The 43,475-nt window shown below is 61.8% G+C and carries 37 protein-coding genes and 1 tRNA gene (1 of these 38 only partly in view); 26 read left to right on the forward strand and 12 right to left on the reverse strand.

The features are described from left to right. From NKH93_RS24605 to NKH93_RS24620, 4 genes are all read left to right on the forward strand, one after another. Positions 1-148, forward strand: the end of a protein-coding gene (locus tag NKH93_RS24605) for an ABC transporter substrate-binding protein (RefSeq protein ID WP_023675965.1). Its footprint begins 1,751 nt before the window's first position; the window shows 148 of its 1,899 coding nt (coding positions 1,752-1,899); its start codon lies off the left edge, out of view; it ends in the stop codon at positions 146-148. 2 nt (positions 149-150) lie between these two features. Continuing rightward, positions 151-1,149, forward strand: coding sequence for an ABC transporter permease (locus tag NKH93_RS24610; protein ID WP_023675966.1), 999 nt, complete (start codon positions 151-153; stop codon positions 1,147-1,149). Beyond that, positions 1,146-2,327 (forward strand): ABC transporter permease, encoded by a 1,182-nt coding sequence (locus NKH93_RS24615; protein ID WP_352614641.1) that lies wholly within the window; start codon positions 1,146-1,148, stop codon positions 2,325-2,327. The genes NKH93_RS24610 and NKH93_RS24615 overlap by 4 nt, the downstream gene beginning before the upstream one ends. 208 nt (positions 2,328-2,535) lie before the next feature. Continuing rightward, entirely contained in the window at positions 2,536-3,015 is a 480-nt protein-coding gene (locus NKH93_RS24620; protein ID WP_352541938.1) for a class I SAM-dependent methyltransferase, read from the forward strand. A gap of 37 nt (positions 3,016-3,052) precedes the next feature. Here the strand turns inward: NKH93_RS24620 and NKH93_RS24625 are convergent, their stop codons facing one another. Beyond that, a complete protein-coding gene (locus tag NKH93_RS24625; RefSeq protein ID WP_352921589.1) occupies positions 3,053-4,468 on the reverse strand; it encodes an adenylate/guanylate cyclase domain-containing protein in 1,416 nt (471 codons plus the stop codon). Between the two features lie 203 nt (positions 4,469-4,671). Between NKH93_RS24625 and NKH93_RS24630 the strand changes: the two genes are divergently transcribed. The 5 genes from NKH93_RS24630 to NKH93_RS24655 all read left to right on the forward strand — a co-directional run bounded on the left by NKH93_RS24630 (position 4,672) and on the right by NKH93_RS24655 (position 12,130). Beyond that, on the forward strand, positions 4,672-5,478 hold the full coding sequence (locus NKH93_RS24630; RefSeq protein ID WP_352972446.1) for a hypothetical protein: 807 nt from the start codon (positions 4,672-4,674) through the stop codon (positions 5,476-5,478). 91 nt (positions 5,479-5,569) lie between these two features. Next, a complete protein-coding gene (locus NKH93_RS24635; protein ID WP_352921585.1) occupies positions 5,570-6,094 on the forward strand; it encodes a GNAT family N-acetyltransferase in 525 nt (174 codons plus the stop codon). 190 nt (positions 6,095-6,284) lie between these two features. Further along, positions 6,285-7,670 carry a hypothetical protein gene (locus NKH93_RS24640; RefSeq protein WP_352921584.1) on the forward strand — a complete coding sequence of 462 codons (1,386 nt, stop codon included), beginning with the start codon at positions 6,285-6,287 and terminating at the stop codon, positions 7,668-7,670. Positions 7,671-8,130: 460 nt separating this feature from the next. Beyond that, positions 8,131-11,430: an adenylate/guanylate cyclase domain-containing protein gene (locus tag NKH93_RS24650; RefSeq protein ID WP_352541943.1), complete on the forward strand. Its 3,300-nt coding sequence runs from the start codon at positions 8,131-8,133 to the stop codon at positions 11,428-11,430. A gap of 19 nt (positions 11,431-11,449) precedes the next feature. Further along, on the forward strand, positions 11,450-12,130 hold the full coding sequence (locus NKH93_RS24655; RefSeq protein WP_352470916.1) for a peroxiredoxin-like family protein: 681 nt from the start codon (positions 11,450-11,452) through the stop codon (positions 12,128-12,130). Between the two features lie 85 nt (positions 12,131-12,215). On the opposite strand, the gene NKH93_RS24660 is transcribed toward NKH93_RS24655, so the two are convergent. Then, positions 12,216-15,188, reverse strand: coding sequence for a trifunctional glycosyltransferase/class I SAM-dependent methyltransferase/polysaccharide deacetylase (locus tag NKH93_RS24660; protein ID WP_352770068.1), 2,973 nt, complete (start codon positions 15,186-15,188; stop codon positions 12,216-12,218). Between the two features lie 326 nt (positions 15,189-15,514). On the opposite strand from NKH93_RS24660, the gene NKH93_RS24665 reads away from it, so the two are divergent. From NKH93_RS24665 to NKH93_RS24690, 6 genes are all read left to right on the forward strand, one after another. Beyond that, positions 15,515-15,745, forward strand: coding sequence for a hypothetical protein (locus tag NKH93_RS24665; RefSeq protein ID WP_352972450.1), 231 nt, complete (start codon positions 15,515-15,517; stop codon positions 15,743-15,745). A 38-nt stretch (positions 15,746-15,783) separates the two neighbouring features. Next, on the forward strand, positions 15,784-16,449 hold the full coding sequence (locus NKH93_RS24670; RefSeq protein ID WP_352470876.1) for a DUF3450 domain-containing protein: 666 nt from the start codon (positions 15,784-15,786) through the stop codon (positions 16,447-16,449). 7 nt (positions 16,450-16,456) lie between these two features. Then, the gene (locus NKH93_RS24675) at positions 16,457-19,114 is read left to right on the forward strand and encodes an OmpA family protein (protein ID WP_352921579.1); all 2,658 of its coding nucleotides are present in this window, start codon (positions 16,457-16,459) and stop codon (positions 19,112-19,114) included. Between the two features lie 15 nt (positions 19,115-19,129). Beyond that, on the forward strand, positions 19,130-19,621 hold the full coding sequence (locus tag NKH93_RS24680; protein WP_254818889.1) for a Rab family GTPase: 492 nt from the start codon (positions 19,130-19,132) through the stop codon (positions 19,619-19,621). A 3-nt stretch (positions 19,622-19,624) separates the two neighbouring features. Then, positions 19,625-20,695, forward strand: a complete 1,071-nt coding sequence (locus NKH93_RS24685) for an adenylate/guanylate cyclase domain-containing protein (protein WP_352470874.1) — start codon at positions 19,625-19,627, stop codon at positions 20,693-20,695. Positions 20,696-21,135: 440 nt separating this feature from the next. Further along, positions 21,136-23,361, forward strand: a complete 2,226-nt coding sequence (locus NKH93_RS24690) for a mechanosensitive ion channel family protein (RefSeq protein WP_352921577.1) — start codon at positions 21,136-21,138, stop codon at positions 23,359-23,361. Between the two features lie 132 nt (positions 23,362-23,493). Here the strand turns inward: NKH93_RS24690 and NKH93_RS24695 are convergent. Further along, positions 23,494-23,568, reverse strand: a tRNA-Gly gene (locus NKH93_RS24695). Positions 23,569-23,798: 230 nt separating this feature from the next. Between NKH93_RS24695 and NKH93_RS24700 the strand changes: the two genes are divergently transcribed. The 4 genes from NKH93_RS24700 to NKH93_RS24715 all read left to right on the forward strand — a co-directional run bounded on the left by NKH93_RS24700 (position 23,799) and on the right by NKH93_RS24715 (position 26,533). Continuing rightward, positions 23,799-24,296, forward strand: a complete 498-nt coding sequence (locus NKH93_RS24700; protein WP_352921575.1) for a prolyl-tRNA synthetase associated domain-containing protein — start codon at positions 23,799-23,801, stop codon at positions 24,294-24,296. An 85-nt stretch (positions 24,297-24,381) separates the two neighbouring features. Beyond that, positions 24,382-25,374, forward strand: coding sequence for a thioredoxin (gene trxA / locus NKH93_RS24705; protein ID WP_352458335.1), 993 nt, complete (start codon positions 24,382-24,384; stop codon positions 25,372-25,374). Positions 25,375-25,537: 163 nt separating this feature from the next. Continuing rightward, positions 25,538-26,209, forward strand: a complete 672-nt coding sequence (locus NKH93_RS24710; RefSeq protein ID WP_352470870.1) for an LON peptidase substrate-binding domain-containing protein — start codon at positions 25,538-25,540, stop codon at positions 26,207-26,209. 84 nt (positions 26,210-26,293) lie between these two features. Next, a complete protein-coding gene (locus NKH93_RS24715) occupies positions 26,294-26,533 on the forward strand; it encodes a Trm112 family protein (protein WP_023675986.1) in 240 nt (79 codons plus the stop codon). 42 nt (positions 26,534-26,575) lie between these two features. On the opposite strand, the gene NKH93_RS24720 is transcribed toward NKH93_RS24715, so the two are convergent. Genes NKH93_RS24720 through NKH93_RS24730 form a run of 3 tightly spaced genes read right to left on the reverse strand, consistent with a single transcriptional unit; the run spans position 26,576 to position 32,374 of the window. Beyond that, a complete protein-coding gene (locus tag NKH93_RS24720; RefSeq protein WP_352921573.1) occupies positions 26,576-29,884 on the reverse strand; it encodes an error-prone DNA polymerase in 3,309 nt (1,102 codons plus the stop codon). Next, entirely contained in the window at positions 29,881-31,359 is a 1,479-nt protein-coding gene (locus NKH93_RS24725) for a DUF6504 family protein (RefSeq protein WP_352921571.1), read from the reverse strand. Before NKH93_RS24725 ends, NKH93_RS24720 begins: the two co-directional genes overlap by 4 nt. Then, positions 31,292-32,374: an ImuA family protein gene (locus NKH93_RS24730; protein ID WP_352684438.1), complete on the reverse strand. Its 1,083-nt coding sequence runs from the start codon at positions 32,372-32,374 to the stop codon at positions 31,292-31,294. Before NKH93_RS24730 ends, NKH93_RS24725 begins: the two co-directional genes overlap by 68 nt. Positions 32,375-32,557: 183 nt before the next feature. Between NKH93_RS24730 and NKH93_RS24735 the strand changes: the two genes are divergently transcribed. After that, on the forward strand, positions 32,558-32,980 hold the full coding sequence (locus NKH93_RS24735; protein ID WP_023680515.1) for a metallopeptidase family protein: 423 nt from the start codon (positions 32,558-32,560) through the stop codon (positions 32,978-32,980). A 287-nt stretch (positions 32,981-33,267) separates the two neighbouring features. Here the strand turns inward: NKH93_RS24735 and NKH93_RS24740 are convergent, their stop codons facing one another. Continuing rightward, a complete protein-coding gene (locus tag NKH93_RS24740) occupies positions 33,268-33,474 on the reverse strand; it encodes a DUF1737 domain-containing protein (RefSeq protein WP_352470863.1) in 207 nt (68 codons plus the stop codon). A gap of 28 nt (positions 33,475-33,502) precedes the next feature. Beyond that, a complete protein-coding gene (locus tag NKH93_RS24745) occupies positions 33,503-34,384 on the reverse strand; it encodes an HpcH/HpaI aldolase/citrate lyase family protein (protein WP_352921569.1) in 882 nt (293 codons plus the stop codon). Between the two features lie 278 nt (positions 34,385-34,662). Here NKH93_RS24745 and NKH93_RS24750 point away from each other — a divergent pair, with 278 nt between their 5' ends. The 4 genes from NKH93_RS24750 to NKH93_RS24765 are packed head-to-tail and all read left to right on the forward strand — an operon-like array spanning position 34,663 to position 39,681. Beyond that, on the forward strand, positions 34,663-36,213 hold the full coding sequence (locus tag NKH93_RS24750) for a DUF4153 domain-containing protein (protein WP_352921567.1): 1,551 nt from the start codon (positions 34,663-34,665) through the stop codon (positions 36,211-36,213). Between the two features lie 4 nt (positions 36,214-36,217). Further along, positions 36,218-36,910 carry a response regulator transcription factor gene (locus NKH93_RS24755; protein ID WP_352972458.1) on the forward strand — a complete coding sequence of 231 codons (693 nt, stop codon included), beginning with the start codon at positions 36,218-36,220 and terminating at the stop codon, positions 36,908-36,910. After that, complete coding sequence (locus NKH93_RS24760) at positions 36,898-38,484, forward strand: ATP-binding protein (protein WP_352921564.1); 1,587 nt, start codon at positions 36,898-36,900, stop codon at positions 38,482-38,484. Before NKH93_RS24755 ends, NKH93_RS24760 begins: the two co-directional genes overlap by 13 nt. Before the next feature lie 30 nt (positions 38,485-38,514). After that, positions 38,515-39,681, forward strand: a complete 1,167-nt coding sequence (locus NKH93_RS24765) for an NAD(P)/FAD-dependent oxidoreductase (protein ID WP_352450228.1) — start codon at positions 38,515-38,517, stop codon at positions 39,679-39,681. A 36-nt stretch (positions 39,682-39,717) separates the two neighbouring features. Here the strand turns inward: NKH93_RS24765 and NKH93_RS24770 are convergent, their stop codons facing one another. From NKH93_RS24770 to NKH93_RS24785, 4 genes are all read right to left on the reverse strand, one after another. Beyond that, entirely contained in the window at positions 39,718-40,161 is a 444-nt protein-coding gene (locus NKH93_RS24770) for an SRPBCC family protein (protein WP_352923706.1), read from the reverse strand. A gap of 69 nt (positions 40,162-40,230) precedes the next feature. Then, positions 40,231-40,677, reverse strand: coding sequence for an SRPBCC family protein (locus NKH93_RS24775; RefSeq protein WP_352773400.1), 447 nt, complete (start codon positions 40,675-40,677; stop codon positions 40,231-40,233). After that, the gene (locus NKH93_RS24780; protein WP_352770332.1) at positions 40,677-40,988 is read right to left on the reverse strand and encodes an ArsR/SmtB family transcription factor; all 312 of its coding nucleotides are present in this window, start codon (positions 40,986-40,988) and stop codon (positions 40,677-40,679) included. Before NKH93_RS24780 ends, NKH93_RS24775 begins: the two co-directional genes overlap by 1 nt. Before the next feature lie 92 nt (positions 40,989-41,080). After that, the gene (locus tag NKH93_RS24785) at positions 41,081-41,506 is read right to left on the reverse strand and encodes a GNAT family N-acetyltransferase (RefSeq protein ID WP_352923709.1); all 426 of its coding nucleotides are present in this window, start codon (positions 41,504-41,506) and stop codon (positions 41,081-41,083) included. Positions 41,507-41,673: 167 nt separating this feature from the next. Here NKH93_RS24785 and leuD point away from each other — a divergent pair, with 167 nt between their 5' ends. Both leuD and NKH93_RS24795 read left to right on the forward strand, forming a co-directional pair. Beyond that, the gene (gene leuD, locus NKH93_RS24790; RefSeq protein WP_352773406.1) at positions 41,674-42,279 is read left to right on the forward strand and encodes a 3-isopropylmalate dehydratase small subunit; all 606 of its coding nucleotides are present in this window, start codon (positions 41,674-41,676) and stop codon (positions 42,277-42,279) included. Between the two features lie 61 nt (positions 42,280-42,340). Continuing rightward, positions 42,341-43,270, forward strand: coding sequence for an Ivy family c-type lysozyme inhibitor (locus NKH93_RS24795; protein ID WP_352923711.1), 930 nt, complete (start codon positions 42,341-42,343; stop codon positions 43,268-43,270). Positions 43,271-43,475 lie beyond the last annotated feature (205 nt).

Here is a 43,475-nt window from a genome sequence, read left to right on the forward strand (position 1 = left end):
TTCGATCGGCACGGTAAACGGAACGCATCAGCCGATTCTGGCATCCTCGCGGCTGCGCAATCTGCCTGACAAGGCGCTCTACGGCTACGACCCGACCGCCTATTTCGGTGTCTATATGCCGGATACATTCTGGCTTGGAGAGTCCTGAGCGTGCTTCGATATTTTGTCTGGCGTATCGCCGTGATGGTTCCAACGCTGCTGGTCATATCGGCACTGGTGTTCACGATCATCGAACTTCCCCCAGGCGACTATTTCGACAGCTATGTTGCCGAGCTTCGGGCTCAGGGCGAAGCGGTGGATTCCGATCGCATCGAGATGATGCGCAAGGAATATGGTTTCGACAAGCCACCGGTCATTCGCTACTTCTACTGGGTCGGCGGGATGCTGCACGGCGATTTCGGCTATTCCTTCGAATATGAGCTGCCGGTTCGCGACGTCGTCGGGGACCGAATGTGGCTGACGGTGCTGGTTTCCTTCGTCACGATCATCTTTACCTGGCTCATCGCCTTTCCGATCGGCATGTACTCCGCCACGCATCAATACAGCTGGGGCGACTACGGCCTGACTTTCTTCGGCCTTCTCGGCCTTGCGATTCCGAACTTCATGCTGGCGCTGATCCTGATGTATTTCGCCAACATCTGGTTCGGAACGTCTATCGGCCATCTCATGGACCAGCAATATCTCGGCGAGCCGATGAGCTGGGCCAAGGCGAAATCGATCCTCGCCCATCTCTGGATTCCGGTCTTGATCATCGGCACCGGGGGCACGGCAAGCATGATCCGGCGGCTGCGCGCCAATCTGCTCGATGAGCTACATAAGCAATATGTCGTGACCGCGCACGCCAAAGGCCTTCATCCCTTCAGGGCGCTGGTCAAATATCCGCTGCGCATGGCGCTCAATTTCTTCATTTCGGATATCGGCTCTATCCTGCCGGCCATCATCTCCGGTGCCGAAATCACGGCGATCGTGCTGTCTTTGGAAACGACCGGGCCGATGCTGATCAAGGCGCTGCAAAGCCAGGACATGTATCTCGCAGGGTCGTTCCTGATGTTCCTCGCCTTCCTGACGGTCATCGGCGTCCTGATTTCCGACCTGGCGCTGGCGCTACTTGATCCGCGAATTCGTTTGCAAGGCGGCAGCACCAAATGAACACGCAATCGCCGCTGCCCGCTCCGGGTGCCCCACTGCAACACTACGTTTCCATCGAGCCCTTTGACCTGCAGTCGGTCGAGGCGATGACGCCGGAGCAGGAGAAGGTCTTTCAGGCGTCGCAGTTGCGGCTGATGTGGTGGAAATTCCGTCGGCACCGGCTTGCCCTTGTATCCGGCATATTCCTGGCAGCGCTTTATTTCGGGATACTGATCTGCGAGTTCCTGGCGCCCTACGATCTGCACACGCGCAACATGGACTACATCTATTCGCCGCCGCAGCGGGTGCACCTGTTCCACAACGGCGAGTTCGTCGGGCCGTTCGTCTATGGCCGCCAGATGACGCTGGATATGGACACGCTCAAGCGGAACTACATCGAGAAACAGGATGATGTTCAGCGGATCCGTTTCTTCTGCAAGGGCGATAAGTACCGGTTCTGGGGCCTGATCGAAGGTGACAGGCATTTTGTCTGCCCCGCCGAAAACGGCCAGCTCTTTCTGGCCGGCACTGACAGGCTGGGGCGCGATGTGCTCTCGCGCATCATCTATGGCGCCCGCATTTCACTGACAATCGGCCTCGTCGGCATCAGTTTCAGCTTCCTGCTCGGCATTGTCATCGGCGGACTGGCCGGCTATCACGGCGGTATCTTCGACCTGATCGTCCAACGGATAATCGAAGTTCTGCAATCGATCCCCAGCATTCCGCTATGGCTGGCTCTGGCGGCGATCATGCCGATAACCTGGAGTCCGATCCTGATCTATTTCGGCATCACCGTCATCCTCGGGCTGCTCGACTGGACCGGACTGGCGCGGGCCGTGCGTTCAAAGCTTCTAGCTTTGCGCGAGGAGGATTACGTTCTGGCCGCGCAATTGATGGGCGCCAGAAGCAGCCGCATCATCGGGCGGCATCTCATTCCTGGCTTCATGTCGCATCTGATCGCGACGGCGACGATCTCCATACCCGGCATGATCCTGGGCGAGACGGCGCTGAGCTTCCTCGGGCTCGGCCTGAGGGCACCGATAACCAGCTGGGGCATCCTGCTCACCGAGGCGCGCAGCGTCAGCGTGATCGCGTTCTATCCATGGCTGCTTTTGCCGATGCTCCCCGTCGTTCTCGTCATCTTGGCGTTCAACTTCCTCGGCGACGGGTTGCGGGACGCCGCGGACCCCTACAAATGACATCGCTGTTCCGCCGCGCGCTGCGCCGCCGATTCCACCCGGTATGATCCTTGTCGGCAGCCTGTTCGCTTGTTGCAGTGTTCATCGTTCGCCTCTACACGCGGCAAGACTCGATCGGGGTTTAGCTCGTCGGCTTGGGTTTCAGCCGCGAAACGCTCTGGTCGGGGGCAGTTGATTTCGTGAACTGGTTCTGGACATACAATCGCACATGAGTCGCCTTGACAGTTTCATCCGGAGGATGACCGCACAGCGCGACATACTCGATCATGTCTGCGCCGAGGTTGCGAAGATGGAGGGGCCCGTGCTCGAGCTCGGCCTCGGCAATGGCCGGACGTTCCACCATCTGCGCGAGCGCCTGCCCGGACGCCGGATCGTAGCGTTCGATCGCGCACTTGCCGCACACGCCAGCTCAATTCCCGAAGCTGAAAACCTCGTGCTCGGCGAAATACGCGAGACGGCGAGCAGGTTCATTGGCATCGACGCCGCTCTTGTTCATGCCGACATCGGCACCGGCTATGAAGATCGCGATGCAGTGACCTCTACCTGGCTTCCCGATCTGACCGCGCGCCTGCTTCGCGTCGGCGGCATCGCGGTCAGCGGCACGCCGCTCGATCACCCGCAGTTGCAACGCCTCTCGCCGCCACCTTCGATTGCCGCCGATCGTTATTTTATCTGTAGGCGCGTGTGAGGGGCCGGGACGAGCCAACTCTTCAGGGGCCAAGCCTTCAGGGGATCGTGTATACTGCTATCTCCCGGTCAATGCCGCGCAGCGAGACCTCGTGGGGCACGGGCGTCAGCGCGTTCCTATGTAAGAGATCGGCGGTGAGATTGTCGTCGACCACCGCTCGAGTGGCGAAGATCGCCTGTGCGTTGGCAAGGTTCTGCACCCGCGAAGCAATGTTGACCGTCTGGCCGAAATAGTCCTGTCGCTCATTCATCGACACGGCGATGCAGGGGCCGGCATGGACTCCGATCTTGAGCAGCAGATCCTCGCGGCCGCTCTTGTCGTTGAGCGTACGCATGGCATCGCGCATCCTGAGGGCTGCAGCAATCGCACGATCAGGCGTCGCGAAGGTCGCCATCACCGCATCACCGATCGTCTTCACCACCGCGCCTGCCTCCGCCGTGACGATCTCGTGCAGAACCTGGAAATGCTCGCGCACGAGATCGAAGGCTGAAAGGTCGCCCACCCGCTCGTAAAGCTCGGTCGATCCGCGCAGGTCGGTGAACAGGAACGTCAGGCTGGTGATCTTCAGGCGCTGGTTGATGTCGAGTGTATCCGTGCGATAGAGATCGCGGAACGTCTGGTTGGTGAGCAGGCGCTTGGCGGTCAGGAAGGGCCGGCGTTTTCCCAGGAAATCATGCAATGTCTGGCCGGCGATGAAGACTGTCGGCAGCACGCGGGTGTCGGTCCGGTTTTCCAGCGAAATGCGCAACGGGCCGGGTTGCATCTCCAGCGTCTGGTTCTGGACATGGTCGCGGTCGAAGGCCAAAGAGAGGCTCCGGCGCTCCTTTGTTGGTTCGCCCTTCCCGTCGATGAACTGCGCTGAATGGGTGACCGGCTCGAAGACGATGATGAATTCAGACGGAAGCTGTATGGTCAGAACCGCCTTTTCACCGGGCGCAAGCTCGATATCCTCCAGCGAGAACGCTTCCAGCTTTTTCACGAAATCCTCTTCCGGCAGATCGACGCCGGACGCCCAGTAGATCTGGCGGAAATATTCCGCCACCGGCAGTTCGTGTGGATTGTGTGCGGCAATCCTGCGCACGCGGGGACTGACGGTGAATGTCACCTCGACCATCTCGTCGAGAGTCGGTGAATAGCCCTCGGAGCACAGCGTGCAGGTGTATTCGTCCTTTTGCAGGGTTTTCAGCGTGGCGTTGGTGTCGAGCACGCCGCCGCAGCCGGGGCACAGAACATTCCAGGAAATGTCGAAGATGCCCACCCGCGCCGCATGGAGAAAGGCGCCTATTACGCGCTCCTCGTCGAGGCCATGCTTGCTGGCGAAGGCTGGCGCATTGATGCGGCAAAGTTCGCGGTCCTCGCCCTCCGCGATGGTTCGCTTGATCGCGTCGATCGCCCGCGGATCGACATCGGCCGATTGTCGCAGAAGTGAGAATAGATCCTGAGCTTCGTTCATCGTGCAGGCTCCGGAAAATGCACCTCGAGGCGTTTTGACCGGACCGATCTTTGTCCGAGTATTCCATCTTACTTCGAAACGGACCGTACGGCCATTCGAATGGACAAGCCTGGTGACCATTCAATTTCCATTCGGCGGATTTCAACCGGCCGCAAGCAGCACTATGATGGTCCATGGAGCATTCATCTTTGGGATTTTCTCCCATGCCGACATCAGACAATCCGCCATTTCCCGCGGTCCTGCGCCTTTTTTCTGCGGGGGTCATCGTCGTCCTGATCGTAGGCGCCGGCCTGTTTTTCATGCCTGCGCTGGTGAAATCGGGCTGGCCTTGGGCCGTCACGCCGTTCAATGCGCGCTTCCTCGGTGGCTTCTACACCGCCGAAATGGTCGTGATGGCGGCACTGCTGGTCTGGAATCGCTGGTCGCCCGGCAGGCTCGTGCTCGTCATGGCCTTCATCTTCACCGTCATCGTGTCGGTGGCTTCGTTCATCAATCTCGGCTATTTCAACTTCGAGCGCAAAGCGCCCTGGCTGTGGTTTTTGGTCTATCTTGCTTCGGCCGCGGTATCCGGGCTGTTCCTGTGGCGGGCCAGGGCCCGTCCTTCTGCAAAAGGCGTGACCTTAAATCCCGCATGGCGCGGCTACATGCCGGCGGAATCCGCGATCCTTGGGCTCTATGGCGTCGGCCTGTTGCTGTCCCCCCTGACATTCAGTGGCATCTGGCCATGGCCGATCGATGCCTTCCACGCTCAGGTCTACAGCGCCATCTTCCTCGCCGGTGCGGGCGGTATATATCTCGTCTGGAGAAGCGCGCCGCGCGAGGAACTGCTGGTGCTCGGGTTGGCGCAGTTTCTGGTTGGCCTGCTTGCCATCCTCGGCGTCGTCATCACCGACGCTGCGGTGCACCGGATCGACTGGACGGCGACCGGGACATTGTGCTGGCTCGCCCTTTTCGGCTGGATAGGCATCAGCGGCGTGTTCAAACTCTACGCTGCCTCCCGGTATTTTTAGCCCGCAATCGGTATCATAGGTCAGAGACGGCTGGATTTTCAGGTGGCGTCCGGTGCATCGTACCGGGCCGATTGCCTTCGCCGGGAACGCCATGACCAGCACGACCTCGCCACCCGTCGAGAAAATCCAGCCGCTGCTGCGGTCCGTCCGGTCAAGCGATGCGGAGGCGCTTTGCGCTATCTTCAACATGCCGGGCTTCCGCTGGGGCACGCTCAGGATGCCTTTCGAGATGGTGGAGCAGGTGGCGCGGCGCATTGCCAAGTCCGGCCCGGAAACCACCTGGATCGTTGCCGAGCTGGACGGCAAGGTCGTCGGCCATGGCAGCCTGGTCGTGCAAGGTTCACCGCGCCGTTCGCACATCGGCGAGATCAATATCGGCCTTGACGATGCCTTTGTCGGCAAAGGTATCGGCTCTGCCATACTTGGCGCGCTGCTTGACGTGGCCGACAACTGGCGCGCCCTGAAGCGAGTCGAATTGACCGTCTATGCCGACAACGAAGCGGCCCTCCGTCTCTATAAGAGCCACGGCTTTGAGATCGAAGGCCGGCATGTGAAGGCCGGCTTTACCGACGGGCAGTACCACGACCTCCTGAGCATGGCCCGGCTGCGGTTCTAAGATCCGCTGTTTGCCTTAGCTGTTTGGCCAATCGAGTCAGCGAACAGGGGATTGCTCAAGGAGAACTGCGTAGGATGCGGTCATTTCGTCTCACACCACCTTGATCGAATTGACGATCTATGTGGGCCGGCCGCATCCAGCAAGTCTGGTCTCGCTTGGCGTTTACACCGCAAGCGGCTAGACGGGACCAATGACCGCCGTCTTTGATCCAACCCCTACCCCTCCGCGGGAAATTCTGGCTGTGCTGTCGCTGCTCTGCCCGGAGGTCGTGCGCGACATCGAGCAGAACTGGAATGCACCGGTTTCCGATTACGCCCGCCATCTGTGGCGGCCGGTGGCAAGGCCTGCATCGGGCCCGGCGATCGCCGCCCGCTCGATCCTGCGCGAAGTCCTGCATCAGCGCCTCGGTAGGATCATGCAGCCTGAGGAGATCGGCAAAGCCCTCGACGAGTTCGAGCACAGACCGGTGATTCAGTCCGGCCTGCACTGCCTGCTTCTGATGGACCGGATCACCTTCGATGCCCTTCTGCTTGCCTGGCTCGGCGCGGTCGAAAACGGGCTGTCGGCCTTCGTCGGCTTCATGGGAACGACGATGACCATGGAGACAGTTGGCCGGGAGGGGCCGGGATGGCTCGATGTCGGCGACGACAAGGTCAACCTGTTTGGCATGGGACGCCACAAACTGTGCCGCAAAAGCGCCTGCGTGGCCGGTCCCGTCTCCCTCAACAAGCGCGCGCTCGAAGCGGTGGGCGATGAAACGGATGGCAGCCGCTGGCTGGGCACACTGCTTGCCAGCCGGGACAAGGTGTTTGAAACCGCCGCCGATGCGCTGACTGAACTGAATGAGGATCTGGTCGCCAATTGGGATCGTGCCAGCATGGCCCTGCCGGTTTTCGTCGATGATCGGGTCGCCGCGGCTGCCATGGCGCGGCATCTAGAATATGACGGCAGCCTTCTTTCCAGGCTGCTGATTGAACCCGCAAGACGCCAGCGTCTCGAACATGCCTGGCAAGAGGCCGCATCGAGCCCGTTTGGCAGATTCCTGCCCAATGCCACGGACTATTTCTGGGGCATCCGCGAGGAGCGTGTGCGCAAGCTCGTTCTCGAGAACGGGCACCTGATCGAGCCCGACAGGCCGCAAGGTCTTTCCATCCCGTTCGAGCGGCCGTATCTCAGGCAGGCGCTGCTGGACGGCGTGCTGCTGCCGAACTTGTTCCTGACGTTCCTCGTCCTTGCCATATTGCCGCGCGTGCGGGTCGTGGGCGGCCTGAGACAGATTGGCTATGTAGCGCTTTTCCACTCGATCCTTCTGGCCGTGCTGGACGAAAACGTGCCGGAAGAGCGCGATCTGGCCGCGGAACTGCAGGTTCGGGAAAATGCCTGGGGCATGCGGGTCATCGATGAAAAGATCTCAGTCCGCGAGCAGCTTGCCGTCCTGCCGGAAGGAGCGCTCTTCCCGGACCTGCTCCGGCAATACCGATTGCGGACATTTGCCGAGACGACCGACGACCTGAAACTGGTTCGCGAAAACGCCAGATGGCGCAAGATCGGCCAGGCAGAGATCAAGCCGACCTGAGCCTAATTCGCAACCGCAAGCGACGGCGATCCATCGGGGAGCCTCTGGCGTCTGACCCCGCCGCACAGGCCTCACCTGTCATTGCACCACACCGCCCTTGCGGAGCCCATCCACCACGTGTTCGAAATCGACCGGTTCTTGTGGCAGACCAAGACTTTGTAGCGGTATCCAGCGAATAGTCGCGATTGACGCGAAGCACCTCCTGCCATGGCGCGCGGGCCTCGGCGAAGCGGCCCAGATAACCGTAGCTGGCGGCCAGAAACGCGCGCGAGACGTCGGTGACAGCGTTTGCGAGCCAGCCGTTGCATCAGAGGTCATGGGTAGCGGTCTGCCACCGGACCCACACGGATCGCCCGCTGCCGCTTGCCCGCCGACGGCTATCGGTGCATCCTTGTGAATAGCCTGGCCGTGAAGTGCGAGCGAGATCACGCCGTCACGGCCACTAGTGAGGTCTTGTTCGATGGACTGCTCGGGCTGCGGTTTCGAGATTGAGGGCGGTTACGCCTTCTGTCCGAGGTGTGGCAGGCGGCAGCCCGTGCCATGCGCCAGTTGCGGCTACACCTGCGCACCTGATTTCGAGTTCTGTCCGAAATGCGGGGCAAGCGTCGGTGCGCCCGCAAAAGCCGTCGAACGGCCTGCTCCGGCACCAAGCCGGACCATTGTGTCGCCTTCTCGAACTCCGTCGCTGCTTCCGAACATCGAAAGCGAAGAAGGGCTGCATCCCGTCTCTGACGCCGATCGCCGGACGGTAACGGTCCTGTTCGCCGACCTTTGCGGCTTTACGACACTCAGCGAGCAGCTCGACCCCGAGGTCATGCAAGCGCTGCAGAACAAACTGTTCAAGGAATTGACGGCGGCCGTGCGAAACTTTGGTGGGTTCGTCGACAAATTCATCGGCGATGCGCTGCTCGCTTTGTTCGGTGCGCCGGTCGCGCATGAGGACGATCCGGAACGCGCGCTTCGTGCCGCTCTCGACATGATCGCCCGGACGGCGCGGCTCGGCGAAAGCACCCCCCACTCCGGCTCGCCTCTGTTACTCCACATCGGCATAAACACTGGTCCGGTCGTTACTGGCGGATTGGGCATCGGCACCGCCAGATCCTATTCCGTGACCGGCGACACAGTGAATACGGCGCAACGCCTGCAATCGCTGGCCGCACCGGGTGAGGTGCTGGTAGGCGAGCTCACTCACAGGCTGACCCGGCATGCCTTCTCTTATGAGTCGCTGGGTGATGTCGTGTTTCGCGGCAAGGCTGGCAGCGTGCTCGTTCATCGACTGGACGCACCGCTAGCGGTGCCGCGTGCAGCGCGCGGGCTCGAGGCGCTCGGCCTCAGTGCGCCGCTAATAGGTCGTGGTGCGGAGCTCAATAGAATGATGGCGAGCCTTGACCAGGCGTGCGGCGGCTCGGCCCAACTTGTCCGCCTCGTCGGAGAAGCCGGCATCGGGAAATCGCGGCTGGTGAGTGAGTTCGTCGCCCGCGTCGGCGACGACGAGCGTTTTCGCAACGTCGCCGTGCGGCAGGCCACGTGCTCACCGCTGGGTGAACAATCTTTTGGCGCCTTGGGCGCAGTGGTGCGCAGCGCTGCCGGGATGATGCAAAACGACAATGGGGACGAAATGCGGGGGAAGCTCGCAGGCTTGCTTGCCGATCTCGGCCTGCAGGGCGAGGAGGCGAAGCGGCTGATGCCTTTGCTCTACCATGTGCTTGGCCTTGGCGACCCCGATGCCACCTTGCAGCATGTCGAGCCCGAGCAGCTGCGGCGGCAAATTCTCTACGCAGTCCGCACAATCATCGAACGGCGGCTTGCGTTGTCGCCGCTATTGATTGTCGTCGAAGACCTGCACTGGGCCGACGCCGTGTCGCTCGAGGCACTACGTTTCGTGATGGACAGGTTGGAACGCACGCGGTTGATGTTGCTGGTCACGCATCGTCCGGCGCCGGACAACGACCAGCTCGACTCAAGTCGGGTCAGTCACACAGCGCTCAGGCTTCCGCCACTCAACAATGATGACGGACGCAGCCTGCTGGCAGCGCTTTTCGGCGAGAGCTGGGTAAGCTCCGCGGGAGGGCTTCTCGACCAGATCCTCGAGCGCGCGGGCGGCAACCCCCTTTTTGTAGAGGAAATCGTTCGCGGCCTTATCGATCGCGGTGTACTGGTGCGAGAGGGCCAGCGATGGCGGACTGTGGCAGGCGAAGTCGCAACCGGCATCCCCGCCACTATCCAGGCAATGTTGCTTGCCCGCGTCGACCGGCTGCCCCAAGAGGTGCGCCGGTTGGCCCAGGAGGCCGCGGTAATCGGCCCGCGCTTCGATGCCACACTTCTGAAAACCGTGACAGCCGACCCCGGCCGGCTCGAAGCCGGCTGCGAACTGCTTTGCGATGCGGAAATCATCGAGGAAGTTGCCGGATCAGGCTCGGTCTCGTCTCAAAGCTACCGCTTTACGCAAACATTGCTGCAGGACGTGATCTACCAGAATCTGCTCCTGCAACGCCGGACCGAAATCCACGGGCGGATCGGTGCTGCCTTGGAGCAACTGTGCGGCGACGAGCCGGAACGGCTCGAGGATTTGACCGTGCTGGGTCATCATTTTGCACAGAGCGCCGAGCGGGAGAAGGGCGCGCATTACCTGCAGGCGGCAGGCGATCGCGCTCGCATGATATATGCCAACGACGACGCCCTTCGTTTCTACGAGCGAGCACTGACTGCGTTGGGCGCGATCGGGCAAACACCGCTCAAACTGGCAATTGCAGAGCGCATTGCCGATTTGAGCGGCCCGGCAGGCCGCCGTGAGATCGCGCACCACCACTACGAGACGGTGTTGCAGGCATACCGCGAGTCAGCCAATCGCGTCGCCTCGGCGCGAGTTTTGCGTAAGATCGGTCGGCTACTCTGGGATGTCGGCAAGCGGGACAAGGCAGAACCCCGCTATGCCGAGGCGGCAGCGCTCCTCGATGGAGCGGATGCCCCGATCGAGCAGGCGCATCTGTGGCAAGAACGTGGCCGACAGGCGTTCCGTAGCGGAGATCACGCTCTCGCGGCAAAATGGGCAGACGCGGCGCTGGATTGCGTAGGCACACTGACAACGGAGCATGTCTCCGAGGTAAGGTGTGATGCCACTCTTGTGACCGCCGAGGCACTCAATACCAAGGCTGTCGCGCTGGCTCGCCTTGGGCGAAACCGTGAGGCCGTGCGTCAGGTTGAGCGTAGCATTGAATTGGCCGAAGCCGCCGGTCTGCTGGGCGCGGCCTGCCGCGGCTACACCAATCTCGGCGTGCTTTACACGACCATCGATCCCGCAAAGGCAATGGAGGTCTGTCGGCGCGGTCTTGAAGTGGCGCGCCGTATTGGTGATTTGGGTTTCCAGGCGCGCCTCCTCGCCAATCTGGCGGTCGCTTGTTGTACTTTCACGGATCGCTGTCCAACGGAGGGCGTACCCGCTGCCGAGAAGGCCATTGAGATCGACCGTGCGCTCGACCAGCGCGAGCACCTGCCGGTGCCTTTGATCGTGCTTGGGCAAATCCACCAGTGCAACGGCCGCCCGGACCTGGCGGTTGGGTTGTTCCACGAAGCACTGGACGTAGCTCGCGAAACGGGCGAACCCCAACTGCTGTTTCCGTGTTATGATGGTCTCGCAACGCTTAATCTCGATCTCGACAATCTGGCCGAGGCCGAACGCTACTTTTCCCTGGCGCAGGGTATATGCGCCCAGCACGGGCTCGACCCGGAAGCGCTTGTGGTGCTGCCTTTTCTCGACTAGCCGGGGTTGGAGGTTGGAAATGTCCGCGCGTAGTGACTTGGTGCCGCTTCAACCGGGCGACCGTGCGCCAAACGTGGTACTCGACGCCATTACCCAGGAAGGCAAGATCGCGCTTGACGATTTTCGCGGCCAAAAACCGGTGCTGGTCGGCCTGTTTCGAGGTCTGCATTGCGCGTTTTGCCGGCGCCATATCGCCGCCCAGGCGCGGCTTGATCCGGAGCTGCGCGAAAGGGGCGTGGAGAGCCTGACGGTGGTCAACACGCCGATCGAACGGGCGCGTCTCTATTTCCGCTACCATCCGATGCCGAATCTGCTTGCGGCCTCCGATCCTGAACGCGCTTCACATCGTGCTTTTGGACTGCCCAATCTCGAATTCACCCAAAACGAGACGAACTGGCCGTACAAGGTCTCGATGGCAGCGGCAAAGGATATGCGGGTCGACATACCAGGCGAGTTGCCCGGTCCTATGGATCCTCTTGCGGCCAGTGAAATGCTCAACAAGAGGGACCATTACGAGCTGACCGAAGCCGACGAGCAGATGCTAGCAACGGGACACGGACAATTGGTCGGTCAGTTCCTGCTGGACCGGCAGGGGATCGTCCGCTGGAGCTTCACGGAGGTTCCAGAGGGTGGGCGATACATGTTTGGGGCGCCAAGCCCGCAGGAGCTGATGTCAGCCGTATCGCAAGTCGCCCAATAGACTTGCGAACGAGGTAAGCGGGCGGGACACGGAATAAAAAGCGGAACCAATTTGTTACGAATCTAGACACTGACAAGTTCACGGTTCATGCGAGCACGGCCTCGACAACGGCAACAAAGTCATCGAGCGAACGATCCCCACGAATCTCGATGCGCGGAAGGTCGATGGGATCGCAATCGAGGTCCGCCGGTCCGTGTCTGCCGCCGAAGCCGATTCGATAGCCGCACTCCTTGGCCAGCCTGCCAAGCCGTCGGTCGGTGACAGAGAAGGGTGCCGCGAACGCCGCGGTTGGCCGACCGGTCCACCGTTCGATGAACATACGAGAGCGCAGGAGCTCGGCGGCCAAGTCAGAGCTCGACAGACCATCGATCGCGCGATGCGTCGCCAGATGGCTTCCGAAGAACGCACCTTCGCCGGCGAGGCGTCGCACCGTCCCGGCGTCCATAAGCTGCGTCGGCGGGCCGCTGTAGGCGTCCCACTGTGCACTTTCACCCACCAAGTCCGTCACCAGGAACACTTCCGCGGTCAGGTCGTTCGCGCGCAAGGCCGGCCAGGCATGGTCGGCAAAGTTCTGGAAGCCGTCATCGAAGGTGATGAGCACTGGGCGGCCAACGAAAGGCTGACGGTTGGCGATGAACCATTCCAGCTGCTCGGAGCTAATCGCGTGAAAGCCATTGGCGCGCAGCCATGTCATTTGGCTGGCGAATGCGGCGGGCGCGAGCCGAAAACGGGCGAGCGCGGCCGGACCTTCATCGGAGACACTGTGATACATGAGGACAGGGATACGCTGCCGCCGCTCGCTATGTGCGACGTCGCGGCGCAAGGCCCGCGCCCCGCCCCAGACGATATTTCGCGCGACTCCGATTTCGATGGGGGCGCGGATTGGCACATGATCTATCGTCGGTTCCGTCGCCACGTCGCCTGGTGACAGGCGGCGGAAGCGGTCTATGCGGTAGAGCTCGGTCTGGATCGATTGCTCGAGAACGAGGCCGTGGGTCGCTGCCAGCGTCTCTGAGATCGCTTGTGCACCGAATGTGTTCCAGTCGAAGCCCGTCCTTTCAACATTGTCTCGTAGCACGAATGCGTGTGCGCTGATGAAACTGCCACCAGGCGCCAACGCCTCAACAAGTTTTTTGGCGATGCGCCGCAACTCGGTGAGATCGTCCAGGTAGTAGAGCACTTCCGAACAGACGATCAGATCCATCTCGCCCGGCAGCGTGTCCGCAGAAAAATCCAGTACGCCGAACTCAACGTTCGGCTGATCACTGCATCGCGCGCCCGCCCGCCCGACGGCTACGGCGGAGATGTCAGTTGCGGTCAAATGGCCCACGCGCGGCGCCAGCTGCCGCGTGAAGTGGCCCTCCGCGCAGGCCAGCTCAAGCGCCCGTCCGATGGGACCGGCAGGCAGAATTTCGAGCTGCCGCTCATATTTTTCCTGCTCATAGGGCGAACCGTAGTTCCAGGGATCCTCGATCGCAAAATGGCGATTCCAGAAAGATGTGCGGTCATTGTCGCGCCCATCCGCGGCCCGTGCACGGCGCGGCGCTGCAAAAGGCTCTTTAGTTTCGGCGCTCGACCGAACCAGCGCCTGCGCTTCCGCGGCCAATCCCGCAAGTTTGCCGAAATGGCTGTCCTGATCAGACCGGCGTCCCGCCATGGACAACAATGCCTCGGCTGCAGACATGTTTGACTTGTCGGCACCGGCGCCCTTTTGCGGTGCATCTACAGGCGATCGCCTCGCAAGTCGCGCGGCACTGTGCATAGGCCGCTCAGAGGGCAGGAAATTCAGGATCAATTCAATCCAATGACGCCTCGTCACTCTCCCGAGTACGCCGAACTGCACGAGAGCCTCGATCTGGCCATCCATCATCAGATGGGCATAGATTTGATCGATTCCTTTCGGTACTTCGATCGAGGCCGGATTTCGCACGTCGACACGAATTCCAAGTGTCCGCGCCAGCCTGCGCGGCGCGGCAAGATCGTCGACATCGAGCAGCATTTGCTCAAAGTGATACTGCACGCGGCGAGCCGCGTCCGGATTATTCCAGACCTTGCCGAGTTCGAGGATCAACTCGGTGAGGGAAGCGCCGAACCTGTCCCACCTGGCAGCCAATTGCGCTGGCACCGACAGGCTTCCTACCATAAGGCCATCGACGGCCACCTTGGCGATCTCACGCGCCCACTTACGTCCTGCTGGGAGCGCGCGCAGGGACTGCGGGTTGATCGAGCGCGAGCCGCAGCCGCAATCCGATGCGGCGTTCCACAACGCGAACCACGCGAGTGCTTCTGAAGCGGTGTGGCCGTTCGCGTCGGTCGCTCCATTGGCGTGAGCCGATGCCGGGTGTTTGACCCTGGGATCGGCGGAAAAGCCGCGAGCGATCACGACTTCGCCATCTGCCAGCATCTGCGCCGAATTGCGGCTGAGCGCGTTGGGGCTGGCCCGATAGAAAGCGAGCGGCTCGTCGACCATCACCCAATTTTTGCCTAGACGTGCGAGGCGCTGCCACAGATCCCAGTCCTCGCAGGTGCGCAGCGACACGTCGAAACCGCCCAACTCGACAATTATCTCCCGATCGACCAGCAGCGCGTGAGTGCGGACGGCACACCGGCGGGCGAACGTTTCGAAGGGTTGAATCGCAACCTCCGTTGCGATGCTCGACGCCGTGAGTTCGCCATCGGGCATCACGCGTCGGGAACCGCAATAGGCAGCCACTGCATCGGGAGCGGATTTCAGTGCGGCCAGCATTTTGGCAAGGAAGCTGGCATCCACCCAATCGTCCGCATCCAGAAACATGAGCCAGTGGCCGCGCGCCTTCGAAATCCCGCTATTGCGCGCGCCGGCGGGGCTATGCGCGCAAGAGCTCAACATCCGAAATCGGGCATCGTGCTCTACATAACCGGCGATGATCGCAGGGGTGCGGTCCGTGGAGGCGTCGTCGACGATGATCGCCTCCCAATCCATTATTTCCTGATCAAGAAGGCAATCGAGTGAGCGCGCCAGCGTTACCTCCGCGTTGTGCGCAGGAACCACGATTGAAACCAAGGGATCATGCGCCACGCCGTCTTACCCGCGCCTGGTTCGAGGTAGAACAAGATGTGTTGATCTTTCTCGGCGCAGTCCGTCGACCCATCGTCCATCACCACTATATCCAGTATCTGGCAGGTCTGCCGGCGGATGCCGGCACGCATTGTGCCGACGGTTTGCTCGGCATTGAGCATCGGTACCACACCGCCCTGCGGTAGCATCCTGGATCATCGAGCTTTCGTTTTCTTCGGCAAGAGTTGGCAAATGTCAAAACCGGATGACGGCATCGGCTGGCAGCACTGCCCTGTCAAGATAAGGGCGAATTGGAGGCGGGCAAAAAAGACTTGAACACAGGCTGAATGGCAGCGCGCATGCCCGACGGCTTGGAGCTGGGGTCGATGCGCCAGGGCATCTCCGCTCTCGCATTTCATCTGCATAAAGATGATCGCGGGCGAAGACGCGAGCGCGAGCTGATCCGGATCGAGCCGCATGTCGAAATCTACCCGAATGGGGACGTTCGAACCGACTTAAGCCGCGAAGATTCCGGCTTGCGGGTCGACAATTTTACTGGCAAGTTTATCAGTTGCTAAATTAGCGCTGTGGCAATGTTCAAAAGAAGGGGCATGGGATGGCCAAGGAATCTTCGAGTACCGCTTCTTCGGCAAATAAAGCGGACGCAAATCTGATAAGTAATGCAGACGGAAGCGGGCTGACCTTCATGGCGGGCCAGGCTCGCGAGAGCGGAGCCCCCGGCGACGCTGTAGGTGTCGACAAGATACGTGATCTGCTGTTCGGCAACCAGATGCAGGACTATGACCGCCGCTTTTCCAAGCTTGAAGAACGGGTCTTGCAGCGCTTCAAGGATGTCGAATCCGAGGCCAAGCGCAATCTTGAAATGTACGAGTCAAATGCAAAGAAGCAGGTTGACTCGCTTGCGGCGCAATTGCGGAACGAAAAAGACGCGCGAGCCGACGCCGATAAGGAGATTGATCGGAATCTTCGCGAGCAAAATCAGGCGCTCGAAAAGCAGGTGCGCGCGTTGTCGGATCAGTTGAGCGAGCTTGAGCGGGAAGTTGCGGACCGGATAAATCGAAACGATCATTTGCTGCGTGAGGAAATCAAGCAAAAGAATGAAAGCATTCAGATGCTGATGGAGAAAATGTTTTCCGATCTTGGCAATGTCAAGACCGACCGAAATCTTTTGGCTGGCCTGTTTGTTGAGGTTGCAAAATGTCTAAATCAGGATCCCGTCGGCAGCAAGAACAACTCGGAGCGTACCTGGAAAGTGAGTTGATCGGAACTTGACGTCGACTGTCGACCCAATCAGCCTCCCTCAAAGAGCAGCTTCGAACGATACAGAGATTGATCGCGAGGCGCTGGCTCGCCTTTTGATCGAAATTGCCCGGAACGTTGATCCGGACTATCGTGCGCGTCTCGACGGAATCCCAACCGCCGACCCTCGCATGGAAACGCTGCGCCAGTTGCTGGTCGGCCGCGAAATTTCGGAGCTTTCACGAGTTACGCACCTGCTCGACGAACCCGAGCAGCTTGCGGCTGCAGTGGGGAGCGTTCTCCCCAGTGCAGCCGCACGTGCGCCTCATGCGCAACTCGGAGAGGCCCTTGCGCCAGCTGTCGAGAGGGCCGTGCAACGGTCCATCCAGAAGAGCCCGCGTACGCTGACGGATATATTGTACCCGGTGTTTCTGCCGGCTATTCGCAAGTCGATCGGCGAAAAGATCGACCAGACCTTTCAATCGTTGAATGAAACTTTAAGACATATATTTACCTGGCACGGGCTCAAGTGGAGACTTGAAGCGTGGAGAACAGGAGCAAGCTTCTCAGAAGTTGTTCTTAAGCATTCTCTTGTTTATCGTGTAGAACACGTCTTTCTAATCAATCGCAATTCCGGGCTTTTGATAGCGCATGTAACTGCCGATAACGCAACTAGCGAAGATCCTCAACTCATTTCTTCTATGCTTAGTGCAATTCAAGATTTTGTAAAAGACTCATTCAACGAGAAAGAACAGAGCGGCCTGGATACCATTCGTTTCGGAGAGCTTCGTCTCTGGTCGGAAGTTGGACCGTTTGCGACCTTGGTTGCGGTGATCCGGGGAAATCCGCCGGAGGAATTACATGAAATAATTCGCGATGTATTGCTTCGCATCCATGATGAATGCTCACAGGCTCTAGAGCAGTTTGACGGCGACAGTTCGCAGTTGGCCGGCGTAGAGACGCAGTTGCAGACCTGCGTTGAACTGAAGCAGGAGGAATCAAACCAGGGATTTCCGTGGCTGGTCGTGGCTGCAGTCCTGCTGGTTTTGATTCCGGCAGGCGGTTGGTTCTTTCTTTCCTGGCAATCCGTGCAGCGCTGGCAGACCTATGTGTCGCGACTGGGGACCCAGCCGGGCATCATCGTTGCCGAACAAAAGGTGCGTGATGGCCAATTCTATATTGCCGGTCTGAGAGACCCGCTTGCCGCCGACCCGCAGTCGCTGTTGGCCGGAACGCAGGTCGATCCCGCCCGCGTTCATTCACAGTGGCAATTCTATCAGAGTCTTGATCCGGAGTTCGTATTGAAGCGGCTAACGGCGTCGCTGGTTCCGCCGGATTCAGTACGACTTTCGATCGTCAATGGTCGCATCGTTGCCGAGGGTGAGGCTCCCAACACCTGGATAGATCGGGCGCGCGCAGCGGCCCAACAACTTTCGGCAGGCGGACCGGAATTCGACATCTCCAGGGTTCGTGATGTGAGCCCCGAAGCACGCGCGGCGGAGCACTGGCAGACTTATGTGTCGCGACTGGAGGCCCAAGCGGGAATCATCGTCGCCCAACAAAAGGTGCGTGATGGCCAATTCTATATTGCCGGCCTGAGAGACCCGCTTGCCGCCGACCCGCAGGCTCTGCTGTCCGGAACGGAGGTAGATCCCGCCCGCGTTCATTCGCAGTGGCAATTCTATCAGAGCCTTGATCCGAAGTTCGTCCTGAAGCGGCTGATGGTATCGCTGACCCCGCCGGATTCAGTACGGCTTTCGATCGTCAAGGATCGCATCATTGCCGAGGGTGAGGCTCCCGACATCTGGATAGACCGCGCACGCGCAGCGGCCCGACAGCTCTCGGCAGGCGGACCGGAATTCGACATCTCCAAGGTTCGTGATGTGAGCCCCGAGGCACGCGCGGCGGAGCACTGGCAGACTTATGTGTCGCGACTGGAGGCCCAAGCGGGAATCATCGTCGCCCAACAAACGGCGAGGGGGGGACATTTCTATATTTCCGGCCTGAGAGACCCGCAGGCCGCCGACCCGAAGGCTCTGCTGTCCGGAACAGGGGTCGATCCTGCTCGCGTTCATTCACAGTGGCAATTCTATCAAAGCCTTGATCCGAAGTTCGTGGTGAAGCGGCTGATGGCGTCGCTGACTCCGCCGGATTCAGTACGGCTTTCGATCATCAAGGATCGCATCGTTGCCCAGGGTGAAGCTCCTGCCGCCTGGATAGATCGGGCGCGGGTCGCCGCCCAACAGCTGTCCGCGGACGGACTCTCTCTAGAACTCTCCGAGCTGCGTGAGTTGACCCCTCCGCAACTCACTCATTTGAGGGAGGCTATTCAAGCGGTCAACATTTTCTTCGATTCTGGCAAGGCTGTACCGGGACCAGAGCAACTGCCGGTTCTCGACAAATTGGCGAATCAGTTGAAGGAATTGGCCGAGGACGCCCGCAAGGCAGGCGTAACAGCACAGTTCATGTTGACCGGCCATTCGGACGAGACGGGCCGTGAAACGGCCAAGTTGTCGATCAGCGCCGCGCGCGCGGAGACAGTTCGTGCGCTTCTCAAGAAGCGCGGCGTCGATCCGGAGTTGCTCTTGGTTCGCGGCGCGGGCACCTTTGAGCCAGCGGAGATTGAAAATAGCCGAACCGGGAACTCCGCCAACCGCAGAGTTTCGGTTACGGTAAACTTCCACTAGGCGGAGCCCAGGATATTGCAAAAGAAGATCTGTATGTTGGGCGGGTTCGCTGTCGGAAAGACGAGTCTGGTTCGCAGGTTTGTGCAAAGCATCTTTTCAGAAACCTACTTGACCACGGTGGGAGTGAAAATCGACAAGAAGAGTGTCGCATTCCCGGACAAAACCGTGGATCTGATTTTGTGGGATTTGGCCGGCGAAGACGATATCGGCTCATTCCGCGTCAGCTATGTGCGAGGTGCGAGTGGGCTCGTGCTTGTCGTCGATGGAACACGCGCTGCTACTCTTGCCGTTGCGCTCACGTTGCGCGAGCGGGCCGAGGCTGAATTCGGCGCTATGCCGTTTGTATTGCTGTTCAACAAATCCGATCTGGCCGATCGATGGGCAATATCGGATAGTGAAATTGACGAACTGAGGCAACTTGGATGGCAAATCTATCTGACAAGTGCGCTTTCGGGCGAACATGTTGATGATGCGTTTCGTCAACTTGCTTCGATGGTCAGCAAATAAACCATGGATGTCTTGCCAAGAGAAGTTAGAAGCTGGATTTACGATTTCTTCTACAAGGAGCGCTCGGTCGCATATCTGAAAATCGACGCCCAGCTTTGCATAGCTGCGAAGGGCGGTAACGTTAACCATTACGGACTCTCGTCAGTTCGCATAGGTAAGCCTGTTGCCGAGCAGCTTGAATTCATGGAAGGTTTATTGCCTTGCCCGGAGCTTCCATATGATATGGCCATGGTCGAACTGCCCAGCGGGCGTGTCGCGGACCTCCATCTTTTTGCTGACAATGCCTGCGTGTGGCTGCTCTTTCTTGACGCCACTGCCGAACGCGACAATAGGCAGCGGCTTCAACAGAAGGCTTATGAAATGACGCTTCTGCAAGAGAGGGAGCGTCAACTCAACGAGAAATTACAATCGACAAACGAGGCGTTGAGGGCGAGCCAAGAGGGATTGTCGCGTGAATACCAGCGCGCCGAAGCCCTACTCCTCAACATTCTTCCGGCGTCGATCGCGGAGCGGCTAAAAGCGCACGAACAAATTGCAGACAACCATGCGGAGGTGAGTGTGCTTTTTGCCGACATCGTCGGCTTTACGGAAAGAGCGCGGAGCGTCGGAGCCGTGACGACGCTCGCTATTTTAAATTACTTCTTCAAGGCGGCGGATCTGCTCTCGGAGCGATACGGCTGCGAAAAGATCAAGACAATCGGCGATTGTGTGATGGTGGTCGCTGGCCTGCCTACCGCGCGATCCGATCATGCGGAAGCCCTTGCGCACTATGCACTTGAACTGCGGAAGGCGGTTAAGCGCGAACGCTTCGCAGGAGAACCGATAAGACTCAGAATTGGAATTCACTCAGGACCAATCGTGGCGGGCGTCATAGGCAAAAGGCGGTTTGCCTATGACCTATGGGGCGACACCGTTAATCTCGCCGCACGTATCCAAACGTCCGCGGAGCCCGATGAAATCCGCATTTCGGATGCAACTCATCAACTGCTTGGACCAAATTTTGCTTGCGACCCACTCCAGGAAACGGAATTGCGTGGTACAGGTCGTGTGCGAATGTGGCGGCTCCCGGCCTGATTTGCCGCATGGCAGTGCCGACCCGGAAGCGCATTGCATCTCAAGCAACATCATGGTTTCGAATGTCCGCAGCGGTGCGCGAAGCAGTTGACCACCGAGTGACCGCCAAAGGTCTGTCCTGGTCATCTCAGGAAATCAGTTCCTGAGATTTAACGTCGATGCCCAGTTCATAGAACGGCCGGAGGCCTGGGCCGAGGTCGGAATGCCCTGCCCCCGGCGGCTAAATAAACACCGCCACGTACCCGGCACAGCGGTCTGGCTCGGAACGGTGACGTCTTGCACCGCAACATCGGTTTCTTCAAGGTAGGGCAACAACGGACATAGATGTCGTTGCTCGCCGATCTGATCGGAAGGTTAACAGCACGATGCCACTCATGACTCGACGATTTGGAGCCAGGAACCTGGCGCGCCCGGCACGGCGTCTCGGAGACCTGACTGCGATGTTTGCCCTGATTGCCAGGCCGCTCGTCTTTGGGATCGCCCTTTTGTTGGCTGGTCAGGCGCAAGCGCAGGCGCCGGCGACCGTCCCGCCTGAAAGGGTCAAACAATTGTTCGAGCTTCTCGACGATCCGTCAGTGAAGGCCTGGGTGGCCGAACAGCGAAATCAGGACGCCGGGTCAACGGGAGCGCCCGCCGAGAGAGGGGCTTCGCCGACCGACGCATCGTCCGGCGCCGTGGCCGCACCAGGCCAGATGAATACGATGGCATCCTCGACGCTCGATGGGATCAGGCATCATATCGAAAGAATCGTGCGAACTTTGCCCTTGCTGCCAGGCCAGTTCGCGCGCGTTCGGGCAGAGACGATGGAGGATATGTCCAGCAGGGGGCCCGCCGGCGTATTTGTGCTGATTGCAATGTTCATCGCTGCCGGCCTGGCACTCACTTGGGCAACGTTCAAGCTCACCCGTCCATTTCGTCTTTGGATTATCGCGCAACCGAAGGATACGCCCGTTGGGCGAGCCAAGAAGATTGGTGGCCGCCTGCTTTATTCCAGCATGCTGATAGTCTCTTTCGCACTGGGCAGCGCCGGCGCGTTCATGTTGTTCGACTGGCCGATGCTTATCCGCGAGATTGTACTGACATTTCTGATGGCGGCAGTCGTTACATGGGGTGTGCGCATGTACGTCATGGCGACGCTCGTCCCTTCCTTCATGAACGTCGAGAACGCCGTCGAGGTTCGTGCTTTGCCGATCACCAACGAAGCGGCTGACCATTGGTCCTATTGGCTACCCCGGATCGTCGGCGTCTTCGCCTTCTTCGGCGCCGCGTTTATCCTCTTGCCAGGTCTCGGCATCGATCAGGACGGAATGACGGTCCTGTCACTGGTCGCCGATTTCGTGCTGCTGCTGCTCCTGCTGCTCGCCATTTGGCGTCGGCCAAGAACGCAGCGAGACGGTGCGCGCCACATCGGTCACACGGAAGCGACATGGCTATTGACTGCTTATTTCGTCGTCCTGTTCCTGCAGCGTATCGCCGGCCTTTATACATACTTCTGGTTCACCTTCGCCGCATTCTTCCTGCCTTTGGCAATCGTGGTGACGCAGCGCGGGGTTAATTTCGTTCTGCGGCCAGGTTCGGAAGATGTCGGCCGGCCCACGATCCCGGCGGTGACGATCGCTGTCATCGATCGCGGAATCCGAATGATTTTCATCCTGGCGGCGGCTTACCTTCTCGCACGTGTCTGGGGTCTGGACATGCAATCCATGCGGGACAGCGATACGACGACAACATTCATATTGCGCGGCTTGATCAATGTCGTGGTCATTGCCCTTGCCGCCGACTTCGGCTGGTCGATCATCAAAGCTTTGATCGAACGAAAGCTGGGCATCGAAACACCGCACCCTGTGATCAGCGACGAGGACGTCCCGATCCTCGATCCGCAGCAGGCGCGGCTGCATACGCTCTTGCCGATCCTCCAGAATATTCTGCTCGCATCGATCATCGTGATGGCGGTGCTTATGATGCTCGCCTCGCTGGGTATCCAGATCGGCCCATTGATCGCCGGCGCTGGCGTCGTCGGCGTCGCCGTGGGCTTTGGGGCACAAACCATTGTCAAGGACGTCATTTCAGGCGTGTTTTTTCTGCTCGATGATGCGTTCCGTGTTGGCGAATACATTTCATCGGGCAATTACAAGGGTACTGTGGAAAGCTTTTCGCTGCGCTCGGTGAAGCTGCGCCACCATCGTGGTCCGCTGTTCACAATACCTTTCGGTGAACTCGGGGCAGTCCAGAACCAGAGCCGTGACTGGGTTATCGACAAATTCAACATCACCGTTGGTTATGACACCGATATCGACTTCGCTCGCAAGCTGATCAAGCGGATCGGCCTCGAACTGGCGGAAGATCCCGAGTTCAAACACTGGGTGCTCGACCCGATCAAGATGCAGGGCGTACAGGAGTTCGGCGAATACGGCATCGTATTGAGGGTCAAGGCCACAACCAAGCCGGGAGGTGCCTTCGGTATGAAACGCAAATTTTATGTACGCCTCCGCCAGGTCTTCAAGGAACAGGGCATCGAACTCCCATTTCCGACCGTCCAGGTCCAGGGGCTACAGAACCAACATGGGGCAGAGAATGCACCGTTGGAGATCACGCCCGAGTTGAAAATGGCCGTCGCGCAGTCGCACACTATTCGGCGCAGAAAAAAAGCTAGCACAACGGAATAGAAGAGCTGTGACACCTGCTGGTCACAGTGCGGCTTTCCGCGCATCGCTCATGGCAGGGACACTCTTTTCGCCACGTAAGCAAAAGGCGCCCCGAAAGGCGCCTCTTAATCGCTTGGTTCCCCTCAAGGAAACTGGAGCGGGTGAAGCGATTCGAACGCTCGACCCCAACCTTGGCAAGGTTGTGCTCTACCCCTGAGCTACACCCGCTCGCGCGGCTTTTGGGCCGCAAGCCGCGCCTATATGGCTGAAGAGCGCGGCGATTGCAACAGGGAATTCGCAGGCTTTTTGCTTCGTCGACAATGCGGACAAGCCTCCTGCGAGACGTCGCAAGGCAATCGCCCCCGCGTTGCGCGACGGGCTTGTCTTGGCAGCATCATTGGCCGTAAACGGCGTTAGTCGAACAAGCAGTTGAAAGCGGGCCATCAGAAGAAAGACCGATGCCGAAGACCGAAGCCGAACTTTTCGCCTTTCTCGCCGGACTCGGGATCGAGGTATCGACGCGGCGGCATCCGCCGCTGTTCACGGTCGCCGATTCGCAGGCGCTGCGCGGCGAGATTGCCGGCGGCCATACCAAGAACCTGTTCCTCAAGGACAAGAAGGACAATTTCTTCCTGGTCAGCGTCGGCGAGGAGGCGGTGGTCGATCTCAAGCATATACACCATCTGATCGGCGCTGGCGGGCGCGTGTCCTTCGGCCGGCCGGAGATGCTGATGGAGCTTCTCGGCGTCGTCCCGGGCGCGGTGACGGTGTTCGGGCTGATCAACGACACCGAGCGAAGGATCAAGGTCGTGTTGGACGAGGAGCTGATGAGCCATGCGGTGGTCAATGCCCACCCGCTGACCAACGAAGCGACGACTTCCATCGCTGCCGCGGACCTGGTCAAGTTCGTCGAGGCAACCGGACATGATGCTGTTATCTTGAAAGTCTCGGCATGATCGCCACATGGGTGACTGAAACCGGGTTCTAAAGAAGGATGTTGCGCCCGTCCCTTGGCCGGCGGCGCGACCGAAAGGCGACGAGATGAGTGATAGCAACCCCTTTGGCGGCCCATTTGGCAGCAATGGCGGCCGGTATGCCACCACCGTGCAATATGGTGGCACCGATGCCGCGCGTGAGAAGGTCGCGCTTGCGGAGGCGCCGGCCGACGTCATCAAGGACACAACGACCGCTGGATTTGCCGCCGACGTGATCCAGGAATCGCGTCACCAGCCGGTGCTGGTCGATTTCTGGGCGCCGTGGTGCGGCCCTTGCAAGCAATTGACGCCGCTGCTGGAGAAGGCGGTGAAAGCCGCCGGTGGCAAGGTCAAGCTGGTCAAGATGAATATCGACGACCATCCATCGATCGCCGGCCAGCTTGGCATCCAGTCGATACCGGCGGTCATTGCCTTCAAGGACGGCCAGCCGGTCGACGGCTTCATGGGCGCCATTCCCGAGAGTCAGATCACGCAATTCATCCAGAAGGTCGGCGGCAAGAACGGCGGTGCGCCGCAAGTTGCCGAGGCGCTGGCCGCGGCCGCCGAAGCGCGCGACGCCGGGGACGTGCAGACGGCGGCCGACATTTACGATGCCATCCTGGAACAGGCGCCGGAGACAATCGAGGCGATCGCTGGCTTGGGCGATCTGCTGTTCGAGGCCGGCGATGCCGAAGGTGCCGAGGCGGTGCTGGCGCGGGCGCCGGAAGCAAAGAAGGATGCGCCCCAGCTCGCCGCGCTGCGGGCCAAGATGGCGCTCGCCGCGCAAGCAGCAGTGCTCGGCAATCCGGCGGAACTGGAACGGCGGCTGGCCGAAAATCCCGGGGATCACCAGGCACGGTTCGAGCTTGCCATGATCCAGAACGCCAAGGGTGATCGCATGGCGGCGGCCGACAATCTGCTGGCGATCATCAAGGCCGACCGCTCGTGGAACGACGACGGCGCCAGAACCCAGTTGCTGCAGCTCTTCGAGGCATGGGGCATGACCGACGAAGCAACGCTGTCGGCACGGCGCAAACTGTCGTCGCTGCTGTTTTCCTGAGCCGGCGCAGACTGTTTTGTCGCGCGGGCTTGCGGTAGGCCGCGGCTGCGCCAGATTAGGTTTTCGGACGGCGTTCGATTTCAGGTTTCCGGTGTTGCGCCTTGTGCCGGCCGGGAGGAGACGGATTTTGTGCGCTTCCTGACAAAGCGATCGGAGGATTGAGGTGCAGGCGGGAAACGCGCATTACCGGCTCGCTGCGGACTTACCGTCGACCATGCCGATCTTTCCGCTTGAGGGCGCATTGCTGCTCCCGGGAGGCCGCATGCCGCTCAACATCTTCGAGCCGCGCTATCTGCAGATGGTCGACGAGGCGATCGCCGGGCCGCGGCTGATCGGCATGATCCAGCCCAGCCTTAACGGTGCGCTGCGTCCCGACGGCGAGCCGGAGCTCTGCAATGTCGGCTGCGCCGGGCGCATCATTGCGCTGTCCGAGAGCGGCGACGGCCGTTACCTGATTTCGCTGCAGGGCGTGTGCCGGTTCCGTATTGTCCAGGAGCTCACGGTCAAAACACCGTTCCGGCAGTGCCGGTTGGCACCCTTTCTCGCCGATCTCGACGAGGAGCAGGCAGACGCCGAGATCGACCGGCCGGCGCTGCTCAAAGCGTTTCGCGCCTATCTGCAGGCTAACGATCTGGAGGCCGACTGGGAAAGCGTCAGCCGCGCCGAAAACGCCATGCTGGTCAACGCACTGTCGATGATGGCGCCCTACGGGCCGGCCGAGAAACAGGCGCTGCTCGAAGCGGCCGATCTGAAGACACGCGCCGAGACCCTGATCGCCATCACCGAAATGGCGCTGGCGCGCGACAATGAGGATTTCGGTTCGAGTTTGCAGTAGGTTCTTGCCTTCTCCCACAAGGGGGAGAAGGGGAAGTCCGCGCTCGAAACCTTAACCGATTGCCTTGTGGAAAGGATGGATCGAATGGCGGATGGACGTGACGGGAACAGGACCGTCGACCCCAAACTGCTGGAACTCTTGGCCTGCCCGCTGACCAAGGGGCCGCTCGCCTGGGATCCGGAGCGCGGCGAGCTTATCTCGCGGGTGGCAAAGCTTGCCTATCCGGTGCGGGACGGCATTCCGATCATGCTGCCATCGGAAGCGCGTGTCATCACCATAGATGATGCCATGCCACCGCCGCCGCGCCTTGGTGGAACGCCCTGAGTGCTGCGGTTCAGAGCCGCTCCGTCGCGATCTTTCGCGCCTCTATTGAAAATTGCGCCCTTTGGGCATGACCTTCTCCGCCTTTCCCAATAGTTCCGTTTGCGCGATGGTGTCAGGCTGAGCCTCGTCTACACTGCTCGACAGTCTGTCCGCGGGCCTTGCCTGTTCAAGCAGCACCGACAGCCACGGCGTCAGATCCTCGACCTTCTCGGCGACGATATGGATGACGTCAGATTCCGATTGCAGCTTGCCGGTGATGCGGATGAGACGCGCGCCCATGACGATGGGGCGGAAGCGGTCAAAAGTCCTTTCCCAGAAAATGATGTTGGCGACCGCATTCTCGTCTTCCAGCGTCAGGAAAATCGCCTTGCCATTGCCCGGCCGCTGCCGCACCAGCACGAGGCCGGCGACCGAAACGCGCCGGCCGTCCCGCACCTGGCCGAGCCGCACATTGGGCGTGACGCCGGAACGATCCAGCCTTTGACGCAGGAAGGCGACCGGGTGCGCCTTCAGCGACAGGCCAAGCGAGCGGTAGTCGTGGACGACGTGCTCGCCGAGCGGCATTGTCGGGAGCCTGGTTGCAGGCTCCAGATCGCGCAAGCGGATCGCCGGCTGGTCGAACAGCGGCAGCTTTTCGGCGGCACTCTTGCCGTCGAGCGCGCGGACCGCCCATAGAGCGTCGCGACGGTTCAATCCAAGCGACCGGAAAGCGTCGGCCTGCGCCAGTTTTTCGATCTCGTCGACGTTGAGGCCCGAGCGCAGCCAGACGTCGCGTACGGATGCATAGCCGGCGCCGCGCCTCGACACAAACGCTTCCATGCGCTCCTTCGACAGGCCCTTGACCTGCCGAAAGCCGAGCCGGACGGCATGGCTGGTCCGGATGACGCCGCGCATCTGGGCATGGCGGTCAAGGATACGATCCGGATCGAAAGGCGATTTCTCCAAGGCGCAATCCCAGCCGGAAAAATTGACGTCGACCTCGCGGATCTCGACGCCGTGGTCATGCGCGTCGCGGACAAGCTGGGCCGGCTGGTAAAACCCCATCGGCTGGGAATTCAGGATCGCGGCGCAGAACACGTCGGGATAGAAGGTCTTGAACCAGCAGGAGGCATAGACCAGCAGGGCGAAGGAGGCGGCGTGGCTCTCGGGAAAGCCGTATTCGCCAAAACCCTCGATCTGCTTGAAGCAGCGCTCTGCGAAGTCTTTTTCGTAGCCCTTGGCGACCATGCCGTCGACCATTCTCTTGCGGTAATTGCCGATCGTGCCGGTGCGCTTGAATGTCGCCATGGCGCGGCGCAGTTCATCGGCCTCGCCCGGCCTGAAGCCGCCAGCAACGATGGCGATCTTCATCGCCTGCTCCTGGAACAGCGGCACGCCCAGCGTCCTGCCGAGTATTTTTTCCAGTTCCGGCTTGGGATATTCGGGTTTCTCCTTGCCTTGCCGGCGGCGCAGGTAAGGGTGGACCATGTCGCCCTGGATCGGGCCGGGCCGCACGATCGCCACCTCGATGACGAGGTCGTAAAAGCTTTTCGGCCGCAGCCGCGGCAGCATCGACATCTGCGCGCGCGATTCGATCTGGAAGACGCCGATCGTGTCGGCACGGCAGATCATGTCGTAGACATGCTTGTCCTCGGCAGGCAGAGTGGCCAGCACATAGGGCAGGCCGTACTCGTCCCGCGCCTGCGGATAATGATCCTGGAGCAGGGTGAAGGCGCGCTGCAGGCAGGTCAGCATGCCGAGCGCCAGCACGTCCACTTTAAGGATTTTCACCGCGTCGAGATCGTCCTTGTCCCACTCGACCATCTTGCGCTCGTCCATCGCCGTCTTGACGATGGGCACGATCTCGTCGAGCCGGTCCCGGGTGATGACAAAACCGCCGACATGCTGCGACAAATGACGGGGAAAGCCCATGATCTCGTTGGCGCATTCTATCACATGCCTTGTCGATGGATCGGTCCGATCGAGGCCGCCGGCCTTTGTCTCCTTTTCGCCGAGCTCCGAGGTCGACCAGCCCCAGATCGAACTGGACAGCGCGCCCCGGACGTCGTCCGACAGGCCCATCGCCTTGGCCACTTCCCGCATCGCCGAGCGGCCCCGGTAGCTGACGACGGCGGCGGCCAGCGCGGTGCGCTTGGTGCTGTATTTGGAATAGATGTACTGGATGACCTCCTCGCGCTTTTCATGCTCGAAATCGACGTCGATGTCGGGCGGCTCGTTTCTTTCCTCGGAAATGAAGCGCTCGAAAAGCGTTTCGATCTTGTCCGGGCCGACTTCGGTGATGCCAATGCAGAAGCAGACGATCGAGTTGGCGGCAGAGCCGCGCCCCTGGCAGAGAATGTTCTGGCTGCGGGCGAATTTGACGATGTCGTGGACAGTCAGGAAATAGCGCGCGTAGTTCAGACGCTCGATCAGAGCGAGCTCCTCCTCGATGCGCTGCGTCACAAAAGCGGGCACGCCCGAGGGGTAGCGGATGGCGGCTCCCTCCTTGGCCAGCCTTTCCAGTTCGGCCTGCGGCCCAAGACCCGATTCCGTCGGCTCGTCGGGATAGTTGTATTGCAGGTCACTGAGCGAGAAGGTCAGCTCGCCGGCAAAACGCAGCGTTTCCGCCAGCGCTTGCGGATGCCTGCGGAAAAGCCGTGCCATCTCCAGCGGCGGCTTTAAGTGACGCTCGGCATTGGCCGCCAGCTCCAGCCCCACCTCGGCGACGGGCACATTGAGGCGGATCGCCGTCAGCACGTCCTGCAGCGGGCGCCGTTCCGACGTATGGTAGAGAACATCGTTGGTCGCCATCAACGGGATGCCGGCCAGATCCGCCATCGCCGCCGCCTGCTCGATACGGAAGCGGTCGTTGCCGCGGTAATCCGGCGAAACCGCAAGCCGCAGGTTTTCACCGAAACGATCCCTGAGCCGGCTAAGGAGTGCGAGGCTGGTTTCCGCGTCCGCCGACACATCTGGCAGTATGGCGAGCGACAGGAGATCGCCCCATTCGAGAAGATCGCTCTGTTTGAGGAGCGTCGCCCCTTTTTCGTTCTCGTCACGCAGATTGGCCTGCGTCAGCATGCGGCAGAGATGACCCCAACCCTTGCGATCCTGCGGGTAGGCGAGGATGTCCGGCGTGCCGTCGCAAAAAACCAGGCGGCAGCCGGGATGATAGGAAACACCCTCCACCTTGGCCTGCTGCCAGGCGCGCACCACGCCCGCCACCGTGTTGCGGTCGGCGAGACCGATCCCCGAAAACCCCAGGAATTTTGCCGCGACCACCAGCTCCTCCGGTTTCGAGGCACCGCGCAGAAACGAGAAGTTCGACTGGATGCCGAATTCGGCATAGGGGTTGGCCGTCAGCGCATTCATGCGAAGATCCCATGCATGAACCAGCGCGGCGAGGGCTGCGAGGCGCCGTAAAGCCCCTGGCGATAGAGCCAGTAACGGCGGCCGTCGGCATCCTCGATGCGGAAATAATCCCGGGTCGGGGCATCTTCTCGTCCCGCCGCCCCTCGCCACCATTCCGGCGCGATGCGCTCCGGCCCTTCGGCGCGCGCGACCCGATAGAGCGCGCGCCGCCAGCGGAAGTTCAAAGGCGGGCCTTCCGGCATTTCGGTGGCCGGCACCTCGATCGGCTCGGGCGAACGGAAAAGCCGGATCGGCCGTTCCGGCTGGAAGACGGTCGTGGGAGCGTCCTTCGCCTTGTCCGGCTGCTTCGGCGGCGAGCTTCTCTGCGGCACCTCCGTGAAGGGAAGGGTGGCGACGGCGCGCTCCGGCAAATGGCTCTCGACGGCGACCGGCTTCAAGACCGCGCCTTCGCCGAGCCGGGCGCGAATGCGGTCGGCAAAAAGCGCGATATCGGCACCGTCGTCGCTCGTCTCGCCGGCAAGGTCGGCCTGCTGCATGTCGAAGGCGGCGGCGGTCAGCACCGAAAGGCGCACGAGATCGAAGCCATAGCCGGCGTCGATATCCTGTTCGAGCGCGGCAAGCCTTTCGTGGAACAATTTCTGGATCAGCCGCGGCTCGCGCAGAGGCCGCGAGGTGCCGACGGCGATGCGGCTGACGCCGCCATCGACGCGGAAAAGCAGCAGCGCCAGCCGCCTTGCGCCCTCGCCGCGACGCTCGAGGTCGCTCTTCAAGGTGGTCGCCAGCATGCCGGTCAGCCGCTCGATGTCCTCGGTCAGCATGATCGGCTCGGCAAGGTGACGCTCGACCGAAAGCGGTGCCACCGGCAGGCGCGGCGACACGGCCTCCTCGAGGCGGCCAAGCGCATGGTCGAGGCGCAAGAGCAGCGATGCGCCGAAGCGGCGGGCCAGCGGCGCGCGCGGTGCCGCCATGACGGCGCCCGCCGTGCGCAGGCCGACGCTTTCGAGGCTGGCGCGTACCTCCGGGTCGATGCGCAGCGCCGCCAGCGGCAAGGGCGCGAGAAGCGCTTCCTCCCCACCATCGGGCACGATGCGGTCGCCAGCAAACCGCGCCGCCGCCCAGGCAGCACCAGGCGTGGCGGCAAGCCCGGCGCGGACATCGAAGCCCTGATGGAAAAAACGCGACAGGATATCATCCAGCATCGAGCGTTCGCCGCCGAAAAGATGGGTGCAGCCGGTGACGTCGAGATAGAGGCCGTCGGTCCCGTCAAGCGCCACCAGCGGGGTGTAGCGGTCGCACCAGTCGGCGAGGCCTTCGAGCAGGCGCCGGTCGGCCTCCGGATCGGCCTCCACGATGTCGATCGAGGGATGCATGGCGCGTGCGTCGGCTATGCCCATGCCGCGCTTCAGATTAAGCGCCTCGGCCCGTTCGTCGAGGGCGGCGATGCGCTGGGTGTTCCCTTGGCGATGGCTGATCACCAGCGGCAGGTGATCCGACGGCCGGGAACGCCAGGACCGCCCCAGACGCTGCCGCAGGATCCTCTCGGCGGCGAGATGCGGAAACCACAAGGATAGGATTCTTTGGCCGTTCTGGGGCCCATTCCTGAGACCTTCCTTGCTCGCCCCGTCTTTCTTCGAATATGCGTTCATCGGGGTTCCACTCCAGTGTGAATTTTCCGGGCAAAGCCGTGCGGCTCTTGCCGATGGCGACGGTGAAGGCGGGCCGGCCGATCGAGCCGGCGAGCGGCCCGGCAAGCGTCTTACGCGTTGCCGCCGGTGCCGCCGACAGGATGAGGCGGACGGGCGCTGCCGTCGGTTCGGGCTCGCCGGCCTGGCGCAGCAGGAACAGCGGCCGGCCCGCACTCTGCGCGCGGGCGTGCAGCCGCCGCGTCGCGGTGAGGTCAAGCCGCTGCGGGCTGCCGCGGATTTCGAGGATGACGGCGGCCAGCGCCGTCATCCGGGCAGCCTCCTCGGCGATCCACAGCGCATCGAGCAGCCTTGGCGCCTCGGAAAACAGCAATTGCTCCGGCTCGATGCCGAAGAAGGCGTGAAGCCCCCTGGCATAGGGAAAGCCGGCCTCGCGGAAAACCTCGGATGTGCCGATCCACAGCACCGGCAATTGCGGCCCCTGGCTGAGGATCAGGCTGACGAGCGACAAGGCAAAACCGGCAACGGCCCCGGCATCGCGGGTCGCGGCGCCATGAAACTCGCTCACCGCCGCCTTCGGCAGGCCGCCGCTCAGCGCGGCATCGAGGCGCTCGGCGCCGGTGCGCAAAAACGCATCGGGCGGCGCCACGGCAAGGCCGCGCCGGACAATGGTCAGATTCCGAGCGGGTGTCGGATGCCGAGAGGGTGTCAGACTCTGACGAGGGACATCCGCGTCAAACGACGAACTGGCCGGCGCCTCCAGGCGCTCGGGCAAGGTCCCTTCGATCTTCGCGATCTGGCGGCGCAGGGCAAAAACAGTCTCCCGCGCCACGGCGCTTGTCGCCATGACGGTCAGCTTCCACTCACACTTGTTCCTGTTATGTTCTCTAGGATTCCAGAGGTCGCCCGAAGAGTCAAGCGGAGTCATGGGGAATTTATTCCTGTAGTGGGGGCATGGCACGGGCACTCCAGCCCGACCATTTGCCGAGTCCGGCCTGAAAGCCTATATGCCGGGATCAAAGGACAAAGCATGGCTCGCATCTACCAAACACGCATCTGGCACGACCAGCTTTCGCCAACGATGGAGGAAATCGAGCTCCTGGCGCTGGAGGCCTATGCCCATCTGCCGGAGGACTTTCGCAAGTTGACCGGCGAGATCGTCATTCAGATCGCCGAATTCCCGACCGACGAGATCATGGACGACCTTTCGCTGGAAACGCCCTTCGACCTGCTCGGCCTGTTCGAGGGGCGCGGCATCGCCGAGCGCTGGAATCCGCAGACCGGCGAGGGGCCGAACCGCATCACCCTCTATCGTCGCGCCATCCTCGACTACTGGGCCGAGAACGAGGAAACGCTGGGCGACATCGTCACCCACGTGCTGATCCACGAGATCGGCCACCATTTCGGCCTGTCGGACGACGACATGGAGAAGATCGAGGAAGCAGCAGAGTGAGCGACCCCGCTCCTCGTCATCCTGGGGCGGAGCAAGGAGCGAAGCGACGCGGCGCAGACCCCAGGATCCATGCCGTGATAGTGATGCAGTGCGCCGGCGGCGCAGAACCGACCGCTCATCATCCCGTTCTGGGTAACGGGGCTATCCCGATCGGTTAGCTCACACTAATCCTGATCCGCCGTGCCCTTCGGCAGAGGTAACGGCATGGGTCCTAGGGTACTCCGCGACGTCGCTTCGCGACTGCTACGCCCTAGGATGACGAAGGACGAGCGCTTCAGCGAACCTCCCTACCAGTCGCTGAGCTTGGTGTCGGGGCCGTATTCCTGGCCCTCGATGTCCTTCACCACGGCCTGGCCGCAGCGCATGGTCTTGGCTTCCTGGTCATAGGCATAGGTCGGCGAGCCGAACAGGTGCCAGCCCTTGTTCAACGCCGCCGTCACCTTGTGGCAGAAGCTGGAATCGTCCGGACCGGACAGAAAACGGTAGAGTTTCATTCTTCAATCCTGTCGTCAGTTGCGTTAGTCATGCGCGAACAGCGGCGGCCTTCGCCAGCAGTTTTTCGGCCTGCGCCAGATGCAGCCGCTCGACCATCTTGCCGTTCAGCGCAACTACCGCCCTACCGGTATTTTGGGCGAGCGCGAAGGCATCCTTGACCGCGCGCGCTTCGGCTATTGCTTCGGGCGACGGTGCAAAGGCGCGGTTCGCGGCTTCGATCTGAGCCGGATGGATTAGCGACTTGCCGTCAAAACCCATGGCGGCCGCTTCCGTGCACTCGCGCGCAAACCCGTCCATATCGCGAAAATCATTGAAGACGCCATCGAGCAGGTCGAGGCCGCCGGCACGCGCCACGAGCACCATCTGCATCAGCCATGGAACGAGATAACGCCGGTCGGGCGTGGCGAGAATGCCGGTGTCCTTGACCAGGTCGTTCGTTCCGGCAACGAAACAAACCAGGCGAGAGCCCGGATCGCGGCCGAGCTCGGCAATCGGCCCGATGTTGAGCAGCGCCTTGGGCGTCTCGATCATCGCCCATAGCTTGACTTCGTCGGCGATAAAATTGTCGTCGAGCACGTCGCCGGCCTCGAGAATGTCGCGCGGCGTGTCGACCTTGGGCAGCAGGATGGCGTCGGGCGAGCATTTTGCCGCGGCCAGCAGGTCGGCGCCGCCCCACTCGCTCGACAGCGCATTGATGCGCACGACCATCTCGCAGCGCCGGTTGGAATGGCCGGCGAAAATCGCCACCAGCTTTTCGCGCGCGGAAGGCTTGTCGGCCGGGGCGACGGCGTCCTCGAGATCGATGACGACGGTATCGCAGGCCAGCGATTGGATCTTGGCCAGCGCCTTGTCGTTCGAAGCCGGGACGTAAAGCACCGAGCGGCGCGGGCGGTAGCTTTCGGTGGTCATCTCCGATCTATGCCGTCTGCAGCCGGCCGAGGCAAGCCGTGCATAAAAACTGCACGCAACTTCGGAAAATCTCCTCGTCTCCGCCCCGCTTGCCACCCGACCGGATGCGACAAGGGCGGCATGCAAGAGCAAACGAACTCCCGTTGGTCCCTGCCGTACCGGCTTCGCCGCGAAAGCTGGTGGCTCGTCGATCCGCCCCGGACTTCGGTAAACCTCCTCCCTTTCGTCCGGAAATCCCCGCCCACCGGCCGCATCAAAGCCGCCGAGAAAGCCCGATCATGATAGTATTCCTCCCGGCGGCGCCGAGCTATTGCAACCGCTTCGGCGTTGCCGTCCTGCTCGTCGCGCTGGCCGATTTTTTCTTCTATGGCCAACCGGCGGGCATCACGCTTTTCCTGTTCGGCGTTGCGATTGCCGCGGCGAGCATGGCTCTCCATCCTCTCGGCTCCTTCAACGATGGCAAATTCTGGTTCAAGCCGGTTGCGCTGCTCATGGCGCTGCTGCCGCTTGTGGAAAATGTCAGCGCACTGTCCGTCTCGATCGCGCTGGCGGGGCTGGCCATCTTCGCGCTTTCACTGGCCGGACGGTTGCGGCGCGGCCTTGCCCGTATTGCCGGCCAACTCTCGCTGTTCCTGGTTGCAACGCCATTTCGGCTCGGTCTTGATTTCTTCCGCTGGCGCACGGCGGCGCGGCGGCTTGGCCGGCGGCGCGTGCGCCTTGCGGCGATCGCCGTCTGGGTCATCCCGCTGGGCCTCGGCGCAGTGTTCCTCGCGCTGTTCGGCGCCGCCAATCCCGTCATCGAATACTGGTTTTCGCTGATTGATCTCTTCGCCCTGCTCAACCTCATGCAGTTGCCGCGTCTTGCCTTCTGGCTATTCGCGCTCGCCGGCGTATGGGCCTTTCTGCGGCCGCGCCTGCCGCGGCTTCTCCGGCATATTCCCCGGTTGGGAACGCCTGCCAGCACACCGACGAGGCCAGCCATAAGTCCCACGATCGAAGACATCGTCTTCGGCAAGGCCGCTATCCTCCGCGCGCTCGTCGTCTTCAACATCCTGTTCGCGGTGCAGAGCGCACTCGACGCCACCTATCTGTGGGGCGGCATCGCGCTTCCCGACGGGCTGACCTATGCCGCCTACGCGCATCGCGGCGCCTATCCGCTGATCGTCACGGCGCTGCTGGCCGCCGGCTTCGTGCTGGCGGCGCTGCGGCCGGGAAGCGCGACCTCCGGCGATCCGCTCATCCGCCGGCTGGTTTATGCCTGGGTGGCGCAGAACATCCTCCTGGTGATCTCGTCGATCCTGCGGCTCGATCTCTATATCGGTATCTATGCGCTGACCTATTGGCGTGTCGCTGCGTTCGTCTGGATGGGGCTGGTGGCGGCGGGCCTTGTCCTGATCATGGCCCGCATCGCGCGCGAAAAGTCCAACGAATGGCTGCTTGCCGCCAATCTTCTGACGCTATCGGCGACGCTCTATGCTTGCTCGTTCATCAACTTTGCCGCGCTGATCGCCAACTACAATGTCGACCATTGCTTCGAAATGACCGGCCAAGGCACCCAGCTCGACGTCTGGTACTTGCGCTCGCTCGGGCCCGGCGCCTTGCCGGCGCTCGATCGCTTCGTCCAGCACCAGAGCAGGACGGTTTCCGCGGAGGATGCCTCCATCCGCGAACTCGCCGGCTGGTATGCACAGGACGAAGCACGCTTCCGCGCCGGCCAGGAGAACTGGCGGGGCTGGAGCTTTCGTGACTGGCGGCTCAACCGCGCCCTCGACAGGCGTGGCCCGTTCGTGGTTCCTCCGATGTCCGAACCCTTCATGCCGGGCCGCTGATTTGATGCCGCACCACATACTGGTCGCCGACGACGACCCGCACATTCGCGAAATCATCTGCTTCGCGCTGGAAAAGGCCGGCATGAAAACGCTGGCGGTGCAGGACGGCGCGGCTGCCTTGCAGGCGATAGAGCGCCATGCGCCCGATCTCGTCGTGCTCGACATCGGCATGCCGGAAATGGACGGGCTGGAAGTGTGCCGGCGGCTGCGCCACACATCCGACCTGCCGGTGCTGTTCCTGTCCGCGCGGGATGAAGAGATCGACCGCGTGCTCGGGCTGGAGATGGGCGGCGATGATTATGTCACCAAGCCGTTCAGCCCGCGCGAGCTGGTCGCCCGCGTCAACGTCATTCTGCGCCGCGCTCGGCCCACGCCGGAACCAGCCGACGACCGGCAATTCTCGCATGGCAGACTGTTGCTGGTTCCGGCAAGCCATACAGCCAGCTTCGACGGCAAGCCGCTGGCGCTGACGTCGATCGAATTCGCGATCCTGAAAGGCTTTTTGGCGCGGCCGGCGCATGTGCTTGGCCGCGACATGGTGATGGCCAACGCCTATGCGGCCAATATCCATGTCGCAGACCGCACCGTCGACAGCCATATCCGCAATATCCGCGCCAAGCTGGCGGCCGTCGGCTGCGTCGATGCGATCGAGACGGTGCATGGCGTCGGTTTTCGGCTGGGTAAATGCGGGAGTTGAGCGCCCAAAAATGGGTTGGCAGCAAATGGCGGCCACGGCTTGCCACGGTCGTCATTGCCATCCTGATCATGGTGATGGCGCTGCCGCTGGCCGGCCTGTTTTTCTTCCGGCTCTACGAGAACCAGCTGATCAGGCAGACCGAGGCCGAGCTGATCGCCCAAGGCGCCGCCCTTGGCGCGATCTATGCGCAAGAGGTCCGTGAGGCCGGCCTTGCCCCGGAAAAGCTCGGCGCACCCGTGCCTTCACCCAGCACCAGCGATCGGGCCTCTCCCTACCAGCCAATCGAACCGCGCCTCGATCTTGCGTCCGACGGGATCCTGCCGACCCGGCCCGCGGCCACCGCGGCCAGCGCCGATCCCGCCTTCGCTGCAATCGGCGCACGCCTGTCGGGCATTCTTGCCGAGACACAGAAGACCACGCTCGCCGGCTTCCGGCTGCTCGATCCCAGAGGCGTGGTCATCGCCGGCCGTGAGGAGGCCGGCCTGTCGCTCGCCGCTGTCGACGAGGTTCGCGCAGCGCTTGCCGGCCGCTACGCCAGCGCGCTCAGGCTGCGGGTTCCCGACCAGCCGTCGCCGCCGCTCTATTCGGTCAGCCGCGGCACCAAGGTTCGCGTCTTTGTCGCCATGCCGGTTGCGGTCTCCGGCAAGGTCGCCGGCGTCGTCTATCTGTCGCGGACGCCGAACAACATCGTCAAGCATCTCTATGGCGAGCGCGGCAAGGTGGCGCTGGCGGCAATCGCCATCCTCGGCGGCGCGCTGCTGATCGGGCTGGTCTTCCTGCGCGCCGTCAGCCGTCCGATCTATGCGCTGATGGAACGCACGAAACGCATCGCCGCCGGCGACCGCGCGGCGATCAGGCCGCTCGATCACCACGGCACGCGCGAAATGGGTGAACTCTCTGCTGCTTTCCTCGACATGGCCGAAAAGCTGCACGCACGCTCCGACGGCATCCAGACCTTTGCCACCCACGTCTCGCACGAGCTCAAATCGCCGCTGACGGCGATCCAGGGGGCCGCCGAACTGCTGCGCGATTCGGGCAGCGCGATGGACGAGGCCGAGCGGCGGCGTTTTTCGGACAATATCGTCACCGATGCCGGCCGGCTCAACCTTCTGGTGCGCCGCCTGCTCGACCTGGCGCGCGCCGAAAATCTCGAACCGAGCGGCGAAAACACGTCGCTCACTGCTGCACTGGCGCTGCTGCCGGCCGACCACAGGCTGGCGCTGCGCCTCGAGGCGGGCGCCCAGATCGGTCTGCGCATATCGGCCGAAAACGCGGCGATCGTGCTGGCCAATCTCATCGACAATTCGGCGCGGCACGGCGCAACGCTGGTTTCGATCACGGCCGCAAGCGCGGACGGCAAGGCCACCATTGTGGTGGACGACGACGGCGCCGGCATTTCGCCCAGCAACCGAGGCCGCATCTTCGAGCCGTTCTTCACCACGCGCCGCGATTCCGGCGGCACCGGCATGGGCCTCGGCATCGTGCTGGCCCTCCTGAAAGCGCATGATGGCACGATCCGGCTGGTTGACTCGGCGAGCGGCACGCGCTTCGAGATCATCCTGCCGGCGGCGTGACGCGGCGGTTCAGATCGGAAGGGCCAAAAGGTGCATTACGACATCGTCATCATCGGCGGAGCCATCGTCGGCTCCTCGGTCGCCTATTATCTGCGCGAGGAAGGGTTTTCGGGCTCGATCGCGCTTGTCGAGCGCGACCCGCAATTTTCCCGCGCCGCGACCACGCTGTCCTGCGCCTCAATCCGCCAGCAGTTCTCGATCCCGGAAAACATCCGGCTGTCGCAATTCACGCTGAAACTGTTCCGGCGGCTCAGGGAAGAGTTTGGCGCGGACGCCGATATCGGCTTTCGCGAAGGCGGCTACCTCATCCTTGCCGGCGAGAACGGGCTGCCGATCCTGCGGGCCAACCACGAGGCGCAGATGGCCGAGGGCGCCGACATCGTGCTCGAGGATGCCGAGGCGCTCGTCCGCCGCTTTCCGTGGCTGTCGGTCGAGGGCATTTCCGCCGGCGCCTATGGCCGCAGCGGCGAAGGCTGGTTCGACGCGCATGCGATGCTGATGCTGTTCCGCAAGGCACTGCGAAGCAAGAACATTGATTTCATCACAGCGTCGGTGACCGGTATCGAGCGGCAGGGGAAGCGCGTCGCCGGTGTGACCCTCGACAATGGCGAGCGGCTCGAGGCCGGCACCGTCGTTAACGCCGCCGGGCCGAATGCCGGCAAGGTGGCAGCAATGGCCGGGCTGGCGCTGCCGGTGGAGCCGCGCAAGCGCAACGTCTTCGTCTTCGAGGCGCGCGAAAAATATGACGACATGCCGCTGCTGGTCGACCCGAGCGGCATCTATGTCCGGCCGGAGGGCTCGGTCTACATCACCGGCGGCGCCGAGCCGGAAGAGGGCGAAGGACCGGCCGACCCCGCCGACTTCGACCCCGACTGGCCGCTGTTCGAAGAGGTGATCTGGCCAGTGCTGGCGACCCGCATTCCGGCCTTCGAGGCGATCAAGCCGACGCGCGCCTGGGTCGGCCATTACGACTACAATACGCTCGACCAGAACGCGGTGATCGGCCCGCACCCGGAGGTCGGCAATTTCCTCTTCGCCAACGGGTTTTCCGGTCACGGCTTGCAGCAGGCTCCGGCGGTCGGCAAGGCGCTGGCCGAACTGATAGTACATGGCGGCTATCGCACGGTGGATTGCTCGGCGTTCGGGTACAGCCGGATTGCCGACGGGCGGCCGTTTCGGGAATTGAATGTAATTTAACGCTGGCGCGAAGGGATGCTACCGTTGCTTGGTGGATTAAGCCGCCGCCAAGCCGCCCGTACCAAGATACGCCTGAAGCCAGCCCAGCACCCGGGCCCAGCCTTCGGCATGCTTCGTTGCGGCAGCAGCGATGCCGGCGAAGCCGCCATGGCAGATGGTGACGCGTGTGCCGCCGGCGATCGGCTCCAGCAGCCAGGCGACTTTGGTTTCGCGGCGGCCAAGCGTCGGATGGTCCCAGTCGTATCTCCGCGTCTGCACGATCCGGCGCGGCTCTTCGATCTCCAGGAATTCGCCGCTGGCGGGCAGGTGTCTGCCGGCCGCCGTCTCGACGGTGACGCTCCAGCGGCCGCCGACGCGGAGGTCGGCCGCCCATCCGGTCATCCTGTAGGTCCTGGCGGACCCCCACCAGCGCTCGACCTCGCGTGTAACGAGGGCGTCAAAGATCCGCTCGGGCGGCGCGCGAACATCGGCGCTCGCCATTGGTCATGCTGTGCACCGCGGAACCGTGCATCACCTGTCCTCCAGAAACGTTTCGCTATCGAAACGACCTCAAGCCTTCGACGCCGGGCGCGACAGGCCTTTGCCGGTTTCGAGCAGGCTCTTCAGGCTGGACAGGATGAGCGGCCAGCCGTTCGCCACATGGCCAAGCAGCTTGTGCGGTCCATCGGCTTCATGTGTGATGGCGAGCTTCATCATCTCGCCCTCCTGCTCGATGGCGAAGGTGCAGCGTGTGTAGCCGTCCGCCTTGACCTCGGGCATGAACTCGTTGCGCCATTTGAGCACGATGCGCTTGGGTGGATCGATCTCGAGGACCTCGCCGCTGTCGGTGACGCGGCCGTCGGTGTAAACCATCTTCCACGCCGAACCTTGTTTCCAGTCGCTTAGCATCTGAGCGCCGAGGAAATATTGCCGCTGGAACTCCGGCTCGGTCAGTGCTTGCCAGAGTTTTTCGGGCGAAGTGCGGATGTAGGTGACATAAACGAAAGTGTTGCTCATCAGTCTTCCCTTTCGAGACGTTTCTTCAAATCGCCGAGGGCGCCCAGTCGCCCCCGCTCGAATTTGCCGATCCAGCGTTCGGCGATCTCGTTGATGGGAACGGGATTCAGATAATGTTGCTTCTCGCGTCCCTTGCGGATGGTGGCGACGAGGTTTGCTTCTTCCAGGATCGCCAGATGCTTGGTCACCGCCTGGCGCGTCATGTCCATCTCACCGCACAGCGCGTTCAGCGTCTGTCCGTTCCTGGCATGAAGGCTGTCCAGCAATCGCCGGCGTGTCGGGTCGGCCAAGGCCCGAAAGACATCATCCATGCTCATGATCCTAATATGCAACTATTTGGTTGCATGTCAAGAGGCAGAATCTTGGCTAAGGATGCGCGGGTTGAGGTCGCTGGGAGTGGATTTCAGCGCTTGCGGCCGAACCAGAATGCGTTGGGCATGCGCTCCATGCCGATACGCTCATAGAAGCCGACGACGTCGGGCATGGAGATCAGGCTGATGGCAACGGAAGGTCCGAGTTGCCGGCGTGCCTCATCCATCAGACCCTTGCCGATACCCAGCCCTTGCGCCGATGCAGAAACAGCGAACTCGGAGATATAGCAGACCCAGGAAAAGTCGGTGATGCCGCGAGCGACACCAACCAGCGGCTTGCCCGGTGCATCGATGCGCGCGGTGAGCACCAGGTCGGCACTCGTGAGCATCGCCTTCAAACGGGCATGATCATCGACGGGCCGTGTCTCGCCGAGGCCGGATTCCACCAGAACGCGGCGGAACTCGGCGATGCCGAGGCCCGGTTCGCTGGCGTAAAGGATCGTGGATCGCGTTGTCATGTCGACAAAAGTGCACCATGGGCCGGTGGTTTTGAAGCTGTTTTGTACCGATTTTGTGTTTCGATCGACGACGGAAGTCCAAAAACAGCCGTCTTTTATTTGCCCGCGGCATTGTGTAAACCGAGCGCCAGCAATTCCCCGCAACGAGAAGAAGACGGGCAAGAACCATGGAAAAATTCACCAAGCTCACCGGTGTCGCCGCGCCGATGCCGATCGTCAATGTCGACACCGACATGATCATCCCCAAGGATTATCTCAAGACGATCAAGCGCACCGGGCTCGGCACCGGCCTGTTCGCCGAAATGCGTTACAAGGACGACGGCTCGGAAAACCCGGACTTCGTGCTCAACAAGCGGGCCTACCGCAAGGCGCAGATCCTGGTCGCCGGCGACAATTTCGGCTGCGGCTCGAGCCGGGAACATGCGCCGTGGGCGCTGCTCGATTTCGGCATCCGCTGCGTCATCTCGACCTCGTTCGCCGACATTTTCTACAATAACTGCTTCAAGAACGGCATCTTGCCGATCACCGTCAGCCCGGAAGACCTGGAGAAGCTGATGGACGATGCCTCGCGCGGTTCCAACGCGACGCTGTCGGTTGATCTCGAAGCCAAGGAAATCCGCGGGCCGGACGGCGGCGTGGTCAAGTTCGACCTCGACGAATTCAAGCGCCACTGCCTCTTGAACGGCCTCGACGATATCGGCCTGACCATGGAGAAGGCCGGCGCCATCGCTTCGTTCGAGAAGAAGAACGCTGCTGAGCGCCCCTGGGCCTGAGCGGCAGGATGACCTGGCCGGGACAGGCCGGGTTCGTGGCGGCTGAACGGAGGGGACAGTCATGACACGTTCGCTTCTTGCCGGGGTCTGCGCGCTGGCGTGGATTCTGATGCCGGTGGCAGGCGCGCATGCACAGACCGACATGGTGCTCGTGCCGGCTGACGATGCGTCCGGCGGGGCCGCCGACCAGGGCGCATTGAGCAATGCGGCCCTAGCCGACGATGGCAGCCAAGCACCGATCCCGTTCGAGGGCGGCCAGCTGACCATCACCCAGGAGGAAGAGTACGGGGAACGGGTGCTCGCCTTCGACGGCAAGGAACTGGCGCGCAATTACGACGTCTTCTTTGACAAGATCGTCGAGGTCGGCGGCGTCAACGTGGCGCTGGTCGATGTCGGCGATGGTGGCAATCAATGCGGCCCGGCCAAGGTGATCGTTTGGAAGCCGGAAGGCGGCACGATCCAGACGGTCACGGTCGAGCAGGATGAATGCGGCGCGCCGCCGGCCGCGATCTCCGACAGCGCCGTCTATTTCGTACCCTATCTGCTGCCGGGTGATTCCAAGCCGGCGCTGCAATGGTCGCCGACGGCCGGACTGACGACTTCCGGCAATCTGACCTACATGCCGGAGCCGGGCACCGACTGGAAGGACGTTGATCCGTCGAAATACGACAACATCATCGACGCCTTCCACAATGAAGCGGTCTACAAACTAGCCGAGACACTGCTTGGCAAGGACATGCCCGACATGGCGACCAGCCTGCTGGTCGGCGGCGGCACGGAAAAAACCGCGTCGGGCGCCTTTTTTGCCAGCGGCTGCGTGCCGCATGATTGCGGCGGCAATGACGGCTTCATGGCGGTCGACCCGGTCAACCGGAAGCTCTATTTCGCCCGCCGCGGCGACAAGCCCGAGCCGGACGCGTGGCCAGCGGTGAGTACATGGCCGGCCGACGTCAAGGAAGCGCTGGACAAGGCGCTGGGGTCGGCGAATTAGGTTTTTTTGCGCGGCGCGGCGACTACCCTGCTTTCGTCATCCTCGGGCTTGACCCGAGGATCCATGCCGTAACATCGGCCGAAGAACCGTTGTGTCGCTCGGATGTCACGGCATGATGGGGTGGACGGCGCCCGACGGCATCGGATGTGCCAGAATGAGTTCGTTGAGATCTCAAACAAGGGAGCCGTCCGTGGAACACCTTATC

This window comes from Mesorhizobium sp. M0954, assembly GCF_040319155.1.
Taxonomy (GTDB): domain Bacteria; phylum Pseudomonadota; class Alphaproteobacteria; order Rhizobiales; family Rhizobiaceae; genus Mesorhizobium.

What these genes read in the sequence shown, in the direction of transcription:
- NKH93_RS24615 (WP_352614641.1), top strand. Translation starts at nt 1,146, where the DNA reads ATGAACACGCAATCGCCGCTGCCCGCTCCGGGTGCCCCACTGCAACAC.
- NKH93_RS24620 (WP_352541938.1), top strand. Translation starts at nt 2,536, where the DNA reads ATGAGTCGCCTTGACAGTTTCATCCGGAGGATGACCGCACAGCGCGAC.
- NKH93_RS24625 (WP_352921589.1), bottom strand. Translation starts at nt 4,468, where the DNA reads ATGAACGAAGCTCAGGATCTATTCTCACTTCTGCGACAATCGGCCGAT.
- NKH93_RS24630 (WP_352972446.1), top strand. Translation starts at nt 4,672, where the DNA reads ATGCCGACATCAGACAATCCGCCATTTCCCGCGGTCCTGCGCCTTTTT.
- NKH93_RS24635 (WP_352921585.1), top strand. Translation starts at nt 5,570, where the DNA reads ATGACCAGCACGACCTCGCCACCCGTCGAGAAAATCCAGCCGCTGCTG.
- NKH93_RS24640 (WP_352921584.1), top strand. Translation starts at nt 6,285, where the DNA reads ATGACCGCCGTCTTTGATCCAACCCCTACCCCTCCGCGGGAAATTCTG.
- NKH93_RS24650 (WP_352541943.1), top strand. Translation starts at nt 8,131, where the DNA reads ATGGACTGCTCGGGCTGCGGTTTCGAGATTGAGGGCGGTTACGCCTTC.
- NKH93_RS24655 (WP_352470916.1), top strand. Translation starts at nt 11,450, where the DNA reads ATGTCCGCGCGTAGTGACTTGGTGCCGCTTCAACCGGGCGACCGTGCG.
- NKH93_RS24665 (WP_352972450.1), top strand. Translation starts at nt 15,515, where the DNA reads ATGGCAGCGCGCATGCCCGACGGCTTGGAGCTGGGGTCGATGCGCCAG.
- NKH93_RS24670 (WP_352470876.1), top strand. Translation starts at nt 15,784, where the DNA reads ATGGCCAAGGAATCTTCGAGTACCGCTTCTTCGGCAAATAAAGCGGAC.
- NKH93_RS24685 (WP_352470874.1), top strand. Translation starts at nt 19,625, where the DNA reads ATGGATGTCTTGCCAAGAGAAGTTAGAAGCTGGATTTACGATTTCTTC.
- NKH93_RS24690 (WP_352921577.1), top strand. Translation starts at nt 21,136, where the DNA reads ATGTTTGCCCTGATTGCCAGGCCGCTCGTCTTTGGGATCGCCCTTTTG.
- NKH93_RS24700 (WP_352921575.1), top strand. Translation starts at nt 23,799, where the DNA reads ATGCCGAAGACCGAAGCCGAACTTTTCGCCTTTCTCGCCGGACTCGGG.
- trxA (WP_352458335.1), top strand. Translation starts at nt 24,382, where the DNA reads ATGAGTGATAGCAACCCCTTTGGCGGCCCATTTGGCAGCAATGGCGGC.
- NKH93_RS24715 (WP_023675986.1), top strand. Translation starts at nt 26,294, where the DNA reads ATGGCGGATGGACGTGACGGGAACAGGACCGTCGACCCCAAACTGCTG.
- NKH93_RS24720 (WP_352921573.1), bottom strand. Translation starts at nt 29,884, where the DNA reads ATGAATGCGCTGACGGCCAACCCCTATGCCGAATTCGGCATCCAGTCG.
- NKH93_RS24730 (WP_352684438.1), bottom strand. Translation starts at nt 32,374, where the DNA reads ATGGCGACAAGCGCCGTGGCGCGGGAGACTGTTTTTGCCCTGCGCCGC.
- NKH93_RS24735 (WP_023680515.1), top strand. Translation starts at nt 32,558, where the DNA reads ATGGCTCGCATCTACCAAACACGCATCTGGCACGACCAGCTTTCGCCA.
- NKH93_RS24740 (WP_352470863.1), bottom strand. Translation starts at nt 33,474, where the DNA reads ATGAAACTCTACCGTTTTCTGTCCGGTCCGGACGATTCCAGCTTCTGC.
- NKH93_RS24745 (WP_352921569.1), bottom strand. Translation starts at nt 34,384, where the DNA reads ATGACCACCGAAAGCTACCGCCCGCGCCGCTCGGTGCTTTACGTCCCG.
- NKH93_RS24750 (WP_352921567.1), top strand. Translation starts at nt 34,663, where the DNA reads ATGATAGTATTCCTCCCGGCGGCGCCGAGCTATTGCAACCGCTTCGGC.
- NKH93_RS24755 (WP_352972458.1), top strand. Translation starts at nt 36,218, where the DNA reads ATGCCGCACCACATACTGGTCGCCGACGACGACCCGCACATTCGCGAA.
- NKH93_RS24760 (WP_352921564.1), top strand. Translation starts at nt 36,898, where the DNA reads ATGCGGGAGTTGAGCGCCCAAAAATGGGTTGGCAGCAAATGGCGGCCA.
- NKH93_RS24770 (WP_352923706.1), bottom strand. Translation starts at nt 40,161, where the DNA reads ATGGCGAGCGCCGATGTTCGCGCGCCGCCCGAGCGGATCTTTGACGCC.
- NKH93_RS24775 (WP_352773400.1), bottom strand. Translation starts at nt 40,677, where the DNA reads ATGAGCAACACTTTCGTTTATGTCACCTACATCCGCACTTCGCCCGAA.
- NKH93_RS24780 (WP_352770332.1), bottom strand. Translation starts at nt 40,988, where the DNA reads ATGGATGATGTCTTTCGGGCCTTGGCCGACCCGACACGCCGGCGATTG.
- NKH93_RS24785 (WP_352923709.1), bottom strand. Translation starts at nt 41,506, where the DNA reads ATGACAACGCGATCCACGATCCTTTACGCCAGCGAACCGGGCCTCGGC.
- leuD (WP_352773406.1), top strand. Translation starts at nt 41,674, where the DNA reads ATGGAAAAATTCACCAAGCTCACCGGTGTCGCCGCGCCGATGCCGATC.
- NKH93_RS24795 (WP_352923711.1), top strand. Translation starts at nt 42,341, where the DNA reads ATGACACGTTCGCTTCTTGCCGGGGTCTGCGCGCTGGCGTGGATTCTG.